This window comes from Mongoliitalea daihaiensis, assembly GCF_021596945.1.
Classification (GTDB): Bacteria; Bacteroidota; Bacteroidia; order Cytophagales; family Cyclobacteriaceae; genus Mongoliitalea; species Mongoliitalea daihaiensis.
Window position 1 is genome coordinate 2077672 of record NZ_CP063779.1, and the last position, 57671, is coordinate 2135342.

Here is a 57671-nt window from a genome sequence, read left to right on the forward strand (position 1 = left end):
TGGTTCTCATACTTTTTCTTTGTTATAAGCCCCATAAATTTGCTATTGCCATGTTGATTTTATTGAGTGTTGTTTTGATTAGCGTGGATATTATTGAAAGTAGAAGACAGCCTGATCCTTGGATTGTGCATTATTCCTTGAATAAGGGAGAAGTGATTGATTATTTTGTAGGAGGAAAGCGATACAGTTGGGAACAGGCCGCTGACTCCGAACTTAGCTTCAAAGTTACCCCTTATCGAACACAAGTAGGAGCTCAGGAATCTTTTCCTTTAGAACTATTATATCGTGGAAATACCCCTTTTTTGCTTATTCCTGACTTTGGTTTAGTTCCAAAGGATAGTCTGATGTATCTTGCAATGGAACAATGGCAATACGATGGAGCGCGATGGCAACTCATAGCAGGCAATGAGTCTTTAGGGACCAAAAAAGGAGCTAGAAAGTACCTGATTGCAACTCAGCCAAAGATAATTCATCAGTAAAGTGCTAGTTTTAGAGATCCAGTAAATTAAAATAATCAACTTCATGAACCAACCCATATTAACCCACACACACAATCGAATCGGGTACATCACCTTAAACCGGGCAGATAAGCGAAATGCTCTCAACTCCGATATGGTCTTTGAAATGAAAAAAGCATTGACTGCCATGGCAGAAGATAAAGAGGTCAAAGTAGTTGTCATCAAAGCGGAGGGGACTGCTTTTTGTGCAGGTGCTGATTTGGGTTATTTGCAACAGCTGCAATCCAATACTTATGATGAAAACTTGGAGGATAGCAGAAATTTAAAAGATCTTTTTTACCAAATCTATACCTTTCCAAAGGTAGTAATTGCACAAATTCAGGGGCATGCCTTGGCAGGTGGTTGTGGTTTGGCGACGGTTTGTGATTTCTCATTTGCCGTAGATCATGCTAAATTTGGCTATACAGAAGTTAAAATTGGGTTTATTCCTGCGATTGTCAAGGTTTTTTTGTTGAGAAAAATCGGAGAGGGGAAAGCCAAACAACTGCTTTTAGATGGCGACCTTATCAGTGCACAAGAGGCTAAAGATATGGGATTGATCAATTGGGTGGTAGCCGCGGATGATTTGGAAGAAAAGGTGACTACCTATGCCTATAAGCTAATTCATCAAAATTCCGGTCAATCCATGCGATTAACCAAGGAAATGATAGCTCTTGTGCAAGAGAAAAGTTTGGAGGATGGTCTGGACTATGCTGCTCAAATGAATGCGCATGCACGAGCCACAGGTGACTGTCAAAAAGGGATTGCTTCATTTTTGAATAAAGAAAAGTTAAGCTGGTAAGATGCAAGAGCGGGCCTATCAAATTCTTCAACAGTTTTTTGGGTATTCGGAATTCCGTCCGGCCCAATTGGGGATTGTTATGGCCGCTTTGAATGGGAAGGATTGTTTGGCATTGTTGCCAACTGGTGGGGGGAAGTCTATCTGTTTTCAAGTGCCAGCTCTTGCTATGGAGGGCATTTGTGTGGTGGTCAGTCCATTGATTGCGCTGATGAAGGATCAAGTGGATAATCTCCGGAAAAGAGGAGTGTTAGCCTCGGCTATTTATTCAGGGATGAGCAGGCGGGAAATTGATACAGTCCTAGACAATTGTATTTACGGCAATTACAAATTTCTCTACGTTTCCCCTGAGCGACTCAAGTCAGAGTTATTTATCGAGCGATTTAAAAAGATGAAGGTCTGCTTGCTTGCCATCGATGAAGCCCATTGTATTTCTCAATGGGGTTATGATTTCCGTCCACCCTATTTAGAGATTGCAGTCATTCGTCAATGGCATCCTCAAGTACCCTGCATGGCACTCACTGCCTCTGCCACTCTACAGGTGAAACAGGACATCATCGATCGGTTGGAATTAAAGGAACCAGAGGTTTTTGTACGTTCATTTTCCCGCAAAAACCTGAGTTATACCGTTCGTTTTGCAGAAAACAAACTGGAACAAGGCATACGGATTCTTCAAAAAGTCCCAGGCACGGCCATTATATATGCCCGCAACCGGAAAGGAACCAAAGACTTGGCGGGGCTATTGAATCAAGCAGGGATTTCAGCAACTTTTTATCATGCAGGCTTGCCCGGGGAAGTTCGAGAAAGCAGGCAGCAAGAATGGAAGGCCAATAAAGTCCGAGTCATGGTAGCTACCAATGCCTTCGGAATGGGGATTGATAAACCGGATGTGCGCTTGGTCCTCCACTTGGATCTACCCGAAAACTTGGAAAATTACTACCAAGAAGCGGGTCGTGCAGGTCGCGATGAGCAAAAAGCCTATGCAGTCTTATTGACCAACGAACAAGATTTGAAAGTCCTTCAGGACCGTGCCGCAATTACCTATCCTCCTATAGATTATCTTAGGAAAGTATACCAATGCTTGGCTAACTACTATCGTATGGCCGTCGGGAGTGGGCGCATGGTGAGTTTTGATTTTGATGTGCAGGATTTTTGCCAAACGTATTCCCTTGAATTATTACTGACATACAATGCCATGAAAGTCCTGCAAGAAGAGGGCTTTATAGAACTCAATGAAAGTTTTTTTGCCCCTTCAAAGATTAAATTTTCTGTCAGTCATGCAAGGTTATATGAGTTTCAGATTGCCCATGCGAAGTTAGATCCTTTGATAAAAGTGTTATTGAGAACCTATGGTGGAGAGCTATTTGGTGAGTTTATGTCTGTTCAGGAACAAAAGCTGGCTAAAGCTATGCAAATCTCTGAGTCAGCTCTTATACATGGCTTGCAGCAATTAGATAAATTGGGTGTATTAGCTTATGATCAACGCAAAGATAAACCCCAGGTCACCTTTTTGACAGAGCGCTTTGATGCGGGTAAATTGCCTTTGCAGACTAAAAGGATTGCCGATCGTAGACAAAACGCCGTTGAAAAAGCGGCCGCCTTGGTGGCTTATGTAGGAAATACTACTGTCTGTAGAGCCAATCAGATTTCTCATTATTTTGGAGAAGTATCGGATCATTCTTGTGGGATTTGTGATGTATGCGTTCAGAAGAAAAAACAAGAAGGGGACCATTACGTACAGGTAAAAAATAAGATAATTCAAACTTTACAGCAGGGTAAAGGGTTTTCTATGCATACACTGGAGGAGGTTACGGGTTTGAAAAAGGAAAAAGACACGCTTGAAGTCTTGCGTGATCTGTCGGATGAGGGCCTAATCGTAGAGGAACCCAGTGGACACTATAAATTAAAAAACTAATGGCATCATTCATAGATGATCTTTTTGGGAAGTTGTTTTCCAAAAAAAGAAAGCCTTTACAGGTGAAAGAAAACTTTGTTCAGTCTCCCCAGGAGTTGACTGCTTTGGAAAATTGGCTGAAATCATCCGATGCTACCTATATTTTTGACTTAGTTGGTAAAAATTATCATTTCAAAAAAGCAGGTATCAATAACGAGCCTGAAGTACATTTTTTAAATAGTCCTTATGCTAACGGTTTTGCGGTGTCGTATGATCCCCCGTTTAATCCTGAAACTTTTTCTAAACTTTTCTTTGCTTTTGGTCGACGAATGTTAGCTTTGGGTTATAGACAGGTAAGTTTGGATCGGAAAATTGAGGAAATCAATGAAAAAGTAAAAACTACCGAAAAGCAATATTTCAAACCACCCTTGCAAGCGGAAGATTTTAATGCTAAAATCGATCAGCTATATGGAAATGTAAGTGTGGAAAAAGTTACGATTGACAATGAACCCAGCTTTATTAAAGTCCTAGTGACTGTGTATTCAGATCATCTGTATCAGCCGGCAAAGCCGTTTGAAGAGTTTATTGATCACATCTTTGAAACCAACAACCTATGAACAGGAAGACACTCCGAGAAAGCCTAGAAAACTACCGAACACCATTTGAAGAGGAGGCTGCCTCCATTAAAGATTTTATTGATTTGACCCACGATGATTTAGCTTTCCAACGGGAGCGCGTACAGGGTCATTTTACGGGTTCTTCTTGGATTGTTAATAAGCGAAGAACACATGCCTTGTTGACTTTACATCGCAAACTCAATAGATGGTTGCAACTGGGTGGTCATGCAGATGGTAATGAGAATCTCCGAGAAGTGGCCATGAAAGAGGCGATGGAAGAGAGTGGATTGACATCCTTGCGTTTGGTTGATAGCGGGATTTTTGATATCGATCGGCACATCATTCCTAAAAAAGGAGATGTTCCAGAGCATTTCCATTACGATGTACGCTTTCTGATCGAAGCAGAAATTGATGAACCCTTGAGTATTTCCGAAGAAAGTAAAGACTTAGCTTGGATTCCTTTTGATCGAGTAGAGGATTTGACGGGAGGGAATGCCTCCATTACGCGCATGTTAGAAAAAACTAGTAAATCAGAAATATTGATCTAATTATCATGAATCAACCTTTAGTAGTAAATGGATTGGAGGATGTAAGATCCTCTTTTTCTTTTTCGGTACCCTTACAGATTCGATTTTCAGATATAGATGGGTACATGCATGTAAATAATGGGGTATATTTCAGTTATCTGGAGCATGCTAGAGCACTTTTTTTGTACCAACAATGTGGTTGGGATGTAATGGATGTAGGAACAGTTGTCGCTGATCTGCACATTTCATATAAAAAACCTATCCATGCTTTTGATAAGGTATCGGCATTTGTACGGTGCAAGCATGTTGGGAATAGCTCCTTTGTGTTGGAACAAGTCTTGGCAGGGATGACCGAACATGGTGCAGAAGTAGTCTATGCGAGTGCTTCTGTGGTGATGGTCTCTGTAGATATGAAGACCATGAAACCCACACCTGTCCCAGAGCAATACCGAGTTAAATTGGAGCAGAAGTAAGATAATCAAGTGCAAAACCACTATCTTTGCAGGAAATTTACGAGACGTGAAGAAGCAATTACTATGTTGGTTAAGTCTGATTTGGTTGGCATCCTGCAGCCCATCAGCTGATGAATTATTCCAAGAAGGTATTCGTCATTTAGAAGAATCGGATTATCAAAAAGCCATCACTTATTTTGATCGAGCGATAGATAAACAGGCAGATTTTACTTCGGCTTTAAATGCCAAAGGGATTGCGCTGATTCAATTGGCTCAATACGATCGTGCCATCGAAACGCTTAATCGTTCGATTAAAATTGATAGCCTTAGTTATAAGCCTTATTACAACCGCGGAAATGCCTGGTTTGAAAAGGGAGAGTATCGTGCGGCGGTGATGGATTACAATACTGCCAATGGTTTAGAGCCTGGGGTGTTGGATATCTATTTCAATCGAGGAGTTGCGTTGATGGGTATGGAGGAATATGAGGATGCAATCTTTGACTTTGAAATTTTAATCCAAGAAAATCCAGAACACCCCCGAGCATGGTTCAATAAAGGGAAGTCGGAATTTTGGAATAATGATCCGGTTTCTTCTATCAACTCACTCACACGTGCCGTTGATTTGGATAACTCCAATGGAGAAGCATACTATTTGATCGGGACAATTCAAATGAGTGCATTCAATATGGTAGATGAAGGCTGTGTCAGTTTCAAAATGGCAAGAAGCTTAGGATACGCAGATGCACAAACGTGGATTGACGATTTCTGTAAAGAATAATGATGGCAATCATAGGGACAGATCTTGGGTTAGCTGCTGAATTTTTGGCAGCAGGGGAATTGGTAGGAATGCCAACGGAGACTGTCTATGGTTTAGCTGGAAATGCTTTGGATCCAGATGCGGTCACTAAAATTTTCAAAACCAAAAATCGGCCAAGTTTTGATCCCTTAATTGTTCATACCTCGGATATTTCCAAGGTAACTGATTTTGTAGAAGAGTTTCCAGCATCTCTTCGGTTGTTAGCCGAGCGTTTTTGGCCAGGACCCTTGACATTGCTACTTCCTAAAAAAAAGAATGTTCCAGATTTGGTAACTTCTGGCTTAGACACCGTAGCTGTCCGTGTTCCGAGACATGAATTAACCTTGCGCTTATTACGGCAATTGCCATTTCCTTTAGCAGCGCCCAGCGCAAATCCATTTGGGTACATCAGTCCCACTAAGGCTGTACATGTCAACGACCAATTGGGGGATAAAATCCCTTACATTTTAGATGGTGGAGCTTGTGAAGTTGGCTTGGAGAGTACCATTGTAGGAATGCTCGATGGAGAAGTAACAGTCTTCCGTTTGGGGGGATTGGAAGTGAAAAAGATAGAAAGCATCGTCGGGAAAGTAAAAGTCATGGCTCATAGCAGTTCTAATCCACAGAGTCCAGGCATGTTGAAGTCACATTACGCACCTACCAAGCCTTTTTTGATTGGTAATTTATCTTCAATGATTAAAAAATACCAAGAAAAAGAAGTCCCTTTCGCTGTATTGGCCTTTCGAGCGTTCTTTGATACAGTGGAGGAAGGCAAGCAAGTGCAACTTTCTTTGGATGGAAGTCTTGAAGAAGCTGCAAAAAACTTATTTGCTGCCATGAGAACTTTGGATAGCCTGAATGTTTCCGTAATTTTATCTGAGTATTTGCCGGATGAGGGTCTTGGTAAAGCTATCAATGACCGGCTCAAACGGGCGGCGGCAGAGTCTATGGATAGCGATGAGGATATAAGAATTCAAACCTTTTAAACAATAACCATATGAGTAACAAATTCAGAAGTGTCGACAGTATTGAATTCAAAGGAAAAAAAGCATTGATTCGAGTGGATTTTAATGTGCCTTTGGATCCGGATTTGAAAGTCACAGATGATACGCGGATGCGTGCTGCTTTGCCTACCATCCAAAAGATTTTGGGTGACGGTGGTGCTGTGATATTAATGTCCCATCTGGGCAGACCCAAAGAAGGACCGACGGATAAGTATTCTCTGAAACATGTCATTGGCAATTTGGAAGCCTTATTAGGCAAGTCTGTAAAGTTTGCCAATGATTGCATTGGTGAAGAAGCAGTAGCTCTGGCTGCCGGGTTGCAATCGGGAGAAGTTCTTTTGTTGGAAAACTTACGTTTTTACAAGGAAGAGGAAAAAGGTAACGAGGAATTTGCAGGTAAATTAGCCAAGTTAGGTGATGTCTATGTAAATGATGCTTTTGGTACAGCTCACCGTGCACATGCTTCTACTGCGGTTATCGCTCAGTTTTTTGAAGAGAAAGCCACTGGTTATTTGATGTTGTCTGAGTTGGAAAATGCTGATAAGGTATTGGAAAACCCAGAAAGACCGTATACTGCGATCATGGGCGGTGCAAAGATTTCCGATAAGATTTTGATTATTGAGCGTTTGTTGGAAAAAGTCGATAATCTCATCATCGGTGGAGGGATGTCTTATACGTTCTCTAAAGCCAAAGGAGGCCAAATTGGCAATTCCTTGTGTGAGGAAGATAAATTAGACTATGTGCTTGAGCTGATGAACAAAGCGGAGGCCAAAGGTGTCAAAATCATTCTCCCAGTAGATACCGTGACTTCTAAGTCTTTTGCCAATGACGATGATCAGGGACTAGCCAAAGCAGGGGAGATTCCTGCGGATATGATGGGCTTGGATATCGGACCTGAAACTAGGGTCTTGTTTGCAGAGGTCATTAAAAACTCCAAAACCATCCTTTGGAATGGTCCAATGGGCGTATTTGAGATGTCTAGCTTTGTACATGGAACAGTTGCTGTTGCAGAAGCTATTGCAGAAGCGACAGAAAGAGGAGCATTCTCTTTAATCGGAGGCGGTGATTCTGCCGCAGCGGTCAATAAGTTTGGATTCACTGATAAGGTTTCCTATGTATCCACGGGTGGTGGTGCCTTATTGGAGCATATGGAAGGAAAAGTACTTCCAGGTGTGGCAGCACTGCAGGTATAATCTGTAAAATAATTATCGAAAGCAGGTTTGGAAACGGACCTGCTTTTGTTTTCTCGTATATTTGATAGGTTATCAGTAGTTTTTCCTGGTAACTTGTGTGTATAAGCTATTTTGAATGCCTTTGTTGGTAGTTGTGTCTCATGAAAAAAATTATGCTTTTCTTGGTAATCTCCTTTCTTTTTAATTCCTGCAAGGAGTTTGAAGAACTAGATGGTCCATGCTTGGTGTTTTTGGTGGCTGACGCTGATGGTCGCGAACGATTTTACGAGATTCGGGAAGATATTCGAAGAAATAAGTCTACGGGAGTATTTACCTATAGAGATGAGGAAGGGAAGTTATGGTCTATTTCTGTAAATGAAGAAGGGAGATATTTTTCTAAAAGTACGGGTGAGATTTCTATTGAAGTTGATCGGATAGAATGTGGAACTCGTATTTATAATGAAAGGGATCGAGGGGAAGATAATGATTGATGCAAATGGCTGAAGCAATGGATCCACAGGTTATTCCAGCAGTTGAAATTGAGGAGGAGCTATTGACAGAAGCCAAAGTCCAAATTGACGTAGAGCGTCAGGTCATTGTGCATGTAGTCATCCATACAGGGCATCAGTGGTGGCAATTAAGAATCTGGCCTACGACTTTTTTGATTCCTAGAGAAGGTGGTGATCGGTCTAAGTTGCTCAGTGCTGATAATATCCCCTGTTTCCCACAGTGGTTGCATGTATTTGGGCCCGTGCATCGGTTTACATTGATTTTTGAAGGGTTACCCAAGGATTGTGAGGTTTTTGATTTGATGGAGGAAATACCGCAAGAAGGAGGATTTGAGGTCAAAGGCATCTGTCGAAATCAAACAGATGTGTACCATGTAGAAATCTTCGATTGATTAAATTTCACGCAGCGAACGCAACGATTTTCCGCCACGCTCGCTAAATGAACTGTCCACGAATGACACTAAATCGGTATAGATATATTGATGGTAGAAAGGGTGTTCCAGGATAACTATAAAGTTCATTCCATGTTGACGCATAGCTTTCCATGCACACGAATCCAAAAATCTAAAATCTTAGATCTAAAATCAAGACCACAGTTGAACACATCTAATCTCTAGTATCTCGCTTCTTTCTTACTCTCTAAACTTAAACCCCGAAGGTCCTCTACCTGCTGTAAATGTTTGGACTTCTTGGCCAAGTTCGTTGACTACGATAACGCTGCCATTCCCTTGGAAGCCGTTGTTGTCTCCGATGTAGATTTCTTTGGCGCTTTTGCGATAGCCGATGCCATAGAAACCAGAACCTTTGAAGAATTCAGGATTGGTAATTACACCATTATTCAGGGATATTTTGGCAATAGCGTCATTGTAATCAGGCCAACCAGTAGATGTGATGATATAGACGGAGTTTTCTGAATCCAAGGCAAAAGATTGGGTAGCATTGGCCAAGTTTACCGTAATAGTTGTGCTAATGGTGATGTTACTCTTATTGATTTCGTGAAAATATACACGTGATGCATCACGCGCATAAAGATATAGGTTATTTCCAGCCTCAAAGAAAAAGGATGGGCGACCTGTGATATCCAAGGTGCGAGAAACGGTGTTTTGACTGAGATTGATTATACTTAACTTTCTTGCTGCTCCGGAAGCAACCAACAATTGATTATTCACAACAAATAGCCCTTCAGGACGGCTTTCTACAGGTATTTTGGAAGCAATGGGACCTCCTTTAACATTGTCAACGACAGCAATATAGGATTCAGGACTATTGAAATTTGCATCATAAGGACCCCAGTCGCTGATATACAGTTTGTTATTAGTGACAATTGCAGACCTACTGATATCAAGTCCTTCCACAGCACCTACACTTTTGAAATCACCTGCATTGACTACTTCGACTTTGCCTGTGTTGGCTACCAAATAGAGATGTCCGTTATGCTCCACCATGTCTTGGAGAAGTCCAGCGAAAGGTCTGTTGTTAGCCGCTTCGAAGATATTGGGACGGGCACTTTCTTGTGCAAATTCATAGAAGGAAACTTCTCCGTCATTTGCGCCGAACGCGCCTTCATTCATAATTAGAATTCCACCTTTTTCAAATTCTCCCAAGGGAATCTCGTTTCCATCAGGATTACAAGAAATAAGCAGGATTGCAGCCCAAAGGCTCAACAGGAGTGTAGTAAACTTTTTCATAGGGATATGTTACAATTAAATTGAAAATTTCTTCCGGGCATGGGCCGTAAACGCATGATATGGTATTCTTTATCCATCAAATTATTGACATGGAATCCAGCAGTAATTTTTTTATTGGAGAGGAACTTGAATTGATAGCGAATGCCGATATCTACCAATTCATAGGGAGCCACGCTGAGTTGGTTGTCCGTAGCGACAAATCGCTCACTCACCCAATGGGAGCTAATAAACGCACTCCAATTACTTCGTTGCCAATCTATGGTACCCATCACCTTATGTTCAGGTGTGTAAGGAAGTTGATTTCCTTTGCTTTGATCATTGGCAGAAGTGTTGGTTTGATTGATGGCCTGCACCCAGTTGTATGTACCCGTAAAAGACCAGTGATGAACGCCAACTTTTTTCTCCACTTGCGCTCGATACTCCAGTCCGGAGTTGATCACATTGCGGATGTTTTCGGGGCTCCATATATTTCCTCTTGGAAGCCAGATGATCCAATTGTCCACCCACATACGGTACATCGTCAGGTGTTGCTTGATCAAAAAACCACGTAAAGTAAGTTCCTGCTGAAGACTTATTTCCGAATTATAGCTGTCTTCTGGTAATAATTCAGGGTTTCCACCGGGGTTCCAAAAACGGTCGTTGAGTGTAGGCACTTTGAAACTTCTGGCAACAGCAAAGCCCAAGGATAATTGCTGATTGGTGGATTGAAGGAAATTCCATTCACCCCCGATACTGGGAGTAAAAGGAGCCCAATTTCCATCGTAAATTAATTGCCGAAGATTGGCAGTCATTGTAAGGTTTGGTCTTGGAACGAATTTGTGAGAATGGTACAATTCCCAGCGCTGTTCTTGCGCCTCATAGGTATCTAATTGTCCATCTATCTGGGTCAGGCGAAAACCTGTCCTACTACTGACCCTGTCATTCCAGTTTCTATCCCATTCACCGCTCAGGAAATATTGCTGTGTTTTATTGATGGCGCCTATATTAAAAATGAGTTCATCGAATACGATTCCTGCTTTGAAATTCCATGTATTCTTCCCATCAAAATGCAAGTAGTCCAGCATGGCCCGAAGGTTCCGGTCCTGCTGTTGGTCTTGGGTGTTGGATCCAATGATGGGGATGATCTGCCTGTCTGCTTCATTGAACCAAATGGCGGCATGTAATTGCTGCCGGGCTGAAAGATTCCATGCCAAGTCCTGTAAGAAACCTTGTTGGATCACCTCCCCATTAGGCATACGCTCTATCGGTGTATGGATGCGCGAGAGATTTCTGAAGGGGAAATCGTTGCGTGCATATTGACGGTACGCACGGGTTTTAGTTGAAAATGTTTGATTGGAATAACTGTAAGCAAGTGACTGATCCCACCGGCCAAAACTCCCGATGATACTTCCTATATCCAAGCGATGTCCCTGATTGAAGATTTGACGAGTACCTAAATGAATGGCTCCTCCAATTGCGTCCGTGCCATAAAGCGCCCCGGAACTTCCAAGGTGAATGTCCACACGGTCAATGGCTGCCGTCGGCAAAATGGAAAAGTCTGCTTGACCCAAAGAGGGGGAGTTGATGGGTAGTCCATTCCAAAAAACGGCGTTATGCCCAGTAGAAGTGCCTCTCATGGTCAAGGAAGCTAACATACCCGGACCTTGTTGCCGTAAAAACAAACCTGTTCTTCGCTGAAGTACCTCTGTCAAAGCATCCCCTTGAAAATCTTGCAAGTGCTTTTCTTGAATGCTGATTAGCTGTTGCCCTGCTGCGTATTTTTCAAAGTCAGGACTTTTTACCTCAACTACATTCAATTCTAAGGTGTCCTGTTTTTGAACTAGCAAGGCATTCGCTCCCAGAAGCGGGAGAGAAATCCAAAAGGCTGCTATGAGGAATACTGTTTTCAAGGCTTTTCAATTAATTTTTTTTCAAAGCCTTGTAGTAGAAAGAGTGTGCATACCAACAGACAAAATATTCAATGGGTAAAGCCCAAGAATAAAATCATAGTTAGCCTTAATAGCGCATCAATATATGTACCCTTTCTTCTTGTCCTTTCCACCGAAGGCTTTGAATATGCTGAAAACGGCAGGTCTCCTGGCTTCCCTGAGTTTACCGGCCTTCTCATCCCATGAAGGGACAATGGCTATGGAGGGGTAAACTACTATTCCGACGGATCAGAATGGGGTTACAGTTGCGGGGACAGCTCCGGTCTCACACCGGATTCCCTTTTAATCCTTGAAGCTCGCCGAGCTTCAGGAACCAATTCTCACCTACAAACATAAGATGAACTGGTTGAATTTTTAAAATTTCCGAAGAATATTTTGCCACTTTTTTCAAAAGAGTGTTGTTTGCGATTGTGATTCCTATATTTGAAGATTCAACCGTTGTTTCTTATGCATGTATTAAGAGTGATTTTTCTCTGCCTTGGAATGCTATTGTTCCTTTTAGTCGGCTGTACAAATCAGGAGTCCATTCAGAATTGGGAACTGGAATCGCTATCCCTTTCCTATGCGGAAGGATTTAGCGTAGCGAAGGGAGATGATTTTTGGGTGTTAACTGTCAGTCAGGCATTCCCAGAGGCCAAAGAATCCTTTAGGTATTTGATTTTAGAAGAGGGAAGTAAGACTTCGTATGCTGCCAAAAGCTTTGATGCTGTGATTCAATTGCCTGTTTCTGAGGTTCTTTTGACGTCCACTACGCATGTGCCTCATTTGGATTATTTGCAAGAAACTGATTTGTTGGTTGGATTCCCTAATTTGGATTTAATTTCTTCGGTGCCTACGAGAGCTCGGATAGCTAAGGGTTTGGTAAAAGATTTGGGAAACGCACCAAGTGCAAATATTGAACTCATCTTGGAAATTGCTCCCGATTGGATGATGGTCTCGACCTTGGGAGAAGATTTGAGTTATTTGGAAATTTTGAAAAAAGGAGGAGTACCGGCTGTTATCAATGGCGAGTATGTAGAGCAGCATCCCTTGGGAAGGGCTGAGTGGATCAAGTTTACGGGTGTTCTTTTGGGGAAATGGGATGATGCGGTACGTGTTTTTGAGGAAATCGAGCAAAATTATCAGGAAACCTTGGCCTTACTAACTACTCAAGAGCTGGCCAAACCTACGGTAATTTCAGGGGTGATGTACAAGGATATTTGGTACATGCCTGGAGCAGATTCTTGGGGGGCACGTCTTTTGGCGGAGGCCGGAGGAGCGTATCTTTTCAAAGATCAAAAAGGTTCCGGTAGCAGTCAGTTGAGTTATGAAGTTGTCTTGGATCGAGGGCAAGAGGCAGCGTATTGGATAGGGGCTGCGGACTTTCCTAACCTACAAGCGATGGGAGAGGCAGAACCGAGATACCGTTCCTTTGATGCATGGAAAAAGGGGAATATTTATACCTACACTCAAAAAAAAGGAGAAACAGGAGGGCTGGAATACTTTGAACTGGGTTATCTCCGTCCGGATTTGATTGTAAAAGATTTAATGATGATTTTTCATCCGGAACTTTTCCCAGGTGATACCATGTATTTCTATCAAAAATTGGATGAGTAGCCATTCCCGACATAGCCTTCTGATGCTTGGTATGAGCATTGCCTGCATGATTCTCTTTGTGCTCAATATTTCCTTTGGTTCGGTTGCTATTCCTGTTGGGGAGATTTTCGGTAGACTTTTAGGAGGTAGTTTTAGCAAATCTTCTTGGGAGACTATCGTGATGGACTATCGCATACCCAAGGCAATCACGGCATTATTGGCAGGGACAGCGCTTTCCATTGCCGGTCTACAGATGCAGACATTTTTCAGAAATCCCTTAGCCGGTCCTTATGTATTGGGGATTAGTTCGGGTGCGGGCTTGGGTGTGGCTTTGCTGGTTTTAGCAGGCTCAATTATTGGTTTTTCAGGCTATGCTGTAGGGGTTTGGGCAACGATCATCGCAGCTTCGGCGGGTGCAGTATTGGTATTGTTGTTGATGAGTTTGACAGCTTGGAAGGTGCGGGATAGCATGACCTTGTTGATTGTAGGACTGATGTTTGGGTCAGCAGTTTCGGCACTGATTGCGGTTTTGGCCTTTTTTGCAGATGCTGAACAATTGAAAATGTTTACCATTTGGTCTATGGGGAGTTTGGGAAGCACGCAAAGCAATCAGTTGGCTGGTTTTTCCATAGCCATAGTGCTAGGCTTGCTTCCTGTATTAGGAATGCTTAAGTCCTATAATGCCATGTTGTTGGGAGAAAATTATGCCAGAAGCATGGGCGTAAATGTCAACAAGCTCCGGTGGGCCATGATCATGAGCACTGGAGTGTTGGCTGGTTCGGCTACTGCTTTTTGTGGACCCATTGCATTTATCGGGATAGCAGTGCCTCATATGGCACGTTTGCTATTTCGCACATCTGATCATCGCATTTTGCTCCCTGCCTCAGCACTGATTGGGATGGGAGTTTTATTGATTTGCGATACCATTGCACAGTTACCAGGTTCAGCTCAAACCCTACCGATCAATGCTGTCACATCTCTGATTGGTGCACCCATGGTGATTTGGTTGATCATGCGTAGAAACTTCAGTAAAGAATTTTAAGAAAAGCCCAGCATGACATCAAAACAAGCAGCATTCCTACTCCAAGCTAGAAACCTCAGTATAGGGTATCAGGTGAAAAATGGCACGCCCAAGCTGATTGCAGAAGGATTAAACTTTGATCTAAAAGTTGGAGAGCTTACCTGTTTGTTGGGACCAAATGGTGTTGGAAAGTCAACGCTGATTAAGACCATCATGGGTAGCCTACCTGTCTTGGCAGGAGAAGTACAGCTCAAAAACCAACCTATTCAATCCTATCGTGCAGCTGATTTGGCAAAAGAGTTGGCAGTAGTGTTGACTGATAAAATTGGTGGAGCCCAATTGACAGTGGAGGATTTGATAGGATTGGGGAGAACTCCCCATACCAATTGGTTGGGGAAGATGAGTACGGAAGATCAAACCAAAGTCGATGAAGCCATAGCACAGACCCATGTTGGGTATTTGCGTGGTTCCTTGATTGCTGAACTCAGCGATGGACAGCTTCAAAAGGTAATGATTGCCCGGGCGATTGCACAGGATGCAGGTGTTTTGATTTTGGATGAACCTACGGCACATCTGGATTTGGTGAATCGATTTGAGATTATGTTTTTGCTCCGGAAGATTGCCCAAGAAAGTAAGAAGGCCATTTTGGTGGTGACTCACGATTTGGAGATTGCCCTAGAGACGGCGGATCAATTTTGGCTGATGACCTGTGGAGATCCTTTGCGAACAGGCTTGCCCGAAGACTTGGTTTGCTCAGGTGCGATCAATCAATTGTTGCCAGGGAAAGAATTGTTTTTTGATGCTGCGAAAGGAAAAGTAAAACTTCAATCCCCTATCGAAGAATTTGCTATCCATGGAAATCCCGTCAAAGCCCAATGGCTGGCGCATGCGTTGGTGAAGAATGGGTTGAAATTACCAACTGACGTGACGATAGAAGCTACAGAAGCTGATTTCCTATGGAAAGAAGCAGGAAAAGAACAGAGGGGATTTAGAGAGATACGAGAGGTGTTGGATAGGTGTAGAGGCTTGAGGTGAGAAGCGAGAGGCGAGAGGCGAGAAGCGAGAGGTGAGAAGCGAGAGGCGAGAATCAAGAGGCAAGAATCAAGAGGCAAGAAGCAAGAGGCAAGAAGCAAGAGACGGGAAGCGAGCAGAGAGTGGCGAGAGACGAGAAACGAGAGACGGGTGACATGTCGTGAAATAGCTTGACAATAAAAGTCTCGTAGAGATGGACGACAAATTAGCCGTGGATTTCTTCTAAATCACACAGAGAATTTCGAGGTAAAACTTTAACTTCGTAAGTAGTGAAACCAACTTACACAGTTTTTGTCATAGTCCCATAATCGGGATAGCCTCTAATTGAATAACTATTTAGTTATTCTTTTTTTGCGTCCGTGGCGCTTTACCTTTGCGGCCTTAGCTAGAACGATTATACGGATTGTCTTAGAAAAGTTTGGATTACATTCACCTCAAGCTATCTACAAAGTCTGAAGGCTTTAGTAGAAATGGTCCAAGCCTCCCAACCGAAGTCGAGTCAAAAGACTTGAACCACTCATTCCTAATTACTCACTTTTAATTCCCAATTGTTCACCTTTCATAAGTTACTGCTTACTATCCCCTCTGTCTAATCGCTTCGTAAATCACTACTCCTGCAGATACAGATACGTTTAAGCTTTCGATGTTGCCTTTCATAGGAATTTTGATAAAGTCATTGCTGAGGCCCATGAGTTCAGGAGATATACCGTCTTCTTCCGATCCCATAATCAGCGCTGTAGGAATGCTGAAGTCTGCCTCATACATCATCTTATCTCCTTTTTCAGAAACAGCTACAACTTGTAAGCCCATTTTTTGTAGGTCTTTGACGGTGTAATACAGATTCTTTACTCGACAGATGGGTAAGTGATTGAGAGCTCCTGCGGAAGTTTTTACAGCATCTGAGTTGATTTGTGCAGCACCTTTTTCTGGGATGACAATGGCGTGTACACCGGCACATTCAGCAGTACGGGCGATGGCACCAAAATTTCGTACATCTGTGATTCTATCCAAAACCAATATCAGGGGAGCAATGCCCGAAGAAAAACAGGTTTCAATCACATTGTCCAAAGAGGCGTACTGTATAGCCGACATATGGGCAATTACACCTTGATGGTTTTTGCGGGTGATTCTATTCAATTTAGCATCTGGTACTCTGACAACAGGAATGCGTTCTGCTTTCGCTAAGGCCAGTAATTCTTTGGTCAGTTCATTATTGACATCTTTATCCAATAAAATCTTGTCAATATCCTTCTGCGCATGGATTGCTTCCATGACTGCGCGGGTACCAAATATAAAATCTTTTTCTTGTTCGCCTTTATTGATTAGAAAGCCATCTGTGCGTTTCTCCATTGTGTAATGCTTTTAAACCACTCCGGCTGTAAAGCTCTCGAGCGGTTGAGTACGTAATAATTGGGGGTCAAAATATTTTTGACGCGTGCAAAGGTAAAGGTTATTTTGGAATTTGAGTTCTCTGGTAAATAAGACCATATCTCTCCATTCAACCGAAAGAGTACTTCATTGGGTGGCCCCATCACAGTGTATACCATGCCTCTATCGGTTTTCCAGCCTTCTTTAAAGTCTGTAAATAAGATGCTGGCAAATTCTATTTGTTTAAAATATTCCCGAATTATTTTTCTGGAGGCTTCTTCTTCTTTGGTCAAATTAAACCAATACAGGTCCAGCGCTTGCTTTTTATCCTCTGCTTCTTTCAGTGCTTCATGTTCTCTTCGCGTGCTGATGTAGGCGACCATATCGACCATTTCCTCGTAGTCTTTGACTTTGGGAAAGGCATCGTGAACAGATCGAATCAACATTCCTGCTGCCGAGGTTGTATCGGTTTGCAAGAAATAGTAACCTAGCTCATCGAAAGATTTGGGGATGTTGGTTAAGAACTCTCCCTCGTAATTTACAGTCAGCTCTCGTGGAACTGATGCTGGACGAATTTCCATAGGAGGAAGAGGGATGTCAAACAGCGTAGGATAGTGAAAATGTTGGATCGATATTGTCCCACGGCTTTTGAACTCGAGTGGCTCTTTCATCGTCAAGAAGTTTTGATCAAAAGGGATGCCGTCGCTGTAATATCCCCAAAATTCAGGATATTCAAATATAAATGGACTGATCAAATCTGTGTGATAATAGTACTCATCTCCTTGTCTCGTATCGGTTACTCGCAACACGGCAAAAGCCATTTCTTGATCTTGCGGAATATCCACCTGTTTTTCAAAGTAGAAATGATACCCCGTTTCTCTGATAATATCTACATCGCGGAGTTCCATCCATTTATCGGCAGTTAAGGGTTCTTGGTAACTTCCTACTACCGCATAAGCAAATTGGTAAATGCCATTTTCTATTCCTTCCTCAATTTTCTCAATGGGCATCTGTAGACGGAATCGCCGGTCTCCTTCCTTTAATGGGATGATTTTGGGCGAAACCCGTGAGTAACGCGAATAGCGCAATGCTTGATTGATGTTTTCTAACGTTTGTTGCGCCATACTTTCGGCAGCTCCAAACAGCAACAGTGTAAGAGATAAGAAAAGATTAATTTTTAGCCTTGGATTGGTATGTTTTCGCATGGATTACTGGTTATAATAGCTGACAAGGAATAATAGAACGGTGAACATGCAAGTGATGAGTTCAGATGTTTGCATCGACGATACTTTGGCACATGTCGATAAGTTCATCAACCGATTTTGCCGAGGTACTAAGTCAAAACTATGACTGTTTTTCATATTCAACTGTTAATGCGGACTAAATTCATTCACTTTTCTTGTCTTTTACCTAGCTTCATTCGTTTGTACGTTGAAACTGTTTTTATGGAACATCATTACAGTACTAAATACTCATTTGATGTTGGAAAACAGGTAAAATAGATGTTTAGAAATTCACCTGATTTACCACACTCAAATATTATTCCCATATTTGTGACAAAATAAACAAATTTTAGATGGCTACCTATACTACCGAAATAGCTTCTGATAAAATTAGTAGTGATAACCCGATTCACCAACGCTTATTGAAAGCCTACATTGCTGCCAAACCTTTGGTGAAAGGCAACTTGCTAGAAGTAGGTTGTGGAGAAGGCAGAGGAGTAGAGGTACTGATGCCTTTGGTAGAGCATTACTTGGGGATCGATAAAATCCAAGAGGTGATAGACAGCCTTACAGAAAAGTACCCTACTGTGCAATTTCAACAAGCAGTCATTCCTCCATTTAAAGGGTTGGCTGCTAACTCTTTTGACTCTGTGGTGAGTTTTCAGGTGATCGAGCATATAGCAAATGATCGGCTGTATTTGGAAGAAATCTACCGGGTACTGAAACCGGGAGGGGTAGCGGTGATTTCTACACCAAATATCCGACATACATTATCCCGAAACCCTTGGCATATCAGGGAATACACGGCCGATCAATTGAGAGATTTGTGTTTGAAAGTATTCGATTCTGTGGAAGCTAAAGGGATTGGAGGAAATGCAAAAGTGTGGGATTACCATGAAGCCAATCGCATTTCGGTCAATAAAATCATGCGTTTTGATATTTTGAATTTACAGTACAGGCTGCCAGCAGCAGTCCTGCGTTGGCCGTATGAGGTGCTGAACAGATTGAACCGCAACAAGCTGCATCAACAAAAAGGGCAAGCAGTCACCGATATCACTCATGAAGATTATCTCGTGGAAGAACACCCTGAAAAAGGGTTGGATCTTTTTTACATACTTCATAAAAGAGCATAAAAAAAATCCGGCACTTTTGAAGCCGGACTTTTTCAATAGATAAACCAAACATGTGTTATCTTGGGTTGATCAGTGAACCCCCACTGCTGGGGCCCAGAAATCGTTCCAGATCTTTTTTGAGCTGACTGGCAAGCTCTGTATAGCCTCTTTCTTCCAAGAGTGGAACAAAGAATTTCAACATTTCGATGGAGATCAATGCGTCTCTATCATAGTCTCTTCCTGTTCGCTGATAAAAATCAATCATTTCAATCGAGCGGAAAGACACCTTTTCTACGATATCTAGCGCTAAATCATCCTCACCGACTTCGAAAAGTAAGGGAACCATCTGACCACTTGCCAAATCATACGGAATGGCTTCGTGTGGCATTTTCTCCAAGCTAAACTTCATGATAGTGGCAGCTCTATCCAAATCATCTTCATCCAACAAGGCAATAGCAATGGAATTGATGGCGGAACGGTGATTGGAAGTGAATCTACGGAATTCATCATCGAAATAGTTGCTTGGATCATCCATACCACGTAGTGCAAACTTTTCCATAACATTGGTATATGCTACATCTGTATTGACCATTTCTGACCGCATATTTTGAGGCTTTCTGACAGGTAGCAAACGATAGGTTAATCCTTCCATCACCACGTAGTCTTCTAAATCCAAGGTGATGGTAGCCATAGACGTATTATTGAAATAAATCGGTCTTTCCCAATTGTTGGTTGTAATCAAATCGACCAACATCATATTTCCTTTGGTCAGGTAGCTTCCTTTGACTCGAAGGTTCATCTGATCTACCATCAAATACTCTAGGTCTTCAGGGATGAGCCCTTGTTCATACACTTTTTCAATATCCACATCCAAAATCAAATTTTTAGAAGGGACCATATTGTAGGTCATTCGACCTCCCGTTCCTAATTTTAAAAGATCGCTATTATTTTTCAATAAGCGTAGGTACTCACGGGCCGAGATGGCGTCTAATCCTTCGCGTTCATAGACATAGAGCACATCATTTGTACCTTTTTTGTAATTTTCATAACTCAGGGAAAATGGCAACGGCTCAGAATCATTGACTTTACGGGTCATTTGTTCTACATACCAGTCTGTATCAAAATAGCTCAGGACGACTACACGCACATCGGTACGGAAACCTTCCACTTCCTGCACATACCATAATGGGAACGTATCATTGTCACCCCCGGTGAACAAGATCGCATTTGGGGCACAGGAAGCCAAGAAATTACGAGCTGAATCTACAGAAAGGTAGCGCCCCTGTCTATTGTGATCATCCCAGTTTTGCTGAGCCATCAACAGTGGAACGGGCAGAGTAATGGCGGTTGCCAATGCAGCTGAAACCACCAGATTTTTATTGAATCTTCCTATGAAATCAACAATTGCCAATACACTGATACCTATCCATACGGCAAAGGCATAAAATGAACCTACATAGATATAGTCTCGTTCACGCGGCTCCACCGGTGGGGAATTGAGATACAGTACCAAGACTACCCCCATCATCAGGAAGAGCATCGCATTTACATAAAACGATTTACTGTCTTTTTTTGCATGGAAAAATAAACCGATAATTCCCAAGATCAGTGGAAGCATCAGGTAATTATTATGTGCTTTGTTTTCTTTGATATAGGTTGGGAACTTTTCAGAAAAGAAATCAGTGATCCCTATCCATGGAGCATCCGAAAAGTCACTTTCTCTTCCAGAGAAGTTCCACATAAAATATCGCCAGTACATGTGCCCCAGCTGATGGGAAAACATGAAATATAGGTTATCCCCAAAGGTTGGTTTTTCCCCTTCCCTCAGCCCAAGTTTGGATCGATAGATTTGTTTGTGTCGCTCTTGGGTAGAATATATTCTTGGAAGAATAGTGGTTCGATTAGGGTCGTATTTATTGACATTATTGTAGTCTACGATCTCGTATCCATTGGGTGTTTTCAGATAAATAGGAGATCCTTCCACCTGATCTACTAATTCGGCATCGAAATATTGGCCGTGGAGCAAAGGACGGTATCCATACTGTTCTCGCTTCAGGTACGAAATATAGCTGATGATGTCTTTTGGATCATTTTCATTGATGACTGGATTTTGGTTGGCTCGGATGATGATCAAGGCATACGAACCATACCCAATCAGGATAAAAGTCAGCGAAAGTAAAACTGTGTTGAGGACTACTTTTTGGTGTTTGATAGAGTAGAAGATTCCATAAACTAAACCTCCAATAAAGAGTGCTGAGAAAACAACAATGCCTGAACCAAACGGTAAGCCAATGCTATTGACAAAAAAGATTTCCATTGAACCTGCGATGCTAGGCAAGCCAGGAATTACGATATTGTTGATAATGATCAAAGCTACTCCACCCAAAACCAAGGCAATGATAGCTCCTTTGATGTTTGGATTTGGGTATTTTTTGAAATAATAAATAAGTGCCAACGCCGGTAAGGTAACCAAGTTCAGTAAGTGTACGCCAATGGAAAGACCTACGAGATAAGCTATGAAAATCAACCACTTGTTTTCTTCTCTTGGATCAGTTAAAGTGTCCCATTTTAAGAATGCCCAAATTACGATGGCTGTAAAAAAAGAAGACATGGCATATACTTCTGCCTCCACGGCAGAAAACCAGAAGCTATCGGAGAAGGTGTAGGCCAAAGAACCTACTATTCCTGCACCCATTAAACTTAGAATTTGCCCTTTGCTTTCTTCGCCTGATTTGATTTGGAAGATTTTTCTACCAAAAAGAGTGATGGTCCAAAACAAGAATAAAATGGTAAACCCTGAAAATAAGGCGGACCCGATATTCATCCAATAAGCAACTGACAACTCATTGCCCATGGCTAGGAATGCAAACATTCTATAAACCAACAAAAAGAAGGGGGCACCCGGAGGATGCGGCACTTGCAACTTATAAGATACAGCAATGAATTCTCCTGGATCCCAGAAACTAGCAGTTTCTTCCACCGTTAGGATATATACCGTGGTAGCTATTAAAAATACCAGCCAACCGGTCAGATTATTGACCTTTTTATATTCAAGCATGTGTTTGGAAATAGTTATGTCGGGCGAAAATAAGGAATTAATCTATAATTAAATGACTTTTAACAGCTTTTAAGGATTTGTGATAAAGATTACTGATTGAGCTACGAGCATGGACCTATCTTTGTTGTATCAAATTTAAAAAACGAAGACCATGAGCACAAAACCAATGACCTTTAATGATTTAATCAACTCAGACCAACCAGTTTTGGTGGATTTTTTTGCTACCTGGTGTGGTCCTTGCCAAATGATGCAGCCAATTCTTCAAGATACCGCCCGCCAATTGGGAGAGCGTGTTAAGATTGTAAAAGTAGATGTTGACAAAAACCCCTACGCTGCAAGCACATATCAAGTAAGAGGAGTGCCTACCTTGATCTTATTTCAAAATGGAAAAGTTTTGTGGAGACAGTCGGGAGTAGTGCCTGCCCATCAATTGGTAAAAGTTGTAGAAGAAAATACCGCCGTTAAGGCATAAATTGAAATGTGACAAAAGTCATTTTTAACAAATACTCTTTGTGTTACATTTACATCATCAATAACCTGAAAAACAAATAAATAGCATTATGATTTTAGAACAAATTTACACTGGATGCTTAGCTCAAGGAGCTTATTACATTGAATCAAATGGCGAAGCAGCTATCATTGATCCTTTAAGAGAAGTACAACCTTACTTGGATAAGGCTGAGGCGAACGGTGCAAAAATCAAATACGTTTTTGAAACCCACTTCCATGCTGATTTCGTGTCCGGTCACAAAGATTTGGCTGCAAAATCTGGAGCTTCTATCGTTTTTGGTCCTACTGGAATGCAGATGGGCTTTGATGCGATCATCGCTGAGGATAATCAAATCTTTGAATTGGGCGATATCAAAATCAAAGTAATGCATACTCCAGGACACACCATGGAAAGTTCTTGCTTCTTGTTGATCAATGAAGAAGGAAAAGAAGAGGCGATCTTCACAGGTGACACCTTATTCATCGGTGATGTAGGACGTCCTGACTTAGCGCAGAAAGTAATTGCTGATTTGACTCAGGATAAATTGGCAGCTCATTTATATGATTCTTTAAGAAATAAAATCATGCCTTTGGCAGATGATATCATTGTCTATCCAGCACATGGTGCCGGGTCAGCTTGTGGTAAGAAAATGAGCAAAGAGACTTCCGACACCTTAGGCAATCAGAAGAAAACCAATTATGCCTTGCAGGAAATGACCAAAGAAGAGTTTATCAAAGAAGTTATCACTGGATTGACTCCACCTCCTGCCTATTTCCCTCAAAATGTAATGATGAATATCCAAGGATATGATTCAATTGATGAGGTATTGAATAGAGGCTTTAATCCATTGAGTCCAGCAGCTTTTGAGGCTGCGGCCAATGAAACCGGTGCAATTGTATTGGATACGAGAGATGCCCAGGTATTTGCCAAAGGCTTTGTTCCAAATTCTGTCAACATAGGAATCGATGGAAGTTTTGCAGTATGGGTAGGTACTTTGGTTCCGGATGTGAAACAAGAAATCCTAATAGTCGCTGATGAAGGTAGAGAAGAAGAAATCATTACCCGATTAGCACGTGTAGGATACGATTATTGCATCGGATATTTAAAAGGTGGCTTTGAATCTTGGAAGGCCGATGGTAGAGAAGTAGACACCATTGTATCGGTATCTGCTGAAGAGCTTTCTAATATCATTGATAAAGAAGGTGCTGTTAATATCTTGGATGTAAGAAAAGCAAGTGAACATACTTCTGAGCACGTGTTGGATTCCATCAATGCACCTTTGGACTACATCAACGATAGCATGACGAAGGTTGATAAAAACAAAACCTACTACGTCCATTGTGCAGGTGGCTATCGTTCCATGGCCTTTGTGTCTACGTTGAGAGCCAGAGGATATGATAACCTGATTGATATTAAAGGAGGTTTTGATTCCATTAAAGATTCTGCCTTGTTCAATGTCAGTGAGTACGTTTGTCCATCTACCTTATTGTAAGAATCAACTAAACTAAATAGAGCGCTTTCTTATGCTCCATGGGACTGTTCTTTGCCAAAAGACAGTCCCATTTTAATTTCAAAGCCAATAAAGTGATAAATGTCACTTTTTTCGAGTCTTATAAACCTCAATTTTGAGTATGATTAAAACTTTGCTTGCGGTGTCCCTCTTGAATATTGCCCTTGTCTCTAGCCTTACTGCTTCAGAGGTGCAGGATTCTGTCAAGGTTCGAAGCAAGTTAGGTGATGATCTTAAGAAAGGCGAATTTGATTTCCATGCAAGAAGCTTCTTCATGGGGACCATTAACGCTGGAGATTTGTTAAACTATTCTACCTTGGCTACTGGTGCAGGGGTGGGGTACACAAGTCCAGAATGGAAAGGATTTCAGATTCGGTTCAACGGGTTTTTCACATTCCAGGTTTTTGAAAATAACATCAGGATTCCTGATCCAATCACTGGGGGTGTCAATCGCTATGAACTCTTGCTTTATGATATGAACGATCTCACCAATACCAATAGGTTAGATCGCTTGGAGGAGTTGTACATTGCCTATAGAAAAAACCGTCTAAAATTTACATTTGGGAGGCAAAAGGTCTCTTCCCCTTTACTGAATGAGCAGGACAACCGAATGAGGCCTAACGTATTTGGAGGACTTTCCATGGTGTATTCTGGAGTCAGTACCAAATGGACGGCTATGTGGATCAATTCCATGACCATTCGTGGTACGGTAGATTGGTACACAGTGGAAAACTCCGTAGGTGTATATCCTTTTGGAAGAAACCCTTTCGGGCAGCCTTCCAATTACAAAGGCAAAATCAATTCTAAAGGGATTGGACTTCTGGGAGTACAACATTACAAAGATGGGTTTACAGGTCAGTTTTGGAATTATACCGCAGAAAATATGTTTAACATGAGTTTTGCACAAGCGGATTATAATCTAAATCTGGGCAGAACACGTTTCTATGGAGGGTTGCAAGGGTTTTATCAATTTGCATTGAATGACGGTGGAAATCCAGATCCGGATTTTACATACATGTTACCAGATGAACGAGCACTAGGTGTAGGAGGTAAATTGGGTTTCTTTTACAATACCCATAATATATCGTTAAATTACCTCTGGGTTTCTGACAAGGGGAGATTTCTATTCCCTCGAGAGTGGGGGAGGGAGATCCTCTATGCAAGTCTTCCTAGGGAGCGCTACGAAGGCGCAGGTGATTTAAATGCGTTGATCCTTAAGTATGATTGGGTGACGCCTCTTCCCAATGTGTTTACACAATTTGGAGCAGGGCTTGTGAATCATTCAAAAATGGATAATTACAGTACCAATAAGTATGGACTACCTTCCTACTATCATTTCATCGGTGGGGTAGAATATCGATTTAAAGAATACTTGGAAGGCCTAAATCTAAATTTACTACTCGTCAATAAAACTGCAAAAGACCGAGCTGTATTGACAGATAATCAACGAATCAATCGGGTAGATATGTGGAATATCAATCTAGTGATGGACTATAGGTTTTGAGGCGTGATGCGAGAGTTTAGTGACTCAAGCCCGTTGAAAGGCTCAGGGACCGAGAGACTCAAGAAACAAGAAACAAGACTCAAGAAACAAGACTCAAGACTCAAAAGTGGAATTAGGAATGAAAAATGATCGAAATTCCTACTTGAATAAATCTAAAATCATAAATCTAAAATCGGTCATTAGAGAATGAGGATTTACAACCCTCTCGTTGAATTGAATGAAAAACGTTGAATAACGAACTTAAATAAAATCTTACATCACAAATCTAAATTCTAAAATAAAAAATGGAACAATTTATCGAATGGATCACACAGCCTTGGCCATGGTGGGTGGCTGGACCGCTGATCGGATTGACAGTGCCCACGCTGTTGATCATCGGAAACAAATCCTTCGGGATTTCATCATCCTTGAGACACGTATGTGCGATGTGTGTACCGGCAAATATCCCTTTCTTTACCTACAACTGGAAAAAAGAAATGTGGAATATTGTGTTTGTGTTAGGGGTATTGGTAGGAGGTTTCCTTGCTACTACCTTCTTGGCAAACCCTGAAACTATTTTGGTGGCAGAAGCTACTCAACAGGATTTGGCCGCTTTGGGAATTACTGACTATTCTCAATTACTACCCGCTGAGATCTTTAATTGGGAAAATCTATTCACTGGTAAAGGATTGTTATTCTTTGTCATCGGTGGATTCTTGGTAGGCTTCGGTACACGATATGCAGGGGGATGTACTTCTGGACATGCAATCATGGGAATCTCTTCTTTACAGTGGCCATCACTAGTCGCTACCATCTTCTTTATGGTTGGTGGATTTTTGATGACGCATGTATTGTTGGGTCCATTGATGAAACTTGTAGGATTTTAATTGAATAAGAAGATGAGCGTAATAGATAAAAAAATAGAAACACCTAAGGATTGCGGGACACCTAATCACAAAGAGGTTAACGAGAATGGAATAGGTCTGCTAAAATATTTAATCGTTGGAATGCTTTTCGGGATCATCTTTGTGAAAGGTGAAATCGTTTCGTGGTTCCGAATTCAGGAAATGTTCCGTTTGCAGTCCTTCTATATGTATGGAGTTATCGGTTCAGCAATTGTAGTTGGGATTATTTCCATTCAATTGATCAAGGGATTGAATATCAAAACTATCCATGGCGAAAAGATTGTGGTTCCTAAGAAAGAATTCAGAAAAGGTCAAATCATCGGTGGATTTATCTTCGGTCTAGGTTGGGCATTGACAGGAGCTTGTCCAGGACCTTTGTTTGCACAGATTGGTAGTGGGTTTACAGTGATTTTGGTAACCTTGGTGTCAGCGATCGCAGGTACCTGGGTGTACGGCCGATTCGCAGATAAATTACCAAATTAAGATTCACCACTTCGGATAAATTAGTGTTCAATTAAAATACCTTCTTGACAATAACTCGGATCATGAGGATGGCAAGGAGGATAACAGCACCAGCGATTACAAATTCCATAATTCAATAGTTATGGGATTGAAACCGCTGGTGTTTTGTTTTGTTTGTCGAATAGCTTTTTTGTTGATTATTTCTTGATTAATGGCCTTGATTCCCGCTTTTTTGGCAAAAAATGAGCCCAAAGGTTCTAATTGTTTTATTTACAGTCTTACTATTTCCATGTGAGTGTATCCTCTGATCAACGAGCTATGAAATTTTTGTGTTTTCAAGCATTTGGCTGAAAGTAACAGTATCTTTGTGCTATGGAGAGCTTATTGTTCGTTCATTAGCCCCCACGTATGATGAATAGCGCAGTTAGTCAAGCATTCGTTTAGTCCCATATCAAACCTACCTATGAATATCCTACAAAAAAGGCGATTGGCTTTGGGGAGTTTATTCTTTCTTGCTGGTCTTTGTTTCGCGTCTTGGGCATCCCGTATCCCTGATATCCAATTAAAATTCCAACTTTCAGAAGCCCAACTGGGGACCCTTCTGTTGGGTTTACCTATTGGGTCTTTGATAGCCTTGCCGGCAGCAGGATTTTTGGTGCATCGCTATGGGAGTAGATTAGTGATTCTGATGAGTGGAGTAGGGTACCTAATTTTTCTACCCTTGATAGGATTTAGTCCGAGTATTTGGGTCTTAGTTCCGGTGGTAATGGTGTATGGGATGATCGGGAATATGATGAATATATCCCTCAATACCCAAGCCCTTGGTTTAGAGGATGAATATGGAAAAAGTATTTTGGCATCTTTCCATGGTTTATGGAGTTTGGCGGGTTTTACAGGAGCGGGGATTGGCGCCTTGATGATTTACTTAGATGTACTGCCGGGATTTCATTACCTCGTGATCTCTTCTATCGTAGTGGTAGTGCTGCTTTTGGCACAGGGCTATATCCGCAGTGATCTACAAAATGGCGGAGGGGGAGGAGGCCTAGTCCTCAAAAAGCCAGATGGCTTGCTGTTGCGAGTTGGTGGAATTGCATTTTTGGGGATGATGGCAGAAGGCTGTATGTTTGATTGGTCGGGGGTGTATTTTAAAAAAGTAGTACAAATTGAGGAAGGATTGGTTGCTTTGGGTTATGTGTCTTTTATGGGGGCCATGGCTTCGGGGCGTTTCATTACGGATAAAATCATCAATACAATCGGACGATTGCCATTGATCCGTATCAGCGGAGGTTTGATATTTTCAGGCTTGATGGTGTCTGTACTCTTCCCGGTACCTGTGGTGGCGACGATTGGGTTTTTGTTGGTGGGTTTTGGCGTGGCAGCTATCGTCCCTATTGCATACAGTACCGCTGGTAGATCTAAGTTATACAGCCCAGGTGTGGCTTTGGCTATGGTGTCGACCATTTCATTCTTTGGGTTTTTGGTAGGCCCACCACTGATCGGATACATTGCCGAACTCTCGAGTTTGAAGACTTCTTTTACCTTGGTTGCAATAGCAGGCTTGGGGATTGTGTGGCTGTCTTCGGTGAGGGTAGGGGTGTTTAGTGAAGAGTGAACAGTGGGCAGTGAACAGTTAGCAGTGGGCAGTGAACAGTTAGCAGTGAGTAGTGAACAGTGGGTAGTGAACAGTGAAGAGTGAGCAGTTAGCAGTTGGTGGTGAGTGATAAGTTGATTAAGTGATTAGTGGGGGGAGGTCAACTGTCCTCTGACGGCGGTCCACGGTTTGGTGGTTGGAATGCAATTGTTCTTTTTTTTACATGAATCCTTACTGGGGTACTTTTTGGTGAACTGAGAAGTTCCTTGCATCCTTTCCCATTGATCGGAGTATTTCCTTGGCTTATTGGGTTAATTCCTTAGCTCATTGGATTGTAGGGGGAGGAGCAGGCTAAGGGGGCTAATTTTGGTTCATCAATGATTCAATAACAACAATCACTTATGAACAAAGAACTCGTAGTACTCAGAAGTTTTGCCAGCACGTTGGCCTTTGGGGTCATCGTCCTTGCATCTCTGGCCTTTAAAAATTCTGGTCATCATCATTTTGAAGAAATCGATGTGCAACGTATCAATATCGTGGAGGCTGATGGAACAGTTAAAATGATCATCACCAATGTAGAAAAGTTTCCCAACGGCGATACTCAAATCAATGAGCGACCTACCAATGCAGATAGAAAAAAGCGTTCAGGAATGATTTTCTTCAATGAAGACGGTATAGAGTGTGGAGGTTTTATCTATGATGGAGCATTGACTGAAAATGGACATAGTGCCGGACTTTCTTTAACTTTTGACCAGTATGATGGGGATCAAGTAATGCAATTATTGACCACTGATTCCAAGCAAGGAGACCGTAGAAGAGTCAGCAGCAGCTTGGTTTTCATGGATCGAGCGGAAAATGAAACTCAACTCCAAACCATGGAAATCATGGCTGAACTACAGGAGTTGAGAAAATCTGATCCTGCTGCTGCCCGTGCCAAGATGATGGCATACCAAGAACAAGGCTTGGTCGGTGGTGCCCCTAGAGTCATGCTGGGCAAATCAGGCAGTCAAAACAATGGACTCTTTCTCTTTGACGATCAAGGAATGCCAAGGGCGATGTTTTACGTGGATCAAGACAATCAAGCCAAATTGGATTTCTTCAATGAGATGGGTGAGGTTCTCTTTTCCTTCCCTCCTGCCGAATCCAATTAATTTAGCTATAGCCCTTTTGAAAGAAAGGGCTATTTTTACTTTCCCAACGAGATCTATGAAGCAGTTTTTCACATCCCTTTATCTGAACAAATACTTTTTGACCTTTGTCGTCATCTTCGCATACTTGGAGTCTGTACAGGAGCGGTTTTCATTTAGTAAGTCCCTTCACTGGCATTTATTCACACCGGATGCAGCCATTGGACAACTCTTGAACGCTTTGCTCTTGTTTGTTATCATCGGCTTGGTGCTCCAAAAGTTTGAAGAAAAACTCACGATCCGCCATGCATTGTCGGTGTTTTCGATCTCGCTTGTCCTGTATGTGGCCGGGAATAATGTGCTAGCATTTGTAGTGGCACTCACGTTTGACACAGTCGAGCGTAATTTCAATGCCACCACGTTGACAACCGTCAATATCAAGTATGTGATGGATGTATTTGTCTACGGAGGATTGTTCTTGGCTCATTATTATTTCCAAAAAAATCAGGAAGACAAAAAGAAAATTTCCATGCTTGAAAAAGTTCAGATAGAAAGTCAGCTATCCCAGCTTAAGGCTCAGCTGAATCCACATTTTCTCTTCAACAACCTCAACGTACTCGATCAACTGATAGAAGAGGACCAAGCACAGGCTTCGGTATTTTTGCATGATTTTTCGGATATCTACCGCTATGTATTGCAGTCTTCAGATCAGCAACTGGTGAGTTTGGAGGATGAGATTGCTTTTGCAAAGCGGTATTTCAGACTGATGAAGCAGAAGTATGGGGAGGCTTATCGTTTGCAAATCACAGGTGATATTCCAAGTGAAGCTTTCTTGCCGGCACTCAGTCTACAACTTTTGATAGAGAACGCCATCGAACACAATTTGGGAACAGAAAGGTCACCTGTTGAAATTAAGCTGATGATTTACTCCCAAACCCTACTCGTAAGCAATACCTTGATGCCCAAAAAGCAAGGAAAGAAAGGTGGCGGTAGGGCTTTGTTGAATTTGGGTGGACAGCTTGAGTTATTGGCTGAAAAAGCCATTCTTGTTCAGCAAAACGAGCGTACATTTGAAGTCACTTTACCTTTAATCTTCAAAAATGAAAATTGATGTCTTGATTATAGAAGATGAGTTGCCTGCTAGGAGAAAGCTATTACGCTATCTCGGACAATTGCAAGAGGAGGTACAAGTTGTAGCGGAGTGCGCGACGGTGGAAGAAGCCATCTCATTTTTTGAAGCAGGAGGAAAGGTAGATTTGATCTTGTCAGATATTGCTTTACTAGATGGAAATGCCTTTGATATTTATCAAGAAATCGCTTTAAAGTCACCGATTATTTTCACGACAGCTTATGCTGACTATACGATGAATGCATTTGAAAGTAATGGAATTGACTACTTGATGAAGCCATTTACTTTTGAGCGTTTTGAAAAAGCATGGAAGAAATATGTACTGTTTGCAAAGCAAAACCTGACCTCTCAGGCTTCAAATCTTTCAGGTTTTAAAACTAGGTTTGTTATCAATACACCACGAGATAGTTACTTTTTGGAAGTGGAAGACATTGCCTATTTCCTAGCAGAAGAGGGTGTAGTCAAAGCTGTTGATTTGAAAGGGAAGACTCACTTGATGGGCTTGATTACCTTGAAAGAGCTGGAGGAAAAAGTAGATCCCTCGATGTTTTTCAGAATCAACAGGGCTGAACTAGTTCACAAGAAAGGTATCCTTCGTATGGAGCGCTATGGGAAAAACAATTTGGCGATTCAAATGCAAGGATCAGAAAAAAAGCTTATCACCAGTCAGGCGAATACCAGTGCTTTTCGGGAGTGGGTGGAAAAGTGAACAGTGGGGAGTGAGCAGTGAACAGTGGGAAGTTAACAGTGAGACATAGTGAACAGGGTGTCATTGCCAAATTAAACTGGACTGTTTCTCTGTTTCACAGAGGTGCGTAGAGCAGTCACAGAGTAACACAGAGAGCTTGAACGTTGGAAAAGAGGCAGAAAAGAATAGTTGTCACATTGCAAACCCTACTCATCTAGGTTCGACCCGATGCATAGGGAAAATCTCCAACAGCAATGACAGCAAAGCTTCTCGAAATTTTCAATTTCGGGAAACAGATAATTGGAGATTTGCAATCGCCTTATGCCAATCGCTAGTATGACAAAATTGTAGGCATTAAAAGCTGGACTATCGGGATGGATAGAGAATTAAAAAACCTCCTCATCTGTGTTTGATCCCGAGGCATCGATGAAATCTCGAAAAGTATGCAAAGCTGACCCTGTAATTCCCGATTTCTTGGATTATGAATTATATTCGCCCATCCTAAAAAAATCAATTGCAAAGCGTATGAATCTGAAACATGTTATAAAAGCCTTCCATGAATTGAGTGTAGATGAGTTGTATGAGCTATTACGCTTGAGGAGTGAGGTGTTTGTGGTAGAGCAAAATTGCGTTTTCTTGGATTTGGATGATAAGGATCAGCAATGCCATCATTTGCTTTTGTATCAAGATTTGGATTTGGTGGCTTATACGAGGATTGTGCCTGCGTGTGTATCCTACGAAGAAGTTTCAATTGGAAGGGTAGTGTCGTCTCCCGCACACCGAGGAGAGGGATTAGGAAGAAAAGTGATGGAGCTTTCTTTGGATTATTGCCATCAGCTTTTTGGTCCCTGCGACATCCGAATTGGAGCGCAAACCTACGCCTTAGCTTTTTACGAATCGCTGGGTTTCCAATCTGATGGAGAGACCTATGATGAAGATGGGATTGAACATATTGAAATGGTTTGTGTAAAAAAGGATATTTATTGATACTTTATCCGCAGCAGCGGATAAGATTTTTATGGATATTGTCTTGATATCCTGAGTTAATTCTATGTAAGAGCCTATACAAAGTTTTAACTCGTATTTTATTTACCTCAACTTTGAGTCTTCGCGCCTTCGTGGCATTTTAAATACTTTTAGCCACAAAGGCACTAAGTCACAAAGGTCTTTTACATACTCTGAATGAACTCCATGAAAACCTCCTTGTGTCGCTCCAAATCAATATTGTGGGAAACGGAGGCTCGGACGATGTAATCCTTGTCTCCTTCTTTGGTGGTTCCTTGGGTGGAGGTGGCCGGAATGGTCCAGTAGCAGCCTTTCAATTGTCCATAGCTCACACAGAACTTGCTTTCATCAGGAATTTGGGTGATCATCAAATCGATCAGTTGTAAGTTTAACTGCCTTTTGTAAGCTTCTTTTTCCTCGGGCGTATTCCCCTTGGTTGGAAGGTCTAGTGAAAATACAGAAGGAGTGAAGCCTCGTTCCGCCAGTTCTTCGGAGACAAAGTTGATCTTGGCAGCTGGCAAATTCTCCTGAATGAAATTAACAAAGTCTCGCGTGTTCACATAGGCATCCTGAATTCTCTGATTCATGGAAGGCAGCTGTTTGTTCAAAATTTCGTACTGCTGTCCCGTTGCCTCATTGTCACAGAGGGCTAAGTGAAGTCCGATCTTATCCATCATTTCCTCCGCCTGTTGGTTGGCTACGCAATAGCCGGCGGTGCATTCTCCCCCACTGGGAAACTTAGACCCACTGGCATATGCAATCGCAGGAATCGTTGAAAGAGTGTCCCCCTCTCCCAAAAAGTGTACGTTGGGACAGAAGGTTTGATCCAAGATGAAAACAGGTTCAATGGCTGTCTCTCCATTTTTGGTTTGACGAGTTTGGCTTAAGACTTCTTTTAGGCGATCCAAATCAGGAACTTCCACTCTTGGATTGGTTGGGATCTCTGCGATGATAAAGGGTATGGCATCTTGCTGAGCCAGTTCAGTTAATATCCTCTCGAGACTTTGATTCATATCATTGCCAGCATCGACTGGTAAATCCACGATCTCTACTTGTGGCAAAACTGCCGCTACTCTTCTCGCTTGATCATTGGTACCCCCATAGCAGTTGGGAGGAACGATAAACTTGATTGCTTTTCCTGGGTACCTTTCCATGGCGTGATGGATCAATCCCATCATAATGGCATACTGAATGGATAAGCCGCTGGAGCCAACCAAGGGCATGATAGCTGTACCAGTAATGTTGGCGATGGATGCCAAAACCTGGTCTTTATGGAGAGCATTTCGATCATCTTGTAGTAGTTGAATGGGCTTTCCTGCTAAAAATTCCAATGCTGTCAAGCAATTGACGGGAGTCATGGCAATCGTTTCTCTGCGTCTTACATGCTGTATTTCTGCAATGTAATCTGCATGCTCTTTTTTGGTAACATAGATAATACTTCCCAGTGATCCATGTGTGGTAACTACAAAATCACTGTTAAAATGATCTCGTATTTCTCCGATAGGGCTGGATTGGGTAATCAAAACCCTGCTTCCCTCAAAACTGCCCATATTATCATCAGCATGCAGGTCTTTCATTTCAAATGTGTAGCCATAGATTTCCTTAACTAATTCGGCTTTGAAGAAACTGGAAATGTCTTCGGTGTAGAGTAGCTGTGTATTTTTGCCTAGGATTAGATTTTTTCGAAGAATAGCCAAAATAGGGGCTGTCTTGGAGGAAAAGCTAATGACATGCTCAGGTGACAATTGATTCAATTCAGCAATGGCCCATTCCAAAATGCTAGACAACGGATGCCCCAAGCGGATGTAGTCATAGGCTGTAGGCAGTTGATTGAGTTGCTCAGCATCAACGATTCCGTTTGTCAATAGCCTTTCAAAATGTTCTAAAAATTGTGTTTTGGCCAGTCTTTCTTCATAGATATCCAGTCGGTGTGTGGTCAGTTTGAGCCAATCCGCTGGCATTTGGGACAAAATTGTTTGAAGCTGTTGTTGAATGTGGGGTTGATTCATAGGTTGTTTTTCGTTGCTTAATTCGGTGTTTCTTGATTTTTATCTTTCTTGATCATAGCATATAAGCTACTGCCAAAGGCCGCGATAAAAAGAAGTTGAATGATCAAATAGATCACTTTATTGGTTTCAAAGCCCAAGAAACTGTAGACTGCTACCGTATTCCAGTTGCTGATAATGGAAAAGATATTGCTGATAATTAAAATGATAAAAACAAAATAAAGGATTTTTTTTAGTGATTTCATAAGGGTTAAATTTTAGGAGGTATAAGAAGCGTAGATTAGTAGTTTTTTGGTCTTTCTCTGAATTTTAAATTCTGACAATAGCTGTCAATTATTTTTCAAGTTAGGGTTTATTTTGGAGATTTACTTCATGAAAGAGCTACAACATTGTCCGATATGTCAAAGTGAAGTGACGTATAGTCAAAGATACCCTCAATATATCTGTAATTCCTGTGTAGAATTGATTACTGACAAGGAGGGTAGGCCGGTAGAGTTTTTCAATACCACCATTCTTGGTCAAGGCTGCGAGGGAATCTATCAAGATACAGGAGAGCAGTATGCAGGTGATACGTGCTATGTCCGAGGAGTGTTATGCAAAGCTAAGGAACATAGGTTTGGAGGGATTGTGGTGGAGGTGGTGGAGAGCGGAATCTTTAGAGATTTAGTAATTCTAGATTTTCAATAATAAGATTTTTGGTTTCAGGAATAATTGATTTCCTAAAGGGGATTCCTAGCAATAGGACTTGATTGCAAAATCCTAATTGAGAAAAATTATATTCAATTTTTGAGAGTTCTATTTTATTGGAAGGATAACATAAAAAACCAGATTTGTTTTTAGCATTATTAAAGGAGCTGTAAGCTAGAATTTGATGCAAATCTCTTCTATGATCTTCCTTCAGCGTCTCGCTTTGGTCAAATTTATTATAGAGATGAGACTTGTATTTTGCATCTATAAATATCACTTGATCATCTTTTAACAATACTCCGTCCGGCTCTAAGTTACTTAAGCTCCAATGGAATCTCTTTTTAGCATTAGAGTAAATTTTTAGGTTGGGAATAAATTTACCGCCTATCGATTTGGCTACTTCCTTAAATATATGCTGAATAAACTTTTCAAAAACATCAGCAAAGTCTACTCTCCATGCTGTTCCATCAATTAAATTGAAGTTAAGAATTCTATTGGCAATTTGCTTTGATTCTTTTATCGACGCACTATCCGCATTATTTATTTGAATTTTTGAGGTTATTTTTGGCTTGTGGAAATATAATCTTTCATCCAAAAAAGATATCCTTTTTGAAATTGGAGTCTTTATGCTTGCTGGTGTGTTTGAGCTCAATAATTCTGATTTACATAAGTCGTACACAAATCTGATTTCACTAAACTCCGAGTGGAATTCGCTTAAAAAATTTTTTCTTGTCGGGTAAACTAGTCTCTGCTCAACTTTAAAACTTTGGTTTGCATATTTATTCCAGTTTACTTGACCACTTGGTTGGTATAATTGAATTTCCTTATTGTCAAATTTTCTCCAGTGTTGTTTAACTAGTTTTTCTAAAGATGATATAAATTTTACAGCTTCTAAATATAGCGGCGGTCTGAAAGCTCTTTTAGAAGCCAATGGAAGACTTTCAATAAATTCAGGACTAATTTCACCTCCTAATAGATCTAATATTTCAACATATTCTTCAAAACGATTACTACCTGTAAATCTGGGAGAGACAACAAAATCACCTATTTGTTTTCCAGTATCAGGTGCTTTAAGTGGAATAGTACCTATGAATTCGGAAGTTTTAAAATGGATAGAAGCATTTAAATCTGACCCTTCAATATTAGCTTCAATTCCCAAAAAGCTAAATAGTTCTGAATTGTATTGGATAAATTTTTGCAAATAAATACCTATAATCCTTTTATCAGCTCCCTTAAATACTTTCTTCTGCAATTCCTTACCACTTAGTAATGATGACCTTTCGGTCAAACAAGAGGTTTCATAAAATAGGCCCTGATCTTTGGTCATTCGAAGAGTGGTTGGTTGATTCTATCAGTAAAATAATTATTGAATTCTTCAATCGCAGACGTTAGTAAACCTTCTTGAATATACTCTCTGATCAAAGGGAAAATTTCATACCTGATTCTATTTTCCATTTCTTCATCTGAGTTTGCAAGAAAGTATCCTTGACCTGGCTGAAGGTTTAATTCATTAGAGGTCGCATACCAGTCAAAAATTTCAGCAATTTTATTAAAGTCACCTTTATAAAAATTTGCACCTTGAATTGGTTTAGGTTTGACAGTATACCATGCAAAACGTCTTCTTAAGGCAAAATCAACAACCGCTAAACTTCTGTCAGCAGTGTTCATCGTTGCAACCACATAGAAATTAGAGGGAAGTTGTTTAATTTCTAATCCAGGAGCAATTTTAATGGATACATCTGCTTCTTTCATTTTATGTTCAAAAAGATAAAAAACTGGTCCCAAGACATTGGATAAGTTTGCCCTATTTATTTCATCGATTATTAGAACTACTTTTTCGTTCGGATAGTCTCTTGCATACAATACTGCCTCAGCCAGATTACCCAAAGTGCCTTCATATGATAGGCCACCACTCAGAATATTAGGTCTAATGCCATAAATGAAATCAGAATATGTGGTTTCAGCATGAAATTGGGTAAAGAAACTCTTTGCTGAAGATTTGGTTGCTATTTCTTTGGCAAGTGTGGTCTTGCCTGTTCCTGGAGGTCCTTGAAGGATTACAAATCTCCTTTCTTTCAATAATTCGAAAATTAAATCTCGGTCATCTTCTAGCTTTTCATTTTGAAAAGGTTTTAAAGCTTTTAAAACAGCACCTCTATGTTTAGGATTTGTTGGCCATCCTCTTACTTTAGCGTATGCAGCTAAGAAGCCTTTAATGTATTTCTTTCCTTCTTCACTCAGAGGATTTTCAATGATTTGACAACTGTTGATCACACTAGAATATTTTCCAATAGTTCTTGATAGATGCTGAATTTTTGATTTTTTACTAAAGTTTGAAGGAAGAGAGGAAGTAGTATTTGTAAAATCAGTTGAGCAATAACCGTCATTGTTGGTTAGATTTGAAAATAACCTCCTTAACCCGGGACGACTTGCCATTTCGTAATCTCTTTTAAAATTACTCGAGCCAATACAAAAAGACACCACCCATGGTTTTTCCTCTTCAGTAGGAAAAATAACAAAAGAATAATCATGATATGCTCCAGATGTTTCCTCATCGGGATGGATAAAACCGAAAAATGCTCCATTATCTTTTAATGCATCTGGCTTTATATTTTCCCTTAAAATGTAAGATTTGGAGAACTCCTTTTCATTAGTAGCGCCAAATTCAGCAGCCCATTCTTTAATTAAAGTAATTACGTTTTGTATCATTTATTCAAAAATTAAAACTCAAAAAAACTAACCATTGGCTTATCTAGCGCCTTAGCGATTTTTAAGACAGTTTCTATTGAAACATTCCTCTTACCATTTTCAATATCAGAAATGTAGGTTCGGTCCAACTCAGCCAGCTCAGCAAGCTTTTCCTGAGATACATTCTGACTTTTTCTAACGGCCTTTACTTTTTTCCCATAAGCTTCTTTGATATCCATATTGCAATCTGAAAAAATGTAGTCTATTGTACCACGGACGATAGTCTACAAAAAACTATTTTTTTGTATATTTACTAATATGAATAAAATCATACCTTTCAACACAGAATACATCAGGCCATCTAGGACCATCGAAATCTTTACTTTTTTTAGATTTGAGAAGAGTAGACAAATTTATATTTACAATTATGAGGGAAAGCATTTTAGAGTTTTTGATAGTGTGGTTGGATTAGTTCAGTTTTTTGAAGTTGGTAAAGAACCCTCTGCTTCTTTTGATTCCGAAAGTGATTTGGATGAATATTTGGATAGCTTGTCTATAGGAGATGGATAGAAACCTTTAAACCTAAAGTTGAATTACCTATATCTGGACGCGATGAATTACAAACAGTTTGGGTCGGTCGTTTTTGCAAAACCTAACTTTTTTTACTCCTCGAAGAGTACCAGAGCATTTAAGGCAAAAATTGATTTCTAATGAGTATTTTGTTCATAAGGATTGGGGATTGCCAAAGTTACACTATCATGAATACCACTCTGAAATTGATCATGACTATCATGAATTTGAGTCTTTTGAATGGATGGGAAAGGGATTTACTGACAGTCGAAATATGGAAGAGTTTCTTAAAGGAATAGAGAAAGGCTGTGAATTTTGATCCCCCTGAAAATCTGGAGCCTGAAATTTTCGGCTCAGGATAGAGTTTTATGGCTATTTGATAGGTTTATTTTACCATTAAAAGTTAAATACATAAAGAATTGGGGTGATCAGGTAAGACTTTTTTTATGGTAATTAAACATAAAAGCTACGTGTCTTTATTTTTTTAAAATCTGAACATGTGTATTAAATTAATGCTTTTCCCTATAACTTAGCCCTTGATGATCTCAACAACACTTTTTCAAGCTGCGATTAAACATCTTGGAAGCTGATTGTATTAGTAAATGATTTTTTTTAGTCTATTCAAGACATTTCCATAAATTTTCCCGTCTACAATTAGTAACTTGGAAAGAAATGAAACGATTATTCACTTGGCTGACACTGGGGCTCTTGATGAGTCTAGCGGCCTGTAACGATGTAGAAGACGTGGACCCAGCATTGCTGCAAGGACAATTTACCGGAACTTTTGAGCGCATGGTCGATGGACAATCATTGGGGGTCGCAAGTATAGGTTTGCTATTGGAAGGGAATAGTTTTTCTGGTACCGGTGGACCCAATCGCTATCCGGCCATCTGCAACGGGACATTTACGGTCTCCGAAAATCGAATAATCTTCGAAAATGCCTGCTTTTTTACCGCTGACTTTGATTGGTCCCTATTCCTCAACGGTAGCTGGCAGGTCAATCAGCAAGGAGGGGAACTGATTCTGCGGAGGTCTGCCGATACTTTGGTGGACGTCTATCGCCTGCAAAGAATTGTTAACGATAGGTGAGTTTTTAGGGATTGAATCGCTTCATGTCGATTTGAATCAATTTTCCTTGGAAGGTTTCTGAGGATTGGGCGAAGTCATAATCCCCAGACTCAAAGACAATTTCTTTCCCATCCAAACTGTGATAAAATTGTCTCCAACTACCACCGCCAGTAGGAAATCGCTTGATCGCTTGTTTTTGGCCATAGTGGTAAAACTCAAGTTGGGAGTTTTCTATCCCGGCAAGCAGCGCTATGGTAGAACTGCTACAGCTGCGGCAAAAATCAGCATTGAATCCACTCATGCCAATGAAGCCTAAATCGATGCGTTGTCCCTTATCTACAATGTAAGTATCTCCATCATGGAGTACAAAGCGTTCGCTTGTGCGGTCGGCAAACATACTGCGGATCATGGGGTCATTGACTCCCGATGCAATCGTACTAAAGCGCGTGAGTTGCTCGTCCATTTTCATCAGTCCCCGATCATCTACCCCTATGCCGTAGAAATACAGATTTTTATCCGAAGCAACTGTTCGAGGAAACAAGATTTCATAGAGTTGACCCGCATCCCAGCCCTTGTCGGCATGCTCGCTGATGGCATGGTTTTGCTTGCTATCCATGATAAACCAAGTGATGCCACTCGACTCCACTTGATACAGCTCCATCATCGCCTTGCCGGCAGTAGTGAAGGCCATTTCATTCACATAATAATTATCATGAGGTTGAAAGGGCACAGGAGGGAGTGTGATGGTTTCGGCGAGCACACCTGTAGCTTGCTGGTAGGCTAAAATGCGCCCCTCCTGTGTGCCAATGTACAAGAGTTGATTAAAAGGGTTAATAGCAATGCTCCATGGCCTATTAGAACTGAGTGTAATACTGCGTTCTAATTTGAGTTCTTTGAGGTCAACCAAATGTACACGTGCGGGGTCTCGAGTGAGCATCCATACTTTGTCTTCTCCCGGTACCATTGCTTTAGCAATGACAAGTCCGTCATAGGATAAACGCTTATCAAAGAAATCCACATCGACGTTTGCTACATAGGTGTTTTCCTGATCATCCTTATATTCAATAATGAATGGGTAGCGCCCGCCTGCACGTGCACAGGTGTACGTGTAGCTGACGACCGTCCGGCTAGGGTTCATCGTAAACGGTGTATAGTTGGGCAAGCACCAATTAATCAATGGGCGAATTTCAAGGATGGTGATAGGGCCGGAAAAAACCAAGTCAAAGCTGGCCGGCGTTTGACTGATGGATTCTCCAAAGACAGGAATGATTTCCTGGATCTTGATAGGTTTGTCTTGGGTGATCTTGACACTGCGGGTGACAGTGCCTGCCTTGACTTCGATCATCGCTTCCCGGATATCGTCGGTTGTATTTTCTTCGTAAGTGAATTTAATGGTTTTATCTCCTTGACCTTCTGCTGTCTCGAAGCTGATCCAACTGACTGGGGTACTTGCTCTCCAGTTGGTGTTGGAAGTGATAGTCAATTCAGCGAGCCCTTCGCGGATTCCTACGCGGATAGCTTCCGTCTCAACGGTCAGTTGTACGGTTCCCAATTGAAGTTCCACATGTTTTTCATTGACTACATTCTCTCGAATTTGTACCGAGATCGTGGAGGAAATGTAAGAAGTGGCAGACAAGGTCAAGTCGTATTCTCCTACTGGCACCCGGTCGAAAAAATAGATACCCTCCCCGTTGGTTTGGGCACTTGCCTGAAACTTGGAATTCTTAATTTCCACAGTTGCGCCTTGGATCAGCATCCCCGCCTCATTGCTGATAATTCCGGTCAGTTGACCAAAGATTTTGGGGTCATTTTGCTCTTCATCGCATGCGAAAAAGAAAATCATGACAAACAAAGCAAGGAGTGGACGAGAGCGCAGCGCACGTATCATGAGAAATTTGTTTGGGACTGAGCATCAAATGTAAAACTAATCCAACTATATTTACCGTGTGTATTCAAAAAAAATTAAATCTCACCTATGAATTTTACTAAATGCACTTCTTGGACTATTGTAGGATGCATTTTCCTCTGCATATCCTTCTTGTATGCTTGCGGTCCAGATATGGATTCATGGGAGGGAAGTGAGCGATTGGACGTCAGTCATGAGCAATTGCTTTTTGAGAGCTTGGTACAGCGGAAAAAGCTCACCATTTTCAATACTAGCAATCAGCCAGTGAGCTGGTCTTTGGAGTCTTCTTCCAATCAGATCATCAGTTCACCCTTTGGAGGGCTGTTGCCTGCCAATGGAATAGTGGAAGCAGAGGTTTGGTTGATCAATGTGCCTGCCAATGAACAAGTATTCCAAGGGCTTCTGACGTTGAAAGCTGAGGATAAAGTTGCCCGTGAGATAGAAATTGTCGCTGTCGCGTCCCAACAAAAGCGTTGGAGTTTGGATGTGCAAATCACAGATGCAGTTTACGATTCACATCGTGATAGGATTTGGGCTTTGTCAGATAACAGACAGCTGCTGGAAATTGACCCAGTGGGGCAGACAGTTCGTAGTATTCCGTTGGAAATTCAAGGAATCAAGTTATCAATTCACCCTTCAGGCGAACGTTTGGTAGTTGGGCATGAATCTGCTTTTTCATATTTAGAGCTTCCTTCCGGGCAACTCATTCGCCGAAGGTCTTTTCCCTTCAAACTTCATGATATTGCGATTGCCCCTAATCATTGGATATATGCCACTGCATCACAGGAGCAGCATTCACAGATTTACTGTGTCAATGCCTTAGGTACTGAGGAAGGGTATTCGTACATGGCACCGATTTATAGCAATGCCTCCATCAGTGTGCACCCAAGTGGGGATTATTTGTTATTGGCCAGTACGGTAATTTCTCCAGATGATGTGTACAAGTTTAGCATACAAGAAGGCTGGGCTCATCTTCGGTACGATTCTCCGTATCATGGGGAGCATAGATTTGGTGGGAAAACATGGTTTGACCCCTCCGGAGAACGTTTCTTTACTCGTACAGGAAATGTGTTTCAGTTTACCGATGAGCAGATCCGTGATCTTAGGTATCTGACGAAAATTCCAGCACCAAATCCTTTTGTTTTTATAGCTCATGGTGTCAAGACGCCGAGAATTTATGCGGTACATGATGTCAATTTTGAACGCTCATTTCCCACTTCAGCTCAGCCTATTTTATCAATCTATTCCAGTTCTTATCAGATCGTATCCAGTACAGTACTTCCCAAAATATTGAGAGTAGTCAATGGACAGGTTGAGGAGCTTGGAACGGATATTTTTACGGGCTTTTTTGACCGAGAGGAGAAAAACTTCTTCATTTTGGAAAAAACCAAAGAGTTGGAAGGTGTCAAGCCAACTTGGTCTATTTTGACCTTTCCTGTGTAGGGCAGGGAAGGATGGTTTTTTGTTATTCCTAATTTTTCAATATATTCCCTTGTTCAAGGCCCGAAAAAGTCATTGAATGTTCAGTAAAGAACAGTTTTGTATCATTTTTAAACAAACAACCATGAAGAAAAGTATGATTTTATATTTCCTAGCCATGATTTTGGTAGGAGTGAGCTGTGAAGTGAAAACAAGCGAGAAAACGTATGATTGGAAAATGGCTTCCAAGGAATTCGATGTAGGAGATTTCAAGCAGGTGGTGATGAAAGGAGCCTTTGACATGTATCTTTCACAGGGAGATGATGCATCCTTGGAGGTAAGTGGGGCAGAGGGTTTGGTCGATTTGGTGGAGGTGAGTCAAGAGGGGGATGTGTTAACGATTTTTTTAAAGCGTCCAAAAAATGAAGTGAAATTTGGCGATGATTTGAAGGTGAGTTTGACCGTTCATCAGTTAGAAAAATTGGAGTTTGAGGGAGCAGGGCAAATCAAATCCACGCAACAGTTGGCACTAAGGGATTTTACCATTGTAGGGAATGGAGTAGGTAATCTTGAGTTGGAATTGGATGCTGCCCAGGTGGATGCTGCCTTGAATTTTGTCGGAAAGTTGGAGTTATGGGGTGAAGCGGAGCGATTAGTGTTAAAGAATGAAGGGGTCGGTTCAATTGATGCTTCTAAGTTAATTGTCCAAGATTGCGAGGTACAAAGTAGCGGGATTGGTTCGGTAGCAATCCATTGTACAGGAGAGCTTTCCCTCGAGATGAGCGGTATTGGCACTGTATCCTACAAAGGCAATCCTACGGTTATTCGTGAGAAGGTTTCTGGGATAGGCAAAGTGAATAGGAATTAGGGAAAGGATGAGGGATGATTTTAGATGCGAGAAGCTAGAAACGAGAGTCTAGCAAAATACAAGAAGGAAGAAATTAGACTCAAGAGCCAAGAAGCAAGAAACAAGAAAGTGAAATTAGACTCAAGAGCCAAGAAGCAAGAAACAAGAAAGTGAAATTAGATTTAAGAAAAAAATCCATTAGTCCACAGATTACGCAGATTTCAAGGATTTTTTTTATGACTGTTGGTTTGCTTATTCATGAGTTTGATTCTGTTGCTGAGTTGTTTTTGAAATTTGGGTACAAAGCTTCAAGATTACCACAAATGCAAAATCAAATTCTGATAGCTAGCGGGACAAAAATCTAAAATCCATTAGTCCACAGATTACGCAGATTTCAAGGATTTTTTTTATGACTGTTGGTTTGCTTATTCATGAGTTTGATTCTGTTGCTGAGTTGTTTTTGAAATTTGAGCGCAAAACTTCAAGATTACCACAAATGCAAAATCAAATTCTGATAGCTAGCGGGACAAAAATCTAAAATCTAAAATCTAAAATCTAAGATCTAAAATCTAAAATTCAAAATCCCCCATTTCCTCTTTTATCCCAATCGAATTCCTGGCTCTTGAGTCTAAACTCTAGTATCTCGCATCTCGCTTCTCACTTCACCAACCCAAATCTCTCTGCCGCTTCCTTCCTAGAAAAAGCATTGAAATGCCACCATTCGGAACCTATGCCAGTGAAGCCACCGTATTGCATGACTTTGCGGAGAATTTCTCGGTTATTGATATGTTCTTGGGTAATTTTGCCTTCACGGAGCATCTGTTGCTCTCGGTCAGGGTAGGCAGGATAGCCAAAAAAGTCAAAGGGTGTACCCATATCCAACGCTTCTCCTGTTTCTCGATAGGCTAAGGTCAGGTCTACAGCTACACCGTAATTGTGTAGGCCTCCAACTTTTGGGTCGGCTACATACAGGGGCTTGATGCTATCGGGCTTGTCTAGGTTGTCCCACAGAATTTGTTGCACCCGTACAGGTCGTACCCCATCGTAAACTAAGAAAGTTAGCTCGGGGTGTTCCTCTTGGAGTTTTTCATGCGCTTTTTTCAACATATCGGCGACTATTGGCTGAACATAGCATCTGTAGAGATCACCGTATACATCCTTGCCGAAGAAATTGTCTTCGGTAGAATATTTCAAGTCAACAAAAATTCCTGATATAACTGCTTCTACATCCACTAAGCCGGCATCTATAAGGCTTTGTTCGAGTGCGCCTACTTGATCTACTATTTGAAACTGCTCATCACCAATGCTGACCAAATCATTGAAGTCCACACCAGTGGCAGTGGTTTCAGTCATTTTAGTTTCGCAGGCAAAAAGAAGGATCAGGGACAGGAGAGTGAGGGTACGGATGGAAGCATTCATAAGTTTGGGAGATCTGTTAAGGAAGATTTTTCTTGATAACGGTAGCAGAAGCTTGGGCAGTGGGAAGCATAACGATATCCGCCAATACCACATGCGGAGGTCTACTTACGGCGAAGGCGATGGTCTCCGCAATATCTTCGGGAGTTAAGGGTTGGTATCCCTGATACACTGTTTGTGCACGCTCGCTATCACCTTTGAAGCGAACAAGGGAGAATTCTGTCTCTACCAAGCCTGGGTGGACTCCAATAACACGGATGCCGAATGGATTCAGGTCCATGCGCATTCCATTCGTGATGGCATCAACCGCGTGTTTGGAGGCGCAATAAACATTTCCGTTGGGATAGACTTCTTTTCCTGCAATAGATCCTATATTGACGATGGTCCCTTGGGCTCGTACGATCATCCAAGGCATGATAGCTTTGGACACATATAAGAGTCCTTTGACATTGATATCAATCATGGCGTCCCAGTCCTCGACGGAGCCTTGTTGGATAGGGTCTAATCCATGGGCATTGCCAGCATTGTTGACTAGGACATCAATGAGTTGCCAATGAGCAGGTATGGTAGCAATGGTCTCCTGTACATCTTGTTTATCCCTCACATCAAAGCATAGTTTTAAGCAATCCGCACCTTCTAGACGAAGTTCTTTTTCTAACGCTTGCAAGCGTTCCAATCTTCGACCTGTAGCAATAATGTTATAGCCGATTTGAGCGAGAGAAATGGCAGTAGACCAACCTATGCCGGAGGTTGCACCTGTGATGAATGCAATTTTTCTAGTCATATTTCAAGGAGGATATGTTTAAATGGGTTTACCCACTTTTGGTAAGATACAAAAATATCAGAAGGTTTTAAACTAGCGGAATGATTCTTGAGATTTTGTGAAGATTATGGGGTTAACTGAACATGTAATTGGTTACAATCCGAGATATTTCACTTATTTTTGCAACAGATTTAAAATTTAATCTGCTGATAGTGTAAGACTTATTAGTAATGCATTAAAATTCATCTTAAAATTTTTGATAGAATTTTGAATGTTTCAGAAAAGGATATAATTTTGCCATCCGTTAAGACATCTAAAACAAAGAATTCTTAATGGAAATCAGTTGGGGGAATACCAAAGCGGCCAACTGGGACGGACTGTAAATCCGTTGACTTATGTCTTCACAGGTTCGAATCCTGTTTCCCCCACGACTTACATACAGTTTCTGAAAGGAAACATAAGTTCAAAAGCGGGAGTAGCTCAGTTGGTAGAGCGGCAGCCTTCCAAGCTGCAGGTCGCGGGTTCGAGCCTCGTCTCCCGCTCTATGCTTTTACAGCATGTCTAAGTTTAAGCCGACGTAGCTCAGGGGTAGAGTACTTCCTTGGTAAGGAAGGGGTCACGGGTTCAAATCCCGTCGTTGGCTCTGACAACATAGAAAAATTTACTTATCTATATCTTTAACTAAAACAGAGGATTTTCACACATGGCAAAAGCAACCTTTGACCGTTCCAAACCACACGTAAACGTTGGTACGATTGGTCACGTAGACCATGGAAAGACAACTTTGACTGCTGCCATTACAACAGTATTGGCCAAAAAAGGTCTTTCTGAACTAAGAGATTTCTCTTCTATCGACAACGCTCCAGAAGAAAAAGAAAGAGGTATCACTATCAACACATCACACGTAGAGTATCAGACTGAATCAAGACACTACGCGCACGTAGATTGTCCAGGTCACGCTGACTACGTTAAGAACATGGTAACTGGTGCTGCTCAGATGGATGGCGCTATTCTTGTAGTAGCTGCAACTGACGGACCAATGCCACAAACAAGAGAGCACATTCTTCTTGCTCGTCAAGTAGGTGTACCTGCACTTGTTGTGTTCTTGAACAAAGTGGATATGGTAGATGATCCTGAGCTATTGGAACTTGTTGAGATGGAAGTAAGAGAATTGCTTTCTTTCTACGATTTCGATGGAGACAACATTCCTGTAATCGCTGGTTCTGCCCTTGGTGGTTTGAATGGTGAAGCACAGTGGGAAGATAAAATCATGGAATTGATGGACGCTGTGGATAACCACATTCCACTTCCTGAGCGTTTGGTAGACAAAGATTTCTTGATGCCTGTTGAAGACGTATTCTCTATTACTGGTCGTGGAACTGTAGCTACTGGTAGAATCGAAAGAGGTGTTATCAACTCTGGTGATCCTGTAGATATTATCGGTATGGGTGCTCAAGGGCTGAAGTCTACTGTAACTGGTGTTGAAATGTTCCGTAAGATCCTTGACAGAGGTGAAGCGGGTGACAACGTTGGTCTATTGTTGAGAGGTATTGAAAAGTCTCAAATCAGAAGAGGTATGATTATCTGTAAGCCAGGTTCTGTGAAGCCACATGCTCACTTCAACGCTGAGGTTTACGTACTTTCTAAAGAAGAAGGTGGTCGTCATACGCCATTCTTTAACAAATATCGTCCACAGTTCTATTTAAGAACTACTGACGTAACAGGTGAGATTAAACTTCCTGAGAACGTTGAAATGGTTATGCCAGGTGATAACGTTACCATTGAGGTAAATTTGTTAAACGCTGTTGCTTTGGAAAAAGGTCTACGTTTCGCTATCCGTGAGGGTGGTAGAACAGTAGGTGCTGGTCAGGTAACCGAAATTTTGGACTAATCCGAAGTTTATCATAAATAATTAAATGCGATCCTAAAATTTCTTAGGGTCGCATTTGTTTCTTAAAGGTATTATCAATACTTTTGCAGTCCCTTTTGGGCTCAAATTAATCTACGGGCATAGTTCAATGGCAGAATAGCGGTCTCCAAAACCGTTGATGGGAGTTCGAATCTCTCTGCCCGTGCAAATAGAGTAAAACCATGAACGTTAAAAATTTTGTCATAGAGTCGATTGATGAGATGAAAAACAAGGTCACTTGGCCTACGTATTCATTTCTACAGAACAGTGCTGTTTTGGTGCTGGTTGCCTCATTAATATTTGCCTTGGTAATAGGTATAATTGATTTAGGCTTCGAAAATTTGATGAAGTGGTTTTACGACTTATTCTAATCGCATAAAATTTACTGATGGCTGAACATAAGTGGTACGTACTGCGGGTGGTAGCTGGACAAGAGAAAAAAGCCAAGTCATACTTGGATAATGAAATTGTCCGGAATAAACTCGAGGATTTTATTCCCGAAGTTTTGATTCCTTCCGAGAAAGTTTACGAGATGCGCAATGGCAAAAAGCGAGTCAGAGAGAGAAATTTCTTTCCTGGCTATGTTTTGGTTCATGCGGATTTGACTAATGGTGAGGCTAATCACGTAATTACAAGCATACCGGGTGTAATCGGATTTCTTGGATCAAACCAGGGGGGAGCTTCCAAAACCCCTGAACCATTACGACAATCAGAAGTCAATAGGATCTTAGGTCGTGTTGAGGAGATTGATGAGTTTGCTGAGAAATTGGATACTCCATTTATAGTAGGGGAGACCGTTAAAGTAATGGACGGTCCCTTTAGTGGATTCTCGGGTACAATTGAGGAAGTGTTTGAAGATAAGAAAAAGCTTAACGTTATGGTTAAGATTTTCGGTCGAAACACGCCTGTTGAATTAAACTTTATACAAGTAGAAAAACAAGATTAAGAAATGGCTAAGGAAATCACTGGTTATGTGAAATTACAAGTGAAAGGTGGCCAGGCTAATCCTTCACCTCCGGTAGGTCCTGCTCTTGGTTCCAAGGGTTTGAACATCATGGAGTTCTGTAAGCAATTTAATGCCCGTACCCAAGATAAAATGGGTCAGGTATTGCCTGTCTTGATTACTGTTTTTTCTGACAAATCCTTTGAATTCGTAGTAAAAACTCCTCCAGCTGCAAATATGCTGTTGGAAGCTGCGAAAGTGAAGAGTGGTTCTGCTGAACCAAACAGAAAAAAAGTAGGATCCGTAACATGGGATCAAGTTAAGGAGATTGCTGAAGTGAAAATGCCTGACCTAAACGCTTTCAAAGTGGAATCTGCCATGAAAATGATTGCAGGTACCGCTAGAAGTATGGGTATCACTGTTTCTGGAAAAGCCCCTTGGGAGGAATAAATAAAAAACTATGGCTAAGTTAACAAAAAAGCAAAAAGAAGCTCTTTCTAAGTACGACCCAAGCCAGCAGTACTCCTTAGAGGATGCTTCTAAAATCGTAAAAGATATCACACTGACTAAGTTTGATGCTTCAGTAGATGTAGACGTTCGTTTGGGCGTTGATCCACGTAAAGCAGATCAAATGGTGAGAGGTGTGGTAGCTCTTCCGCATGGAACTGGTAAGGATGTTAAAGTACTTGTACTTTGCACTCCTGACAAGGAACAAGAAGCAAAAGAAGCTGGTGCAGATTTCGTAGGTCTAGATGATTTTATTGCAAAAATCGAAGGCGGTTGGACAGATGTTGATGTAATCATCACTATGCCAAACGTCATGGCAAAAGTCGGTAGACTTGGTAGAGTTTTGGGACCTAGAGGCTTGATGCCTAACCCAAAATCAGGTACTGTAACCCTAGAGGTTGGTAAAGCTGTGAAAGAAGTGAAAGCAGGTAAAATTGATTTCAAAGTCGATAAATTCGGAATCATTCATGCAGGCATTGGTAAGGTTTCCTTTACACCTGAACAAATTCAGGACAATGTAAAAGAACTTATCGCTACTATTTCTAAGTTGAAGCCATCTTCATCGAAGGGTACATATTTCAAGAGCATTCACTTATCAAGTACAATGTCTCCTGGTGTTAAAGTAGATAAGGCAAGCATTCAAGGTATTTAATCATGACTAGAGAAGAAAAATTACAAATAATCGAAAGTCTTACCGAGAAGTTCAAAGAAACCCCTTATTTCTACATTACAGATGCAGCAGGGTTCTCAGTAGCTGACGTTAATGCTTTCAGAAGAGCTTGTTATGACAAAGGGATCGAGTACAAAGTGTACAAGAACACCTTAATCAAGAAAGCTTTGGAAAACCTAGATGGTGATTACGGTGATTTCGCCGATCAAGTATTGAAGGGTTCCTCAGGTATCTTGTTTTCAAAAGAGGTAAGTAATTTACCTGCAAAAGTTCTTCTAGATTTCAGAAAGAAGCGTGGTAAGAAGGAAACGCGTCCAGTATTCAAAGGTGCTTACATCGATTCAGATGTATTTGTTGGAGAGGCTAATTTAGAGTTGTTATCTAACCTTAAGTCCAAAAATGAACTTATTGGTGATGTTATCGGCTTGCTACAGGCTCCAATGACCAACTTGGTCTCTGCTCTTCAGAGTGGACCAAATACGATCGCAGGACTTGTGAAAACGCTTTCTGAAAGAGAATAATCAATTTAATCATTTAGTAAAAAATCAACAATTTAAATATTTAATACAATGGCAGATCTTAAACAACTTGCTGATCAGTTGGTAAACTTGACTGTAAAAGAGGTAAAAGAGTTAGCTGATATCCTTAAAGATGAGTATGGTATCGAACCAGCTGCTGCAGCTGTTGCTGTTGCCGGTCCTGGTGCTGGTGCTGGTGCTCCTGAAGTTGAAGAGAAGACTTCATTTGACGTTATCTTGAAAGCTGCTGGTGCTCAAAAGCTTGCAGTAGTGAAGCTTGTGAAAGAATTGACTGGTCTTGGCTTGAAAGAAGCGAAAGAACTAGTGGATGGTGCTCCTAAAGCTGTGAAAGAAGGCGTTGCTAAGGACGAAGCAGATGCTTTGAAAAAGTCTCTAGAAGAAGCTGGAGCTGAAGTAGAAGTAAAATAATTTGATTAACCTTTGCCTGTTTTATAGGTTAAGGTTAAGAGGATAGACCTGACTTTTTGAGTCAGGTCTTTTCCTGTTTGTGCTCAGGATTAAAATTGCACTATTTCTAGCGACAATTGTCGTATTTGGTTAAAAATTATCACTAAAACAAAAACTGCCTTGGCTATCCAGAATCAAACCGAAAGGAAAAGTTTCTCATCTATTAAGGTAGTCAAAGACTATCCGGATTTCCTTGATATCCAATTACAATCTTTTAAAGATTTTTTCCAATTGGATACTCCTGCTGAAAGAAGACGACAGGATGGTTTATTCAAGGTGTTTTCTGAGAACTTTCCAATAAGTGACTCCAGAGAAAACTTTACCCTTGAATTTATTGACTACGCGGTAGATCCACCAAAATACTCTGTAGAGGAGTGTATAGATAGAGGCTTGACTTACTCAGTGCCTTTAAAAGCTAAACTTAGGTTGCTTTGTCATGATGAGGATAATGAAGATTTTGAAACCATCGAACAAGAGGTGTTCTTGGGAAATCTTCCTTACATGACTGAAAAGGGTTCTTTCGTGATCAATGGAGCGGAACGTGTCATCGTTTCTCAGTTACATAGATCTCCAGGTGTATTTTTTGCTCAATCGAAGCATACCAATGGAACCAAACTTTATTCTGCCAGAATTATTCCTTTCAAAGGGAGCTGGATTGAATTTGCAACTGACATCAATAATGTCATGTATGCTTACATCGATCGTAAGAAAAAATTCCCAGTTACCACGCTTTTAAGAGCCATTGGTTATGGTTCTGATAAAGAGATTCTTGACCTTTTTGGTTTATCTGAAGAAATCGAAGCCACTAAAGGAAGTTTAAAGAAAATTGCTGGAAGAAAATTAGCTGCCCGTGTTCTTAAAACTTGGGTGGAAGATTTTGTGGATGAAGATACAGGTGAAGTGGTCTCTATTGATAGAAATGAAGTTCTATTGGAAAGAGATTCCATCTTGACCGAAGAAGATATTGAATTGATTTTGGATTCTGGTGCGAAGTCCATCATCCTTCACAGAGAAGATGTTAACGTTGCCGATTTTTCCATTATATATAACACCCTTCAGAAGGATAATTCCAATTCGGAAAAAGAAGCTGTAGAGGTGATTTATCGTCAATTGAGAAATACCGAAGCTCCTGATGAGGCGACTGCTAGAGAAGTAATCCATGGATTGTTCTTCTCTGACAAACGTTATGACTTAGGGGAAGTGGGCCGATACAGAATTAATAAAAAACTTGGATTGAGCATCGATCCTGAGAAAATTGTATTGACCACGGAAGATATCATCAACATCGTGAAGTACTTGATCGGTTTGATCAATTCCAAGGCTGTTGTAGATGATATTGATCACCTTTCTAACAGAAGAGTACGTACGGTTGGTGAGCAATTGTACAGCCAGTTTGGTGTTGGTCTTGCAAGAATGTCAAGAACAATCCGTGAGCGTATGAATGTTCGTGACAACGAAGACTTCAAACCAGTTGACTTGATCAATGCACGTACGCTTTCATCTGTGATCAATTCCTTCTTCGGAACCAATCAGCTATCTCAGTTTATGGATCAGACCAACCCATTGGCTGAACTGACCCATAAGAGAAGATTATCTGCCCTTGGGCCAGGTGGTCTTTCTAGAGAGCGTGCAGGTTTTGAGGTTCGTGACGTTCACTATACGCACTATGGTCGTTTGTGTACGATTGAAACGCCAGAAGGTCCTAACATTGGTTTGATCTCTTCTTTGTGTGTACATGCGAAGGTCAATTCCATGGGATTCTTGGAAACTCCTTACAGAAAAGTAGCGGCTGGAAAGGTGAGCATGGATCCAAATGACATCGTATTCCTGACTGCTGAAGAAGAAGATAATAATAACATTGCTCAGGCAAATGCTCCATTGGATGACAAAGGAGGTTTTATCAATGAGCGTGTAAAAGCACGTTTGGAAGGTGATTTCCCTGTATTGACTCCTGATGAGATCAATTACATGGACGTGGCCCCAAATCAAATTGTATCTGTTGCAGCTTCGTTGATTCCTTTCTTGGAGCATGATGATGCAAACAGAGCCTTGATGGGATCCAACATGCAACGTCAGGCAGTTCCTTTGTTGAGACCGGAATCCCCTTATGTGGGTACAGGCTTGGAAGGTAAAGCTGCTAGAGATTCTAGAGCATTGGTATTGGCAGAAGCTAATGGTGTTGTAGAATATGTAGATGCTACCAAAATCACTATTAAGTATGATTTGACCGATGACGAGTTGTTGGTTAACTTCAGTGATGAATATAAAACATACAGCCTTATCAAGTTCAGAAGAACTAACCAAGATACTACGATCAACTTGACACCTTTGGTGTTGAAAGGAGACCGTGTAACTAAAGGTCAGGTATTAGTAGAGGGCTATTCTACCAATAGAGGTGAACTAGCGTTAGGTAAAAACTTGAGAGTGGCTTACATGCCTTGGCAAGGGTATAACTTTGAGGATGCTATTGTAATCTCTGAACGTGTGGTCCGCGAGGATATCTTTACATCTATCCACATTGAAGAGTTTCAGTTGGAAGTAAGGGATACGAAGCGTGGGGAAGAAGAATTGACTTCTGAAATTCCAAACGTATCTGAAGAAGCTGTTAAGCATTTGGATGAGAATGGTATTATCCGGGTAGGTGCTGAGGTAAAAGAAGGTGATATCATCATCGGTAAAATCACTCCAAAAGGAGAAACCGATCCAACTCCTGAAGAGAAGTTGCTTCGTGCAATCTTTGGTGATAAAGCGGGTGATGTGAAAGATGCTTCCTTGAAAGCTTCTCCATCCTTGAATGGTGTGGTAATTGAAACCAAACTATTTTCTAGACCTAAGAAAGATAAGGATCTCCGCGTGAAAGCAAAAGCTGAAGTCGAGAAGTTGAAGGGCAAGTATGCCAAAGACTTGTTAGGCATTAGAGCACGGATGATCAATAAATTGATTACGTTGTTAGATGGATTAACCTCTAGTGGCGTAAGGCATAAATTTGGTGATGAAATTATCTCTAAAGGTGTGAAGTTTAACGCAAAGAATATAGAGCAAAACCTATTCCCTGCGAAAAACCCATACAGAGATGAGTCTAACTACAATGTTCCTGAGGAGGCAAACCTCATCTCGGATATCATCTTGGATGATTGGACCGAAGATGCTCGGGTAAATTCATTGGTTCAGCAGTTGGTGAAAAACTACGTGAACTCCAGAAATGAAATTTCCGGCAGATTCAAGAGAGACAAGTTTACCTTGGAAGTAGGGGATGAGTTACCAGCAGGTATCGTACAATTGGCTAAAGTGTACATTGCTAAAAAGCGTAAGCTTAAAGTAGGTGATAAGATGGCTGGTCGTCACGGTAACAAAGGTATCGTGGCAAGAATCGTAAGAGATGAGGATATGCCATTCTTGGAAGACGGAACTCCTATGGACATTGTATTGAATCCATTGGGTGTACCTTCCCGAATGAACATCGGACAGATTTACGAAACAGTTCTTGCGTGGGCAGGTTACAAGTTAGGCAAGAAATATGCTACTCCTATCTTCGATGGTGCTACTATGGAAGAGGTTGCCGCTGAATTGGATACGGCAGGATTGCCAGCTTACGGAAGAACGTATCTATACGATGGTTTGTCCGGTAAGATGTTTGATCAGCCTGTAACAGTAGGTATAGCGTACATGTTGAAATTGGGTCACTTGGTAGATGACAAGATGCACGCAAGATCCATTGGACCATACTCTTTGATTACACAACAACCATTGGGTGGTAAAGCACAGTTTGGTGGTCAGCGATTTGGAGAGATGGAAGTGTGGGCTTTGGAGGCCTTCGGTGCTTCCCACGTATTGCAGGAGATTTTGACAGTAAAATCTGATGACGTGGTAGGTAGAGCGAAAGCATATGAGGCTATTGTAAAAGGTGAAAACCTTCCAAAACCAAATATTCCTGAATCATTCAACGTATTGGTTCACGAATTGAGAGGTTTGGCTCTTGAAATCACCTTAGATTAATTCAAAAATAATGGGCCGCAAGGCCCTTAACATACTCTTCAACAATTATGGCGTTCAGAAAAAACAAAAAACTAAACAACGACTTCTCCAGAGTCACCATTAGTTTGGCCTCTCCAGAATCCATTCTGGATAGTTCACACGGTGAAGTAACGCAGCCCGAAACAATCAATTACAGAACCTATAAGCCTGAAATGGGGGGATTGTTCTGTGAGCGTATTTTCGGTCCTGTGAAAGATTGGGAGTGTCATTGTGGTAAGTACAAGCGCATAAGATACAAGGGCATTATCTGTGACCGTTGTGGTGTTGAAGTGACTGAAAAGAAAGTAAGAAGAGAGCGTATGGGCCACATCGAATTGGTGGTGCCTGTAGCGCATATCTGGTACTTCAAGTCGCTTCCAAACAAAATCGGTTACTTGTTAGGTTTGCCTACCAAGAAATTGGATCAAATTGTTTATTACGAAAGATACGCTGTTGTTCAAGCTGGTATCAAGGCAGAAGACGGCATTCAGTACCTAGATTTTTTGACTGAAGATGAGTATTTGGACATCATGGACAAGCTTCCGAAGGAAAATCATATGCTTGATGATGACGATCCAAATAAATTCATCGCCAAAATGGGTGCAGAAGCGATTGAAATGCTTTTGGCTCGTTTGGATTTGGATGATCTATCCTACAGCTTGAGACATCAGGCAGCTACCGATACTTCTCAGCAGAGAAAAGCAGAAGCATTGAAGCGTTTGAAAGTTGTAGAAGCTTTTAGAGATGCAAGAACACGTATTGAAAATCGTCCAGAGTGGATGGTCGTTCGTATGGTTCCTGTCATTCCACCAGAATTGAGACCATTGGTTCCTTTGGATGGAGGTCGTTTTGCAACTTCCGATTTGAACGATTTGTACAGAAGAGTAATCATCCGTAACAACCGTTTGAAGCGTTTGATTGATATCAAAGCGCCAGAAGTAATTTTGAGAAATGAGAAAAGGATGTTACAGGAAGCTGTAGATTCTTTATTTGATAACTCAAGAAAAGTAAATGCTGTAAGAGCAGATGGTAACCGAGCCTTGAAATCACTTTCCGATATGTTGAAAGGTAAGCAAGGTCGTTTCCGTCAAAACTTGTTAGGGAAGCGTGTGGATTACTCCGGACGTTCTGTAATCGTCGTAGGTCCTGAATTGAAACTACACGAGTGCGGTCTTCCTAAAAATATGGCAGCTGAGCTTTTCAAGCCGTTCATCATTCGTAAGTTGATTGAAAGAGGCATTGTAAAGACAGTTAAGTCTGCGAAGAAAATTGTTGATAGAAAAGATCCTGTAGTTTGGGATATCTTGGAGAACGTGTTGAAAGGACACCCTGTGTTGCTTAACCGTGCCCCAACGCTTCACAGACTAGGGATTCAGGCTTTCCAGCCTAAGTTGATCGAAGGAAAAGCGATTCAGTTACATCCATTGGTATGTACTGCATTCAACGCTGACTTTGATGGTGACCAAATGGCGGTACACGTACCGTTGGGTCATGAGGCGATTTTGGAAGCTTCCACCTTGATGCTATCTTCTCACAATATCTTAAACCCTGCGAATGGTGCACCGATTACGGTACCTTCTCAGGACATGGTTTTGGGTCTTTACTACGTAACCAAAGGAAAGAAATCAACTCCTGAAGAGATTGTGGACGGTGAAGGGATGACCTTCTACGGTGAAGAAGAGGTCATCATCGCAATGAATGAAGGACAAGTTTCTAAGCATGCTCACATCAAGTGTAAAGTGAAGGTGAGAAATGAAGATGGAACGATTGCAGAAAAAATTATCGATACAGTTGCAGGACGATTGATTTTCAATCAGTTTGTGCCAGAAGAGGTAGGTTTTGTAAACGAGTTGTTGACGAAGAAAAAGCTACAACAAATCATCTCTGAAGTAGTGAAGATTTGTGGTGTAGCTAGAACAGCTCAATTCTTGGATGATATCAAACACCTTGGATTCCAAATGGCTTATCAAGGCGGACTTTCAATGGGTCTGAATGATGTAATTATCCCGGAAGCAAAAGATACCTTGGTAAATAAGGCTAAAGAAGAGGTGGAGCAAATCTCCAGCAACTACTACATGGGTCTTATTACAGATAACGAGCGTTACAATCAAGTAATTGATATCTGGACAAGAACTAACTCCAATTTGACAAACATTTTGATGAAGCAAATGGAGGAGGATAAGCAAGGATTTAATGCTATCTACATGATGATGCACTCTGGAGCTAGAGGTTCTAGAGAGCAGATCCGTCAGTTGGGTGGTATGAGAGGTTTGATGGCTAAGCCACAAAAGAACTTGCAAGGTTCCGTTGGTGAGATCATTGAAAACCCAATTCTATCCAACTTTAAAGAAGGATTGGATGTATTGGAATACTTTATCTCTACACACGGTGCTCGTAAAGGTCTTGCAGATACAGCATTGAAAACTGCCGATGCGGGTTACCTAACCCGTCGACTGGTGGATGTTGCTCAGGATATGATTATCTCTGAGGAGGATTGCGGTACTTTGAGAGGTTTGGTTGTTTCTGCATTGAAAGACAATGATGAGATTGTGGAGCCACTTTCTGAGCGTATCCTTGGTAGAGTATCTGTCCACGATGTGTACGATCCGA

The 57671-nt window shown here is 41.3% G+C and carries 53 protein-coding genes, 4 tRNA genes and 1 riboswitch (2 of these 58 only partly in view); of the genes, 44 read left to right on the forward strand and 13 right to left on the reverse strand.

Annotated elements, in window-relative coordinates; translation table 11 throughout:
* The 11 genes from IPZ59_RS08820 to IPZ59_RS08870 all read left to right on the forward strand — a co-directional run.
* Positions 1-479 carry the end of a ComEC/Rec2 family competence protein gene (locus tag IPZ59_RS08820; protein WP_236139492.1) on the forward strand. It extends 1477 nt beyond the left edge of the window, so the window shows 479 of its 1956 coding nt (coding positions 1478-1956); its start codon lies beyond the left edge, outside the window; it ends in the stop codon at positions 477-479.
* Between the two features lie 43 nt (positions 480-522).
* Complete coding sequence (locus IPZ59_RS08825) at positions 523-1299, forward strand: enoyl-CoA hydratase/isomerase family protein (RefSeq protein ID WP_236139493.1); 777 nt, start codon at positions 523-525, stop codon at positions 1297-1299.
* A gap of 1 nt (position 1300) precedes the next feature.
* Positions 1301-3211, forward strand: a complete 1911-nt coding sequence (locus tag IPZ59_RS08830; protein WP_236139494.1) for a RecQ family ATP-dependent DNA helicase — start codon at positions 1301-1303, stop codon at positions 3209-3211.
* Positions 3211-3807: a hypothetical protein gene (locus IPZ59_RS08835; RefSeq protein ID WP_236139495.1), complete on the forward strand. Its 597-nt coding sequence runs from the start codon at positions 3211-3213 to the stop codon at positions 3805-3807. Before IPZ59_RS08830 ends, IPZ59_RS08835 begins: the two co-directional genes overlap by 1 nt.
* Positions 3804-4355, forward strand: a complete 552-nt coding sequence (locus tag IPZ59_RS08840) for an NUDIX hydrolase (protein WP_236139496.1) — start codon at positions 3804-3806, stop codon at positions 4353-4355. Before IPZ59_RS08835 ends, IPZ59_RS08840 begins: the two co-directional genes overlap by 4 nt.
* A gap of 5 nt (positions 4356-4360) precedes the next feature.
* On the forward strand, positions 4361-4807 hold the full coding sequence (locus tag IPZ59_RS08845; protein ID WP_236139497.1) for an acyl-CoA thioesterase: 447 nt from the start codon (positions 4361-4363) through the stop codon (positions 4805-4807).
* 46 nt (positions 4808-4853) lie between these two features.
* Positions 4854-5564, forward strand: a complete 711-nt coding sequence (locus IPZ59_RS08850; protein WP_236139498.1) for a tetratricopeptide repeat protein — start codon at positions 4854-4856, stop codon at positions 5562-5564.
* A 2-nt stretch (positions 5565-5566) separates the two neighbouring features.
* A complete protein-coding gene (locus IPZ59_RS08855) occupies positions 5567-6568 on the forward strand; it encodes an L-threonylcarbamoyladenylate synthase (protein WP_236139792.1) in 1002 nt (333 codons plus the stop codon).
* Between the two features lie 11 nt (positions 6569-6579).
* Positions 6580-7779 carry a phosphoglycerate kinase gene (locus IPZ59_RS08860; protein ID WP_236139499.1) on the forward strand — a complete coding sequence of 400 codons (1200 nt, stop codon included), beginning with the start codon at positions 6580-6582 and terminating at the stop codon, positions 7777-7779.
* Positions 7780-7919: 140 nt separating this feature from the next.
* Positions 7920-8249, forward strand: coding sequence for a hypothetical protein (locus IPZ59_RS08865; RefSeq protein WP_236139500.1), 330 nt, complete (start codon positions 7920-7922; stop codon positions 8247-8249).
* A 5-nt stretch (positions 8250-8254) separates the two neighbouring features.
* Entirely contained in the window at positions 8255-8659 is a 405-nt protein-coding gene (locus IPZ59_RS08870; protein WP_236139501.1) for a hypothetical protein, read from the forward strand.
* A 240-nt stretch (positions 8660-8899) separates the two neighbouring features.
* Here IPZ59_RS08870 and IPZ59_RS08875 read toward each other — a convergent pair whose 3' ends face one another.
* Together IPZ59_RS08875 and IPZ59_RS08880 are read right to left on the reverse strand one after the other, a co-directional pair.
* Entirely contained in the window at positions 8900-9955 is a 1056-nt protein-coding gene (locus IPZ59_RS08875) for a YncE family protein (RefSeq protein WP_236139502.1), read from the reverse strand.
* Entirely contained in the window at positions 9952-11844 is a 1893-nt protein-coding gene (locus IPZ59_RS08880) for a TonB-dependent receptor (protein WP_236139503.1), read from the reverse strand. The genes IPZ59_RS08875 and IPZ59_RS08880 overlap by 4 nt, the downstream gene beginning before the upstream one ends.
* 160 nt (positions 11845-12004) lie before the next feature.
* Positions 12005-12216, reverse strand: a riboswitch (cobalamin riboswitch).
* A gap of 114 nt (positions 12217-12330) precedes the next feature.
* On the opposite strand from IPZ59_RS08880, the gene IPZ59_RS08885 reads away from it, so the two are divergent.
* From IPZ59_RS08885 to IPZ59_RS08895, 3 genes are read left to right on the forward strand one after another with little or no spacing between them, the layout of a single operon-like run.
* A complete protein-coding gene (locus IPZ59_RS08885) occupies positions 12331-13479 on the forward strand; it encodes an ABC transporter substrate-binding protein (protein WP_236139504.1) in 1149 nt (382 codons plus the stop codon).
* Entirely contained in the window at positions 13472-14500 is a 1029-nt protein-coding gene (locus IPZ59_RS08890) for an iron ABC transporter permease (RefSeq protein ID WP_236139505.1), read from the forward strand. The genes IPZ59_RS08885 and IPZ59_RS08890 overlap by 8 nt, the downstream gene beginning before the upstream one ends.
* Positions 14501-14512: 12 nt before the next feature.
* A complete protein-coding gene (locus IPZ59_RS08895; protein WP_236139506.1) occupies positions 14513-15514 on the forward strand; it encodes an ABC transporter ATP-binding protein in 1002 nt (333 codons plus the stop codon).
* 573 nt (positions 15515-16087) lie between these two features.
* On the opposite strand, the gene rlmB is transcribed toward IPZ59_RS08895, so the two are convergent.
* Complete coding sequence (rlmB, locus tag IPZ59_RS08900; protein ID WP_236139507.1) at positions 16088-16861, reverse strand: 23S rRNA (guanosine(2251)-2'-O)-methyltransferase RlmB; 774 nt, start codon at positions 16859-16861, stop codon at positions 16088-16090.
* Positions 16834-18084: a GWxTD domain-containing protein gene (locus IPZ59_RS08905; RefSeq protein WP_236139508.1), complete on the reverse strand. Its 1251-nt coding sequence runs from the start codon at positions 18082-18084 to the stop codon at positions 16834-16836. Before IPZ59_RS08905 ends, rlmB begins: the two co-directional genes overlap by 28 nt.
* A gap of 371 nt (positions 18085-18455) precedes the next feature.
* On the opposite strand from IPZ59_RS08905, the gene IPZ59_RS08910 reads away from it, so the two are divergent.
* Complete coding sequence (locus tag IPZ59_RS08910) at positions 18456-19235, forward strand: class I SAM-dependent methyltransferase (RefSeq protein WP_236139509.1); 780 nt, start codon at positions 18456-18458, stop codon at positions 19233-19235.
* A 55-nt stretch (positions 19236-19290) separates the two neighbouring features.
* On the opposite strand, the gene IPZ59_RS08915 is transcribed toward IPZ59_RS08910, so the two are convergent.
* Complete coding sequence (locus IPZ59_RS08915; RefSeq protein WP_236139510.1) at positions 19291-22272, reverse strand: glycosyltransferase family 117 protein; 2982 nt, start codon at positions 22270-22272, stop codon at positions 19291-19293.
* Positions 22273-22423: 151 nt separating this feature from the next.
* Between IPZ59_RS08915 and trxA the strand changes: the two genes are divergently transcribed.
* The 10 genes from trxA to IPZ59_RS08965 all read left to right on the forward strand — a co-directional run bounded on the left by trxA (position 22424) and on the right by IPZ59_RS08965 (position 32644).
* Positions 22424-22744 (forward strand): thioredoxin, encoded by a 321-nt coding sequence (trxA, locus tag IPZ59_RS08920; protein WP_236139511.1) that lies wholly within the window; start codon positions 22424-22426, stop codon positions 22742-22744.
* Positions 22745-22832: 88 nt separating this feature from the next.
* Positions 22833-24254 carry an MBL fold metallo-hydrolase gene (locus IPZ59_RS08925; protein WP_236139512.1) on the forward strand — a complete coding sequence of 474 codons (1422 nt, stop codon included), beginning with the start codon at positions 22833-22835 and terminating at the stop codon, positions 24252-24254.
* Between the two features lie 139 nt (positions 24255-24393).
* On the forward strand, positions 24394-25776 hold the full coding sequence (locus IPZ59_RS08930) for a hypothetical protein (RefSeq protein WP_236139513.1): 1383 nt from the start codon (positions 24394-24396) through the stop codon (positions 25774-25776).
* Between the two features lie 284 nt (positions 25777-26060).
* The gene (locus IPZ59_RS08935) at positions 26061-26642 is read left to right on the forward strand and encodes a YeeE/YedE family protein (RefSeq protein WP_236139514.1); all 582 of its coding nucleotides are present in this window, start codon (positions 26061-26063) and stop codon (positions 26640-26642) included.
* A gap of 12 nt (positions 26643-26654) precedes the next feature.
* Positions 26655-27143 carry a DUF6691 family protein gene (locus IPZ59_RS08940; RefSeq protein ID WP_236139515.1) on the forward strand — a complete coding sequence of 163 codons (489 nt, stop codon included), beginning with the start codon at positions 26655-26657 and terminating at the stop codon, positions 27141-27143.
* Positions 27144-27585: 442 nt separating this feature from the next.
* A complete protein-coding gene (locus IPZ59_RS08945; RefSeq protein WP_236139516.1) occupies positions 27586-28734 on the forward strand; it encodes an MFS transporter in 1149 nt (382 codons plus the stop codon).
* A gap of 380 nt (positions 28735-29114) precedes the next feature.
* On the forward strand, positions 29115-29864 hold the full coding sequence (locus IPZ59_RS08950; protein ID WP_236139517.1) for a hypothetical protein: 750 nt from the start codon (positions 29115-29117) through the stop codon (positions 29862-29864).
* Positions 29865-29919: 55 nt separating this feature from the next.
* Complete coding sequence (locus tag IPZ59_RS08955) at positions 29920-30951, forward strand: sensor histidine kinase (protein ID WP_236139518.1); 1032 nt, start codon at positions 29920-29922, stop codon at positions 30949-30951.
* Entirely contained in the window at positions 30941-31678 is a 738-nt protein-coding gene (locus tag IPZ59_RS08960; protein ID WP_236139519.1) for a LytR/AlgR family response regulator transcription factor, read from the forward strand. The genes IPZ59_RS08955 and IPZ59_RS08960 overlap by 11 nt, the downstream gene beginning before the upstream one ends.
* Before the next feature lie 504 nt (positions 31679-32182).
* Positions 32183-32644: a GNAT family N-acetyltransferase gene (locus tag IPZ59_RS08965; protein ID WP_236139520.1), complete on the forward strand. Its 462-nt coding sequence runs from the start codon at positions 32183-32185 to the stop codon at positions 32642-32644.
* A 182-nt stretch (positions 32645-32826) separates the two neighbouring features.
* Here IPZ59_RS08965 and IPZ59_RS08970 read toward each other — a convergent pair whose 3' ends face one another.
* Positions 32827-34671, reverse strand: a complete 1845-nt coding sequence (locus IPZ59_RS08970) for a PLP-dependent aminotransferase family protein (protein WP_236139521.1) — start codon at positions 34669-34671, stop codon at positions 32827-32829.
* 17 nt (positions 34672-34688) lie between these two features.
* The gene (locus tag IPZ59_RS08975) at positions 34689-34913 is read right to left on the reverse strand and encodes a hypothetical protein (protein WP_236139522.1); all 225 of its coding nucleotides are present in this window, start codon (positions 34911-34913) and stop codon (positions 34689-34691) included.
* 127 nt (positions 34914-35040) lie between these two features.
* Between IPZ59_RS08975 and IPZ59_RS08980 the strand changes: the two genes are divergently transcribed.
* Positions 35041-35355, forward strand: a complete 315-nt coding sequence (locus tag IPZ59_RS08980; RefSeq protein WP_236139523.1) for a hypothetical protein — start codon at positions 35041-35043, stop codon at positions 35353-35355.
* Here the strand turns inward: IPZ59_RS08980 and IPZ59_RS08985 are convergent.
* From IPZ59_RS08985 to IPZ59_RS08995, 3 genes are read right to left on the reverse strand one after another with little or no spacing between them, the layout of a single operon-like run.
* Complete coding sequence (locus IPZ59_RS08985; RefSeq protein WP_236139524.1) at positions 35324-36682, reverse strand: McrC family protein; 1359 nt, start codon at positions 36680-36682, stop codon at positions 35324-35326. The two genes, IPZ59_RS08980 and IPZ59_RS08985, sit on opposite strands and share 32 nt — an antisense overlap.
* Positions 36679-38064 carry an McrB family protein gene (locus IPZ59_RS08990; protein WP_236139525.1) on the reverse strand — a complete coding sequence of 462 codons (1386 nt, stop codon included), beginning with the start codon at positions 38062-38064 and terminating at the stop codon, positions 36679-36681. The genes IPZ59_RS08985 and IPZ59_RS08990 overlap by 4 nt, the downstream gene beginning before the upstream one ends.
* Positions 38065-38075: 11 nt before the next feature.
* A complete protein-coding gene (locus tag IPZ59_RS08995) occupies positions 38076-38282 on the reverse strand; it encodes a helix-turn-helix domain-containing protein (RefSeq protein WP_236139526.1) in 207 nt (68 codons plus the stop codon).
* 79 nt (positions 38283-38361) lie between these two features.
* Here IPZ59_RS08995 and IPZ59_RS09000 point away from each other — a divergent pair, with 79 nt between their 5' ends.
* The 3 genes from IPZ59_RS09000 to IPZ59_RS09010 all read left to right on the forward strand — a co-directional run bounded on the left by IPZ59_RS09000 (position 38362) and on the right by IPZ59_RS09010 (position 39702).
* Positions 38362-38613 (forward strand): hypothetical protein, encoded by a 252-nt coding sequence (locus IPZ59_RS09000; protein WP_236139527.1) that lies wholly within the window; start codon positions 38362-38364, stop codon positions 38611-38613.
* Positions 38614-38686: 73 nt separating this feature from the next.
* Positions 38687-38932, forward strand: coding sequence for a ferritin family protein (locus IPZ59_RS09005; protein WP_236139528.1), 246 nt, complete (start codon positions 38687-38689; stop codon positions 38930-38932).
* 353 nt (positions 38933-39285) lie between these two features.
* Positions 39286-39702 carry a hypothetical protein gene (locus tag IPZ59_RS09010; protein WP_236139529.1) on the forward strand — a complete coding sequence of 139 codons (417 nt, stop codon included), beginning with the start codon at positions 39286-39288 and terminating at the stop codon, positions 39700-39702.
* A gap of 4 nt (positions 39703-39706) precedes the next feature.
* On the opposite strand, the gene IPZ59_RS09015 is transcribed toward IPZ59_RS09010, so the two are convergent.
* Positions 39707-41569: a carboxypeptidase regulatory-like domain-containing protein gene (locus IPZ59_RS09015; RefSeq protein WP_236139530.1), complete on the reverse strand. Its 1863-nt coding sequence runs from the start codon at positions 41567-41569 to the stop codon at positions 39707-39709.
* A gap of 87 nt (positions 41570-41656) precedes the next feature.
* Between IPZ59_RS09015 and IPZ59_RS09020 the strand changes: the two genes are divergently transcribed.
* Positions 41657-43030: a YncE family protein gene (locus tag IPZ59_RS09020; RefSeq protein WP_236139531.1), complete on the forward strand. Its 1374-nt coding sequence runs from the start codon at positions 41657-41659 to the stop codon at positions 43028-43030.
* Between the two features lie 121 nt (positions 43031-43151).
* A complete protein-coding gene (locus IPZ59_RS09025) occupies positions 43152-43874 on the forward strand; it encodes a head GIN domain-containing protein (RefSeq protein ID WP_236139532.1) in 723 nt (240 codons plus the stop codon).
* A gap of 636 nt (positions 43875-44510) precedes the next feature.
* Here the strand turns inward: IPZ59_RS09025 and IPZ59_RS09030 are convergent.
* Positions 44511-45272 (reverse strand): M15 family metallopeptidase, encoded by a 762-nt coding sequence (locus IPZ59_RS09030; RefSeq protein ID WP_236139533.1) that lies wholly within the window; start codon positions 45270-45272, stop codon positions 44511-44513.
* A gap of 16 nt (positions 45273-45288) precedes the next feature.
* Positions 45289-46053: an SDR family NAD(P)-dependent oxidoreductase gene (locus tag IPZ59_RS09035; protein WP_236139534.1), complete on the reverse strand. Its 765-nt coding sequence runs from the start codon at positions 46051-46053 to the stop codon at positions 45289-45291.
* Positions 46054-46377: 324 nt separating this feature from the next.
* On the opposite strand from IPZ59_RS09035, the gene IPZ59_RS09040 reads away from it, so the two are divergent.
* From IPZ59_RS09040 to rpoC, 13 genes are all read left to right on the forward strand, one after another.
* A tRNA-Tyr gene (locus IPZ59_RS09040) sits at positions 46378-46460 on the forward strand.
* A 41-nt stretch (positions 46461-46501) separates the two neighbouring features.
* Positions 46502-46574: transfer RNA gene (locus IPZ59_RS09045), tRNA-Gly, on the forward strand.
* Positions 46575-46603: 29 nt separating this feature from the next.
* Positions 46604-46675, forward strand: a tRNA-Thr gene (locus tag IPZ59_RS09050).
* Positions 46676-46735: 60 nt separating this feature from the next.
* The gene (gene tuf, locus IPZ59_RS09055; RefSeq protein WP_236139535.1) at positions 46736-47923 is read left to right on the forward strand and encodes an elongation factor Tu; all 1188 of its coding nucleotides are present in this window, start codon (positions 46736-46738) and stop codon (positions 47921-47923) included.
* Positions 47924-48036: 113 nt separating this feature from the next.
* A tRNA-Trp gene (locus tag IPZ59_RS09060) sits at positions 48037-48107 on the forward strand.
* Between the two features lie 16 nt (positions 48108-48123).
* The gene (gene secE, locus IPZ59_RS09065; RefSeq protein ID WP_236139536.1) at positions 48124-48312 is read left to right on the forward strand and encodes a preprotein translocase subunit SecE; all 189 of its coding nucleotides are present in this window, start codon (positions 48124-48126) and stop codon (positions 48310-48312) included.
* 17 nt (positions 48313-48329) lie between these two features.
* Positions 48330-48887, forward strand: coding sequence for a transcription termination/antitermination protein NusG (gene nusG, locus IPZ59_RS09070; RefSeq protein WP_236139537.1), 558 nt, complete (start codon positions 48330-48332; stop codon positions 48885-48887).
* A 3-nt stretch (positions 48888-48890) separates the two neighbouring features.
* Positions 48891-49334: a 50S ribosomal protein L11 gene (rplK, locus tag IPZ59_RS09075; RefSeq protein ID WP_236139538.1), complete on the forward strand. Its 444-nt coding sequence runs from the start codon at positions 48891-48893 to the stop codon at positions 49332-49334.
* Positions 49335-49344: 10 nt separating this feature from the next.
* On the forward strand, positions 49345-50043 hold the full coding sequence (gene rplA / locus IPZ59_RS09080) for a 50S ribosomal protein L1 (RefSeq protein ID WP_236139539.1): 699 nt from the start codon (positions 49345-49347) through the stop codon (positions 50041-50043).
* A gap of 2 nt (positions 50044-50045) precedes the next feature.
* Positions 50046-50582 carry a 50S ribosomal protein L10 gene (rplJ, locus tag IPZ59_RS09085; RefSeq protein WP_236139540.1) on the forward strand — a complete coding sequence of 179 codons (537 nt, stop codon included), beginning with the start codon at positions 50046-50048 and terminating at the stop codon, positions 50580-50582.
* A 48-nt stretch (positions 50583-50630) separates the two neighbouring features.
* Positions 50631-51008, forward strand: coding sequence for a 50S ribosomal protein L7/L12 (gene rplL, locus IPZ59_RS09090; protein ID WP_236139541.1), 378 nt, complete (start codon positions 50631-50633; stop codon positions 51006-51008).
* 159 nt (positions 51009-51167) lie between these two features.
* Positions 51168-55043, forward strand: a complete 3876-nt coding sequence (gene rpoB / locus IPZ59_RS09095; protein WP_236139542.1) for a DNA-directed RNA polymerase subunit beta — start codon at positions 51168-51170, stop codon at positions 55041-55043.
* Between the two features lie 47 nt (positions 55044-55090).
* Positions 55091-57671 carry the 5' portion of a DNA-directed RNA polymerase subunit beta' gene (gene rpoC / locus IPZ59_RS09100; protein ID WP_236139543.1) on the forward strand. Its footprint extends 1730 nt past the window's final position, so only the first 2581 of its 4311 coding nucleotides appear in the window; the start codon lies at positions 55091-55093; the stop codon falls past the right edge of the window.

Bases quoted from the DNA above. Each gene is read 5' to 3' on its own strand.
- IPZ59_RS09010 (WP_236139529.1), top strand. From the start codon at position 39,286: ATGAAACGATTATTCACTTGGCTGACACTGGGGCTCTTGATGAGTCTA.
- IPZ59_RS08890 (WP_236139505.1), top strand. From the start codon at position 13,472: ATGAGTAGCCATTCCCGACATAGCCTTCTGATGCTTGGTATGAGCATT.
- IPZ59_RS09020 (WP_236139531.1), top strand. From the start codon at position 41,657: ATGAATTTTACTAAATGCACTTCTTGGACTATTGTAGGATGCATTTTC.
- secE (WP_236139536.1), top strand. From the start codon at position 48,124: ATGAACGTTAAAAATTTTGTCATAGAGTCGATTGATGAGATGAAAAAC.
- IPZ59_RS08825 (WP_236139493.1), top strand. From the start codon at position 523: ATGAACCAACCCATATTAACCCACACACACAATCGAATCGGGTACATC.
- IPZ59_RS08865 (WP_236139500.1), top strand. From the start codon at position 7,920: ATGAAAAAAATTATGCTTTTCTTGGTAATCTCCTTTCTTTTTAATTCC.
- tuf (WP_236139535.1), top strand. From the start codon at position 46,736: ATGGCAAAAGCAACCTTTGACCGTTCCAAACCACACGTAAACGTTGGT.
- IPZ59_RS08860 (WP_236139499.1), top strand. From the start codon at position 6,580: ATGAGTAACAAATTCAGAAGTGTCGACAGTATTGAATTCAAAGGAAAA.
- IPZ59_RS08910 (WP_236139509.1), top strand. From the start codon at position 18,456: ATGGCTACCTATACTACCGAAATAGCTTCTGATAAAATTAGTAGTGAT.
- IPZ59_RS08945 (WP_236139516.1), top strand. From the start codon at position 27,586: ATGAATATCCTACAAAAAAGGCGATTGGCTTTGGGGAGTTTATTCTTT.
- IPZ59_RS08855 (WP_236139792.1), top strand. From the start codon at position 5,567: ATGGCAATCATAGGGACAGATCTTGGGTTAGCTGCTGAATTTTTGGCA.
- IPZ59_RS08965 (WP_236139520.1), top strand. From the start codon at position 32,183: ATGAATCTGAAACATGTTATAAAAGCCTTCCATGAATTGAGTGTAGAT.
- IPZ59_RS08870 (WP_236139501.1), top strand. From the start codon at position 8,255: ATGGCTGAAGCAATGGATCCACAGGTTATTCCAGCAGTTGAAATTGAG.
- IPZ59_RS09035 (WP_236139534.1), bottom strand. From the start codon at position 46,053: ATGACTAGAAAAATTGCATTCATCACAGGTGCAACCTCCGGCATAGGT.
- IPZ59_RS08940 (WP_236139515.1), top strand. From the start codon at position 26,655: ATGAGCGTAATAGATAAAAAAATAGAAACACCTAAGGATTGCGGGACA.
- IPZ59_RS08835 (WP_236139495.1), top strand. From the start codon at position 3,211: ATGGCATCATTCATAGATGATCTTTTTGGGAAGTTGTTTTCCAAAAAA.
- IPZ59_RS08980 (WP_236139523.1), top strand. From the start codon at position 35,041: ATGAAAGAGCTACAACATTGTCCGATATGTCAAAGTGAAGTGACGTAT.
- IPZ59_RS09000 (WP_236139527.1), top strand. From the start codon at position 38,362: ATGAATAAAATCATACCTTTCAACACAGAATACATCAGGCCATCTAGG.
- IPZ59_RS08895 (WP_236139506.1), top strand. From the start codon at position 14,513: ATGACATCAAAACAAGCAGCATTCCTACTCCAAGCTAGAAACCTCAGT.
- IPZ59_RS08930 (WP_236139513.1), top strand. From the start codon at position 24,394: ATGATTAAAACTTTGCTTGCGGTGTCCCTCTTGAATATTGCCCTTGTC.
- IPZ59_RS08875 (WP_236139502.1), bottom strand. From the start codon at position 9,955: ATGAAAAAGTTTACTACACTCCTGTTGAGCCTTTGGGCTGCAATCCTG.
- IPZ59_RS08960 (WP_236139519.1), top strand. From the start codon at position 30,941: ATGAAAATTGATGTCTTGATTATAGAAGATGAGTTGCCTGCTAGGAGA.
- rplJ (WP_236139540.1), top strand. From the start codon at position 50,046: ATGACTAGAGAAGAAAAATTACAAATAATCGAAAGTCTTACCGAGAAG.
- rplL (WP_236139541.1), top strand. From the start codon at position 50,631: ATGGCAGATCTTAAACAACTTGCTGATCAGTTGGTAAACTTGACTGTA.
- IPZ59_RS08845 (WP_236139497.1), top strand. From the start codon at position 4,361: ATGAATCAACCTTTAGTAGTAAATGGATTGGAGGATGTAAGATCCTCT.
- IPZ59_RS08935 (WP_236139514.1), top strand. From the start codon at position 26,061: ATGGAACAATTTATCGAATGGATCACACAGCCTTGGCCATGGTGGGTG.
- IPZ59_RS08985 (WP_236139524.1), bottom strand. From the start codon at position 36,682: ATGACCAAAGATCAGGGCCTATTTTATGAAACCTCTTGTTTGACCGAA.
- IPZ59_RS08830 (WP_236139494.1), top strand. From the start codon at position 1,301: ATGCAAGAGCGGGCCTATCAAATTCTTCAACAGTTTTTTGGGTATTCG.
- IPZ59_RS08840 (WP_236139496.1), top strand. From the start codon at position 3,804: ATGAACAGGAAGACACTCCGAGAAAGCCTAGAAAACTACCGAACACCA.
- IPZ59_RS09030 (WP_236139533.1), bottom strand. From the start codon at position 45,272: ATGAATGCTTCCATCCGTACCCTCACTCTCCTGTCCCTGATCCTTCTT.
- trxA (WP_236139511.1), top strand. From the start codon at position 22,424: ATGAGCACAAAACCAATGACCTTTAATGATTTAATCAACTCAGACCAA.
- IPZ59_RS08970 (WP_236139521.1), bottom strand. From the start codon at position 34,671: ATGAATCAACCCCACATTCAACAACAGCTTCAAACAATTTTGTCCCAA.
- IPZ59_RS08975 (WP_236139522.1), bottom strand. From the start codon at position 34,913: ATGAAATCACTAAAAAAAATCCTTTATTTTGTTTTTATCATTTTAATT.
- IPZ59_RS08905 (WP_236139508.1), bottom strand. From the start codon at position 18,084: ATGCGAAAACATACCAATCCAAGGCTAAAAATTAATCTTTTCTTATCT.
- IPZ59_RS09025 (WP_236139532.1), top strand. From the start codon at position 43,152: ATGAAGAAAAGTATGATTTTATATTTCCTAGCCATGATTTTGGTAGGA.
- rplK (WP_236139538.1), top strand. From the start codon at position 48,891: ATGGCTAAGGAAATCACTGGTTATGTGAAATTACAAGTGAAAGGTGGC.
- IPZ59_RS09015 (WP_236139530.1), bottom strand. From the start codon at position 41,569: ATGATACGTGCGCTGCGCTCTCGTCCACTCCTTGCTTTGTTTGTCATG.
- IPZ59_RS08955 (WP_236139518.1), top strand. From the start codon at position 29,920: ATGAAGCAGTTTTTCACATCCCTTTATCTGAACAAATACTTTTTGACC.
- IPZ59_RS08925 (WP_236139512.1), top strand. From the start codon at position 22,833: ATGATTTTAGAACAAATTTACACTGGATGCTTAGCTCAAGGAGCTTAT.
- rlmB (WP_236139507.1), bottom strand. From the start codon at position 16,861: ATGGAGAAACGCACAGATGGCTTTCTAATCAATAAAGGCGAACAAGAA.
- IPZ59_RS08995 (WP_236139526.1), bottom strand. From the start codon at position 38,282: ATGGATATCAAAGAAGCTTATGGGAAAAAAGTAAAGGCCGTTAGAAAA.
- IPZ59_RS08990 (WP_236139525.1), bottom strand. From the start codon at position 38,064: ATGATACAAAACGTAATTACTTTAATTAAAGAATGGGCTGCTGAATTT.
- IPZ59_RS08885 (WP_236139504.1), top strand. From the start codon at position 12,331: ATGCATGTATTAAGAGTGATTTTTCTCTGCCTTGGAATGCTATTGTTC.
- IPZ59_RS08915 (WP_236139510.1), bottom strand. From the start codon at position 22,272: ATGCTTGAATATAAAAAGGTCAATAATCTGACCGGTTGGCTGGTATTT.
- rplA (WP_236139539.1), top strand. From the start codon at position 49,345: ATGGCTAAGTTAACAAAAAAGCAAAAAGAAGCTCTTTCTAAGTACGAC.
- IPZ59_RS08950 (WP_236139517.1), top strand. From the start codon at position 29,115: ATGAACAAAGAACTCGTAGTACTCAGAAGTTTTGCCAGCACGTTGGCC.
- nusG (WP_236139537.1), top strand. From the start codon at position 48,330: ATGGCTGAACATAAGTGGTACGTACTGCGGGTGGTAGCTGGACAAGAG.